Raw genomic sequence first — 55,214 nt, 5'->3', positions numbered from 1 at the left:
GGCGGTGGCCCAGGCCCGAACGCGGCAGGATCACCGCACACAGATGCGGGTCGGCGATATGGATGGCCAGCCCGCTGGGGACCAGTGCGGTATCGCCCGGCTGCAGGGTGAGCGCGGTTTCCAGCGCCGCGCGCAGATCCATGCCGGCGCTGGCTTCGGTGGCGTAGGCCGGCAGCGGCCAGCTGTCACCGAAGCGCGGGTCGAGCAGCTTGACCTGCAACGGTTGTGGGGTGAATACGTGGGTGTTGCTTGCCTGGGTCATGCCTGAAGCCTCCGCGCGATCAGCGCCAGCAGTTGTTCGGCCAGCTCACGCTTGGAAGTAGCCGGGAATACCTGTTCGCCATCCTGCCAGAAGGCCGTGGCGGCATTGTTGTCGCTTTCGAAACCGCCGCCGCTGATGCCCACCTGGTTGGCGATCACCAGGTCCAGACGCTTGTCGACCAGCTTGCCGCGCGCATATTTCTCCACGTCGTGGGTCTCGGCGGCGAAGCCGACCACCAGCTTCAACGACTGCGTCTGCGCGGCAACCTCGGCAAGGATGTCGGGGGTGCGCACCAGCTCGATCACCAGCGACTGGCTGTCGGCGGTCTTCTTCAGCTTCTGCGCGGCCACCTGGCGCGGGGTGTAATCGGAAACGGCGGCAGCACCGATGTAGATGTCGGCCGGCAGCGCATTCAGTACCGCCTCGCGCATCTGCGCGGCAGAGCGCACATCGATGCGCTGCACGCCGGGCGGCGTCGGTAGCTGCACCGGCCCGCTGACGAGCACCACCTGGGCACCCAGCCCGGCAGCAGCGGCGGCCAGCGCGTAGCCCATCTTGCCGCTGCTGCGGTTGCCCACATAACGCACCGGATCGATGTCCTCATAGGTCGGGCCGGCGCTGATCAGCAGGCGCAGGCCCTGCAGCGCAAGCGTTTCCGGCGCCGCAGCGACGGCGGCGGCAGTGCCGTTGGCGACCAGGGCGGCGACGATGTCGCCCGGCTCGGCCAAACGGCCGGGGCCGGACTCGCCTTCGGCCAGCGGCCCATCGACCGGACCGATCACCTGCGCGCCACGCTGGCGCAGCAGGGCGATATTGGCCTGGGTAGCCGGATGCAGCCACATGCGATGGTTCATCGCCGGGCACACGGTCAGCGGCGCGGTGCTGGCCAGGCAGAGGGTGCTGACCAGGTCGTCGGCGTGGCCTTGGGCCAGGCGTGCCAGCAGGTCGGCGGTGCCCGGCGCGATCACGATGCGATCGGCCCAGCGTGCCAGTTCGATGTGGCCCATGGCCTGTTCGGCGGCGCTGTCCCACAGCGTGGTGCGGGTCGGCTGGCCGGAAAGGGCCTGGAAGCTGAGCGGCGTGACGAACTGCTGGGCGCCGGCCGTCATCGCCACCTGCACCAGCGCACCGGCATCACGCAGGCGTCGAACCAGTTCCAGGGCCTTGTAGGCCGCGATTCCGCCGCCGACACACAAGAGCAGTTTCTGGCCTTCCAGCGCGCGGATCCGCGTCGGGGAAGCGTTGGGAGAATCAGCCACCTGGAATTCCTGTGCAAACGAGGGCGTTAGCTTACCCGAAGGCCAGCAACCTCCCGGTGCACGCGGCACATAGCGGGCGGCTATCAGCACATGGACAGCCCCCAGGGAGTTTTCCGGGTTTGCTGCATGCCGATTCGGAACTTTCCTATACCTCTTCGCGTCCCCGCTTTGCAGAATCATCGCTGGCCACCCAGGTGTGCCGTTCGATTTCCCAGGAGTTCCCCGTGCAACCGCGCATCATCATTGCCGACGACCATCCGGTCGTCCTGCACGGCATCCGAATCGTGCTCGAGCGTCACCAGATGGACGTGGCCGGTGCCGCTGCCGACGGTGCTGGGCTGCTGCAGCTGCTGGTGCAGCAGCCATGCCATGCCGTACTCACCGACCTGTCCATGCCCGGCCCGGGCCCGGATGGTCCCGAACTACTGGCCGTGCTGCGCCAACGCCATCCCGACCTTCCCGTGGTGGTGCTGACCGGGGCCAGGCACCCGGGGTTGCTCGATGGCCTGCTACGCGATGGCGTACACGGTCTGGTCGACAAGAGCGCCGACTTCGCCGAACTGCCGCAGGCCCTGCATGCCGCCATGGCAGGGCAGATATTCGTTTCCGATCAGCTGCGGCGCCACCTGCAGGCCCGCGATCTGCTGTTCCCGCATCCACCGGCTGCGTTGTCGACACGCGAACTGGAAGTGCTGCAACTGCTGACCGATGGCCTGAACATCAATGCCATCGCCGACCGCAGCGGACGCAGCCCGAAGACGATCAGCCGGCAGAAAGCCGAAGCCATGCGCAAGCTGGGCCTTCAGAACAACCAGGAGCTGTACGACTACCTGCGGACCCGGCGCGACTGAGGACTTGGCCGACCCACGGGTACGGCAAGCGCTTATGGGAGCGGTCGGCGATGATCGCCATGATGGGCACCATGCCCATCCATGAATGGCCCGAAGAAGAGCGCCCCCGCGAGAAGCTGCTGGCCCGGGGTCCCACGTCACTGTCCGACGCCGAACTGCTGGCCCTGTTCCTGGGTTCCGGCATTGGCGGCCGGGACGCCGTACAGACGGCGCGTGACCTGTTGCTCGCCCACGGTCCATTGCGGGTGCTGCTGGACCGCCCCGCCCGCGAGCTGTCGAAACTCCCTGGGTTGGGGCCGGCTCGCAGCTGCACGCTGGCCGCCGGGCTGGAGCTGGCCCATCGCTACCTGGCTGCTGAACTGCAGCAGGGCGAATCGGTCGGCAACAACCCTGCCGCCGTCGGCCGTTACCTGCAGCACCGCCTGCGCGGGCAGGCCCGCGAGCTGTTCATGGTGTTGTTCCTGGACAACCGCCATCGCCTGATCGCCTGCGAGGAACTGTTCGCCGGCACCATCAACGCAGCCCCGGTCTACCCCCGCGAAGTGGTGCGCAGAGCCCTGCTGCACAACGCCGCCGCGGTCATCCTCAGCCATAACCACCCCTCCGGCGACCCGGAGCCCTCAGCCGCCGACGCGCAGATCACCGAGGAACTGCAGCGGGCCCTCGTCCTGGTCGACATCCGCCTGTTGGACCACTTCGTGGTGGGTGAAGGGCGTCCCGTTTCGTTTGCTGAACGGGGTCTTCTACCGCCGCTGCAGGCCCGTCTGGTCGGATGAGCCGCGCAGCAACAGGCGGCCACGCGTGCCCTGGCAGGCAGGCCTCGGTCAGCGTTGGGGCCGGCATCTGCGCTAAAATGGGCGATTCCGCCGCTCATTCTCACAGCAGGCCTCGTGAAAAATCTCCTCCGCGCCCTGATCAGCCAAGGCATCGAAGCCTTGCGCGCCAATGGCACCCTGCCCGTCGACTCCCTGCCGCCGGACTTCGTGGTCGAGCGCCCGAAGACCCGCGACCATGGCGACTTCGCCACCAATGCCGCGATGCTGCTGGCCAAAGCCGCGCGCAGCAATCCGCGCGCACTGGCACAGGCGCTGGTCGAGGCGCTGCCGCGCAGCGAAGACGTCAGCAAGGTCGAGATCGCCGGTCCGGGCTTCATCAATTTCCACCTGGCACCGGCCGCGTACCAGCGTGAAGCCGTCACCGTGATCAAGGAAGGCGCCGATTACGGCCGCAACCTGTCCGGCGATGGCCGCACGGTGGGCGTGGAGTATGTGTCGGCCAACCCGACCGGTCCGCTGCATGTCGGCCACGGCCGCGCTGCGGCCATCGGCGACTGCGTGGCACGCGTGCTCGATGCCAACGGCTGGAACGCCAAGCGCGAGTTCTACTACAACGATGCCGGCGTGCAGATCGAGAACCTGGCGCTGTCGACCCAGGCACGGGTGAAGGGCATCGCTCCGGACCAGGAAGGCTGGCCGGAAGGCGGCTATCGCGGCGACTACATCGCCGATGTGGCGCGCGCCTACATGTCCGGCGCCAGCGTCGACCTGGAAGGCACCCTGGTGATCGGCGCCAAGGACCCGGACGACATGCAGGCGATCCGTCGCTTCGCCGTGGCCTACCTGCGCAACGAGCAGAACCTGGACCTGGCCGCGTTCGGCGTGGATTTCGACATCTACTTCCTGGAAAGCTCGCTGTACGCCGATGGCAAGGTTGCCGAGGCAGTGGCCAAGCTGCAGGCGTCGGGCCATACCTATGAAGAAGGCGGTGCGCTGTGGCTGCGCAGCACCGACTTCGGTGACGACAAGGACCGCGTTATGCGCAAGTCCGACGGCACCTTCACCTACTTCGTGCCGGACGTGGCCTACCACCTGTCGAAGTGGCAGCGCGGCTACGAGCGCGCGATCACCGAACTGGGCGCGGACCACCACGGTTCGCTGGCGCGCGTGCGTGCCGGCCTGCAGGCGATGGAAGTTGGCATCCCGCAGGGCTGGCCGGAATACGTGCTGCACCAGATGGTGACCGTCATGCGCGGCGGCGAGGAAGTGAAGCTGTCCAAGCGTGCCGGCAGCTACTTCACCCTGCGCGACCTGATCGAAGAAGCCGGGCGCGATGCGACCCGCTGGTTCCTGATCGCGCGCAAGCCCGATTCGCAGCTGACCTTCGACATCGACCTGGCCCGCCAGCAGAGCAACGACAACCCAGTGTTCTACGTGCAGTACGCGCATGCCCGCGTCTGCAGCCTGCTGCGCCAAGCGCAGGAGAAGGGCCTGGTCTACGAACAGGGCACCGGCCTGTCCAACCTGGGCCGTCTGGCCGATGACGCATCGCTGGCCCTGATGAACGAGATCTCACGTTATCCGGAAGTGGTGGAAGCGGCCGGCGTGTCGCTGGAGCCGCACCTGGTCGCGCAGTACCTGCGCGAATTGGCACACGCGTTCCACACGTGGTATCACGGGACGCCGGTGCTGGTGGACGACGCGACCGATCGCAATGCCAAGTTGACCCTGGCCTGCGCGGCGCGCCAGGTACTGGCCAACGGCCTCGACCTCCTGGGCGTTTCCGCCCCGGAAAAAATGTAAGTCTCAGGAGACGCAGTAGACATGGCAGCACGACGCGGCAAGACACAGGCTCGGCGCAACAGCAGCCAAGGCACGCCCGGATGGGTGTGGCTGGTTGCCGGCGTGGCGATCGCCGCCGTGGTGTTCCTGGCGGCGCCGAACCTGTTCAAGGGCGAGGGCGATGGCTTCCTGCGCGCCGGTCCGCAGCCGAACCCGAACGCGCAGCCGGCACCGGTGGCCGATGGCGAAAGCGATGTCGGCACCCAGCCGGCCGCACAGCCAGCCACGCCGAAGCCGGCTGAACCGGAAAAGCCGGCGGCTACCCAGTACGACTTCTACACCCTGCTGCCTGGCAAGGAAGTGGAGATGTCCGACGCCGAACTGGCCGCCAGCGCGCGCGCCGAGGAACAGCGCCGGAGCAAGGCCGAAGCGCAGCGCGCGCAGGCCGCACTGGAAGGCAAGCCGGTGCCGGCGGTTGCGGCCGCCGCACCTGCGGCGACGGCGAGCGTTGCCAGCACCGCGCCGGTGACCGCCACCAGCCGTCCGCTGCCGACCCCGGTGAGTGAACGCCCTGCGGCAGCGACGCGAGCGACCGGTACCACCGCGCCGGCCAGCGCCGGCTCCGTTGCCGCCGCGCCCGCGGCACGCAGTGAAGCCGCGCCGGCCGCCGCCAGCGCTGTGGCAGCCCCGGCACCGGCCGACAACGCCCGCTACATCCTGCAGGCAGGTGCGTTCGGCGCTTCCGGTGATGCTGAAGCGACCAAGGCCAAGCTGGCGATGATGGGCCTGGCCGCACGCGTGGAGTCGGCGCAGATCAACGGCAAGACCGTGTACCGCGTACGCATGGGGCCCTATGGCAGCGCCGGTGAGCTTTCCGAAGCCAAGCAGAAGCTGGATGGCACCGGCCTGCAGGCGATGGCGATCAAGGCGCAGTAAGTCTGCGGGCATGAATGAAAAAGCCGGGCGTTGCCCGGCTTTTTTTTGCCTGTAGAGCCGAGCATCGGCTCGGCTCTACAGAACGCATCCAGGGCGCGGATCAGCCCTCGCGGGCAACCTGGAAGCCGGCGAACGACTGGCTGACCGGCATCAGTTCCAGGCGATTGATGTTCAGGTGCGGCGGCAGGCTCGCTACCCAGAAGATCTGCTCGGCGATGTCCTCGGCGGTCATCGGATTGGCGCCGGTGTACAGCTTGTCCGAGGCGACCTGGTCGCCATGGGTGCGGACCACGGTGAACTCGGTTTCGGCCATGCCCGGCTCGATGGTGGTCACCCTTACGCCGGTACCGTGCAGGTCCGAACGCAGGCCCAGCGAGAACTGGCTGACGAAGGCCTTGGTGCCGCCATAGGCGTTGCCGCCCGGATACGGATAGACACCGGCCACCGACGAAATGTTGATGATGGCGCCCTTGCGCTCCACCAGCTGCGGCAACAGGCGATGGGTCAGGGTGACCAGCGCGGTGATGTTGGTGTCGATCATCGTCGTCCAGTCCTTCAGGCTGGCACTCTGCGCCGGCGCGGTGCCCTGGGCCAGACCGGCATTGTTGACCAGCAGGTCGATGTCGCCGAAGGCCGGCGGCAGGGCCAGCAGCGCCGCTTCCATTGCGACCGGATCACGCACGTCGAACACGGCCGCGTGCACCACCTCCTTCCCGTAGCGCTCGACCAGCGGCTGCAGGCGTTCGCTGCGACGGCCGGTGGCGATCACTTTCCAGCCCGCCTGGGCGAAGCGGTGGACGGCAGCGGCGCCGAAGCCGGACGTGGCGCCGGTAATCAGGACGGTTCGGGTCATCAGACAACTCCGTGGGAAACCAGACCGCCATTCTGGCACCGTCGGTCCACGGCTGCGTTGCCTGATCGGCCTGCTGCGGTGCGCGCGGTCAGCGCAGGCGGAACACGCGAGCCTTCGGCAGATCTTCGTCGACCTGCAGGAACCAGCGCCCGGCGATACCCGGAATCACCTCGATCTGCGGCGCCTGCAGGGTCTTGCGCAGCTTCATCTGGCCCTTCATCACCTGCCATTGCTGGCCGTTGTCGAGGGTGAACACGGTGCCCGGCTCCCAGCCCGCAACGTCGCCGACCACGCGGGCGCTGACCGGACCCTCTTCCAGGCCCAGGTGCATCGCCGCCGGGGCGGGAACGTTGGCCGGCAACGGTGCGCCGGTGCTGGCGGCAACCGGTGCGCGCGTGGGGACAGGCGCAGATGCCTCGGCCTCACGCAGCACGCGGTTCAGGGTCTGCAGCTGCGTCGCGTCCAGGCCGACTTCGGCCAACTGGGCCGCGCTCAGGCGCTGCTCCACGGGTACGTAGCGGTCCTGGGCGGTGGCGGCGAAGCTGCTGGCGACCAGCAGGGCGGAAAGGAGGTACCGGCGCATCGAAGGGAATCCCTGCAGAACAGCGCTCACGATGCTGCAATCCGGTGACAGTCCGGTTACAGCCGCCGGGCCGCTACAATGGGCCATGATCAATAATGATGTGCTACGCAGCGTGCGCTACTCCCTGGACCTCGGCGACCACCACGTGGTGACTCTGTGCCAGATGGCCGATCCGGCGTTCGACGTGGATGTCGAGCAGGCCAAGGCTTGGCTGCTGCGTGAAGACGAGCCGGGTTTCCAGCCGATGAGCGACAGTGCGCTGGCGCACTTCCTCGATGGCCTGATCCTGCACCTGCGCGGTCAGGATGAGGGCCAGGCGCCGCGCCCGGTGGAAACCCGCATCGACAACAATCTCGTGCTGAAGAAGCTGCGCGTGGCCTTCCAGCTGCGCGACGTCGACATGATGGAGATCTTCACCAGCATCGGCTTCAATGTCTCCAAATCCGAACTCGGCGCGCTGTTCCGCCAGCCCGGCCACAAGAACTATCGGCGCTGTCTGGACCAGATGCTGCGCAACTTCCTCAAGGGCTTGAGCCTGCGCCTGCGCGGCTGAGCACGGCATCGACGAAGGCGCGTGCGGCTGGCGTCGGCAGGCGCTGCCAGACCAGATGCACGCGCCGGGTCGGGGTCGGTTGCAGAGGCACCTGCACCACCCCTTTGAAACCGTCGGCGATCAGCACCGGCACGATGCCCACCGCCAGGCCGTGGCGGACGAAGCGCTCGACCAGCTCCATCAGGTTGACCTCGAAACGCACCTGATGCGGCAGGCCCGCTGCGGCGAACGCATCATCGGTCTGCCGGCGCGCGCCGGTACCCCGCGGGAAATCGACCAGGGCCTCATCCTGCAACGCCGCCAACGGCAACCGGCGGCGCGTGGCCAGCCGATGCTGCGGTGACAGCACGGCCACCAGATCCTCCTCCTGCAGCATCTGGTGGCAGACGCCTTCAAGATCGGCCGACGGTGCCAGCCCCACCAGTGCCACATCCAGTGCACGCGACTGCACCTGCTCCAGCAGGGTCTCGCTCTTGTCCACCCGCAACTGGAACTCGACCTGCGGATGCTGCTGCTGGAAGGCCGCCAGCATGGCGACCACGTCGATGCCGGTCAGCGACGATATCTGCCCGATGGCCAGCAGCCCGCGCACCTCACCATTGACGGCGGCGACGTCGGCACGCAGGTGGCGCAGGCTGGCCAGTACCTGCCGCGCGTGCACCAGCAACGCATCGCCCGCGGCCGTAGCACGCACCTGGCGCGGCAGCCGCTCGAACAACACCGTGCCCAGTTCCTGCTCCAGATGGGCGATCTGATGGCTCAGGGCAGACTGCACCACGTGGCAGCGCGCGGCCGCACGGGTGAAGTTGCCCTCTTCCGCCAGGGCAACGGCGAACTCGAGCTGCTTGAGGTTCACGCCGGTATCTCAATTCCAGATGACAGGGATGATGATGATTCATTTCCATCATGCACACAGCAGGCAGACACTGTGCTGCCCTGTTTCACGGAACATCGCGTGTCCCCTTCCCTTCCTCCCCTGCAGCGCTGGCAGATCCTGCTGATGGCGGTCGCCACCGGCGTCGCGGTAGCCAGCAACTACTACGCGCAGCCGTTGCTGCATACCATCGCCGATGCCTTCGGCGTGCCTTTCGGCCAGGTGGGCATGGTGGTGACCGCTGCGCAGTTGAGCTACGCCGCCGGGCTGATCCTGCTGGTGCCGTTGGGTGATCTGTTCGAGCGCCGCCGGCTGATCGTGGTGATGACGTTGTTGTCGGCCAGCGGACTGGTGATCAGCGCGTGCGCGCCGTCGTTGCCATGGCTGCTGGCCGGAACCGCGATCACCGGGCTGTTCTCGGTGGTGGCGCAGGTACTGGTGCCGTTCGCCGCTACCCTGGCCGCGCCGGAGCATCGCGGCCGCGTGGTCGGCACCCTGATGAGCGGACTGCTGCTGGGCATCCTGCTGGCACGCACCGTGGCCGGGCTGCTGTCGAGCCTGGGCGACTGGCGCCTGGTCTATGCGATCGCCGCAGGTACGCTGGTGCTGACCGCACTGGCCCTGCAGCGCGGCCTGCCGCGTTTCCACCACAGCGCCGGGCTGGGCTATTTCGCGTTGCTGCGCTCGATCGGCACGCTGTTCCTGCAGGAACCGGTGCTGCGCCAGCGCACGCTGCTCGGCGCATGCAGCTTTGCGATGTTCGCGATCTTCTGGACGCCGTTGGCCTTCCTGCTGGCACAGCCGCCGTATGCCTACAGCGACGCCACCATCGGCCTGTTCGGCCTGGTCGGTGCCGCCGGTACGCTGGCTGCCGGTCTGGCCGGGCGCATGTCCGACCGTGGCCAGAGCGGCCGTGCCACGGCCATTGCACTGGCGCTGTTGCTGCTGTCCTGGCTGCCGCTGGGGCTGTCGGCGCACTCGCTGATGGCGCTGCTGGTCGGCGTGGTGGTGCTGGACCTGGCCGCGCAGCTGCTGCATGTCAGCAACCAGAACCTGATCTACGCGCTGCAGCCGGAGGCCCGCAACCGCCTCAATGCCGGTTACATGACCGGCTACTTCATCGGCGGCTCGCTGGGTTCGCTGCTGTCGGCGCAGGTCTACCAGCGCTTCGGCTGGACCGGTGTGTGCGTGGCCGGTACCGCGGTGGCGGTACTGGCCCTGCTGGTGTGGCTGCCCTCTGCCTGGCGCACCCGCCAGGCAGCATCGGCCGACTAGAAGCTGCCCTGCAGCGCCAGCTCCCAGCGTCCACCGGCATTGCCCGGGAACAGCCGCTTGGCGGCGCTGTCGGCGTCATGCACGGTGGCGCGCAGCTCCCAGGCCGGCGTCAACGTGGCGATGGCACTGAGCTGGCCATGCAGGTAGTCCGGCCCCTGCGCGGTGGCCAGCCAGTACTGCCCCACCGCTGCTTCCAGGCGCAGGCGCTCGTTCAACGGCAACCGCACGCCAAGCTGCGCGTAGGTGCCGCGACCGCCGCCGGCCAGGGCATCGTTGGAGTGCGCGACCTGCAGCCAGGCGCGTTGCTTCCAGGTGGTGGTGACATTGAGTTCGGTCCAGTCCAGTGCGCGGCCGGTGCCCGGATAGGCATACCGGGTGAGGTTCGCATCCAGGCTCCAGTCCGGCGACAGTGCGCCCGACCAGCCGGCGACCAGATCGAACTCGCTGCGTGCACCATTGTCCGGCGTGAACGAGACATTCGAGCCCCACGCGCTGGCATACCAGCCCGAACCCACCGTCACCTTTGCCCCCACCTGCGCGGCCGGATCGCCGTCGCTCTGCGAGCTGCCGCGCCAGACATAGTCGCTGGTCAATGCCGCCGTGCCACTCACCTGCACCTGCGCCTGCACGCTGCCGGCGCACAGCAGCCCCGCCAGTGCGGCCGCGCTGGCCACGATCATCCCCTTGCTCTTCACTGCACTCACTTCCTCGTCGAAGGCGGTCTGTCCGCCCGGGACGGCAGTGTCGATGGCAGGGCCGTAACGGTTCGATGGCGATGCCGCCGCGCCAGCGCAAATTCAGCGTAAATCCGCGCCGCAGCGAGCGCGGTATCATGCAGGCCTATTTCCAGGAACCAACCACGTGGACGCCATCCTGACCCCGGTATCGATCGGCGAGCTGATCGACAAGATCACCATTCTCGAGATCAAGGCCGAGCGCATCGACGATGCGACCAAGCTGGCCAACGTGCGCACCGAACTTGACGGCCTGCTGCCGCTGCTGCAGCAGCAGCTTGACGCGCAGCCGGCACTGGCCGCGCTGAAGACGCAGCTGAAGGCCATCAACGAGCGCATGTGGGAGATCCAGGACCAGCTGCGCGACAAAGAAGCGGCGCAGGTGTTCGACGAGGCGTTCATCCAGCTGGCGCGCGGCGTGTACGGCACCAACGGCGAACGCGTGCAGGTGAAGAACGAGATCAACCGTGTCGCCGGTTCGGCGCTGGTCGAGGAAAAGCAGTACCAGGGCGAGTAAGCGCGCCCGTCAGCCACACTCCAGCAGGTGGCGGATGCGGAACAGTTCGACATCGCTGCGGATGCCAAGCTTCTGGTAGGCCGCTTTCTTCTGCGTGCTGATGGTGCTGGCCGAGCGCTGGAAGCGCCGGGCCACTTCGCCGGTGCTGCACCCCTGCAGGAGCAGCCGCAGCACTTCACGCTCACGCCGGCTCAAGGGCTCCAGGGTGGGCGCCGACATGCGCCGCGAGCGTGATCGATTCAGCTGCGTGCGCAGATCCGGGGGCACGAAACGCCCACCGCGGGCAACCACGTCCACCGCGCGCAACAGCATTTCCGGCGTAGTCGCCTTGGACAGGAAGCCGCGTGCACCGGCCTGCATCGTCGTAGCCACGGTGCTGGCATTGCAGTGCGCGGACAGCACCAGTATCGGCACGCTGGGCCAGCGCCGGGACAACCCGCGCAGCAACTGCAGGCCATCGCCAAGATCGCCCAGCGGCAGCGCATCGATCACCAGCAGGTCAACGCAACCCGGTTCGCTTTCCAGCAGTTGCAACAGATCACGTTCGTTGGCGTAGCTGCCGTGCACGTGCACACCGCTCTGCTGGCGCAGCAACACTTCCACCCCCAGCCGCAGCACCGGATGCGGATCCAGCAGTGCCAGACGGCGCGGCCGATCGGGGAGCAGCGGTGGGAGTACGGGCGGCATCGCGGTGTATCCGGCAGCACGGGATATCCACCGTAGGCCGCCACCGGCGGTGGCGGAATCCAATTCATTGCAATGCAACATGACGCCCGCATCGCAGTCAGACTCTGTTCTGATTCCCCACAACGCAACAGGCCCGGCAATGCCGGGCCTGTTGCAGCACGAACAGCGCGCGGGCGCGCCGTAGATGCAATTACCAGCTGAAGCGCGGGCCGACGGTGTATTCCTTGTCGCCGTGGCGGTTCATCTTCAACTCGCCGTTCAGGCCCCAGTTCTGGTTCAGCTTGACCTGGCCACCCAGACGGCCATACCACTGGCTGTCGATGTCGACGCCGTGCTTCTTCGAATAATCTTCGTAACCGACCAGGCCGTAGACCTCAGCGTGGGCGCCGAACGCGGTACGGATACCGGCTTCAGCGCTGTAGCCGTTGAAATCCAGGCCGTGCTTGCGGTCGAACTTCTGGTAGGCGACGCGGGCAACGAAGTCGGTCGACGGAGCGATTTCAACGTTGTAGCCGGCACCGACCTTCCACTGGTCAACCTTGATGTTGGTGTGGTCGACTTCCTGACGGCTGTATTCGCCGAAAGCGTGGAAGTTCGGCAGGAAGCCGTAGGAACCCTTCACGCCCCAGCCATCAGCCTTGATGCCGTCAACGTCAGTCTTGGCGTAATCAGCCTCGGCGTAGTTGTAGGACAGGTTCTCGGCGGCCGAAGCGGTGAACGGCAGGGCAGCGGCCAGAGCCAGAGCAATCAGCGAATTCTTCATGGGGGTACACCTTTACTTTCTTATGGTGTGCAGCAGCGCCAGGGCGCCATCGCATCGGGAATGTAAATTCTCCGTTATTCGCCACAACGCTCCCTGAAAACAGCGGTCTTTGCATTGCTGAATTTTTTGCATTGATTCAGCAAGGCTCAGGCATACGCGCGCGGTACGCGCACGCGCTTCGATTCAACGGTGCGTCAACGGTGCGGCAATCGATGTCGATTTCCCGCGCCCTGAAGCGTCGACTCAATGAAGGCCGTGCACCTGGCATGGTCCATTCCGGAGGCAAGCGATGAGCTACATCGATGGTTTCGTACTGGCGGTGCCGACCGCCAACAAGGAGAAATTCCTCGCCCACGCCCGCAGCGCCGATGTGGTGTTCCTGGAATACGGAGCGCTGCGGGTAGTCGAAGGCTGGGGCGATGACGTGCCACATGGCAAGACCACCGACTTCTTTGGCGCGGTGAAAGCCACGACGGAGGAAACGGTGGTGTTTTCCTGGATCGAGTGGCCGGACAAGGCCACCCGCGATGCAGGCATGCAGAAAATGATGGAGGACCCGCGGTTGGACCCGACGAAGAATCCCATGCCGTTCGACGGTGCGCGGATGATCTACGGCGGATTCGAGCCGATCTTCGAACTCAAGCGCTGACCCCGGCGGGCGTCCTCAGCGGGCGCCCGCTTCTTCCTCACCGGCCGCATGGCTGGCCCCCAGCGCAGCACCCGCGCCAACACCAAGCCCGCCCATTCCGGCGCCCATGCCACCGCCACCGCCACCGGTGCGACCGCCCTTGGCTTCGCCCTCGTTGCGGCCCTTGCCACTTCCGCCACCGCTGCCTGCAGGGCGGGTAGGCCCTTGGCGCGGGATCTCCAGGTCGGCCGGCACCGGCGCAAGGTCCAGCGCCTCGCGAACGAAGTCGCGCAGCGAGATCACAAGTTCGTGTGTGTGCACCGGGCGCCCCTGCGCCAGTTCACTGGCAGCGCGGGCAGCCAGTCGTACCTGCTCGTCGGTGCCCAGCAGCAGGATGTCCGACAACGCCGCTTCGACCGCATCGCGGATGCGCCTGGTCCGATCCGAGCCCGGCTCGGCGATGCCTTCTTCGTGGGCGCGCTGGCGCAGATCGCGCAGATGGGCCGGGTCGACTCCCAGCTCACCGGTGAAGGAACCACCCAGCGTCTTGTAGGCCGCCATCAGAGTACGCAGCCGCTCGTTGATCTGGCGGTTCTCGCGTTCGCGGCGCTGCTGCAGGGTCTGCATCACCAGCAGGCGGATACCCACGCCGAGCAGGGTGATCAGGACCAACCCGGCCAGGGTGGACAGCACGCCCTGCCAGGAACTGAAATCGATACCGCCCATGGCCAGGACTCCTGCGGAAGACCTTCATCTTGCCCCAGCCTGCTGCCGCAGATCCACGTCAGGCGCGGATGAGCGCCCCCGAAAACACAGAAGGCCCTCCCGCCCGGGGAGCGGAAGGGCCTTCGAACCACGCGCGATTACTTGCGCTTGGCAGCCTTGCGCACGGCCTTCTTGGCCGGAGCCTTCTTGGCGACGGCCTTCTTCAGCGGTGCAGCCTTCTTGGCGACGGTCTTGCGGGTAGCGGCGACTTTCCTGCCGACAACCTTCTTGGCGACGGCGGTCTTCTTGCCGACAACCTTCTTGGCAGCGGCGGTCTTCTTGCCGACAACCTTCTTGGCAGCGACGGTCTTCTTGCCGACGACCTTCTTGGCAGCAGCGGTCTTCTTGCCGACGACCTTCTTGGCGGCTACGGTCTTCTTGCCGGCGACCTTCTTGGCAGCGACAGTCTTCTTGGCTACAGCCTTCTTGGCGGTCGCGACCTTCTTGCCGACAACCTTCTTGGCGGCTACGGTCTTCTTGGCTACAGCCTTCTTGGCGGTCGCGACCTTCTTGCCGACAACCTTCTTGGCAGCAGCGGTCTTCTTGGCAACAGCCTTCTTGGCGGTCGCGACCTTCTTGGTGGCGGCCTTCTTCACGGTGGCGACCTTCTTGCCTGCAGCCTTGGTGGTCTTCTTGGCAGCAGCAGCCTTCTTGGTCACGGTCTTGCCGGCAGCCGCCTTCTTCTTGGCCACTTCCTTCTTCAGGGCAGCCGCTTCGGCCTTGGCGTTCTTCTTGGCCGCTTCCAGCTTCTTCTTGGCGTTGGCAACGGTCTTGCCGACCGACTTGGCGGCCTTCTCGGCCTTCTTGGCAACGGTCTTCTCGACCTTGGCCACGACCTTCTTGGCCTTGGCGACGCGGGTGGTGGCAGCCTTGCGGGCGCGCTTGACGGTCTTCTTGACCGACTTCACTGCGTCTTCGGCGGCGTGGGCGATGGTCTCGCCGACGTTGGTGGCGGTTTCTTTCACGTTCTCGACGGCGTCGGTCACGACCGACACACCATTACCGTTGCTCATGTTGCCCTCCTAGGGGCCTGGATTGTCAAAACGGGGCGATGCTATACCGACAATGGCTATCGTGGAACGGGCACGGCCGGTCAATCGCATCCGGTGCGACGCAACTGATGTAAGCGATAGCGGCGGCTGACGCGCCGCGCAGTCAGGAAATCCCTTTTTTTAAGCAGTGTGCTGCGCGCCTGCCTGTTGCCGGCACGCCGATGCAGGCACTGGCAGCGGCAACACGTCCGCGCAGCAATGAGCGTCATTGCAAGGTCAGGATGCGCGGAACTGCGCAAGTGTCGCGGTGTGTCACGGCGCTGTCGGCCTGCCTTGCGGCGCTCGCGCGCGGCTGTCGCGAACAGCGATACGGCGCGCCCGGAACCTCTCCGGCACCCTCGGCACGAGGTCGGATTTTCATGGGGCATTTATCCAGATCGCGACACACTCATTCAGCTTGTTCTACCGTATGCGTCAACGGCCCCCATCCCAGCCTGCGAACCGACTCCCATGCGACCGCTTCCCACCCTGCTTACGCTCGCAATCGCCGCTGCCTTCGGCGGCTTCGTTGCCACTGGCCTCAACGCGCACCTGGACAACCGAGCCGACGCCGCCCCGCTGCCGGCGGTACTGCCCACCACCGCAGCGCTGCCGGCATCGGTCGCCGGGCAGGCGGTGCCATCGCTTGCACCGATGCTGGAGAAAGCCATGCCGGCGGTGGTCAGCGTCAATACCAAGCAGGTGGTGCGGGTACGCAACCCGTTCTTCAACGACCCGTTCTTCCGCCGCCTGTTCCCGGACATTCCACAGGAGCGGATCAACGAGTCACTCGGTTCGGGCGTCATCATCGATGCGACCGAAGGCCTGGTGCTGACCAACCACCACGTCATCGACAATGCCGATGACGTGCAGGTGACACTGGCCGATGGGCGCACGGTCAAGGCCGAGTTCCTCGGCTCGGACCGCGACACCGACATCGCGCTGATCCGCATTCCGGCGCAGAACCTGACCGACATCAAGCTGGGCAACAGCGACCAGCTGCGGGTCGGCGACTTCGTGGTCGCCATCGGCAATCCGTTCGGTTTCAGCCAGACGGTCACCTCGGGCATCGTCTCGGCGGTAGGCCGCAGCGGCATCCGCGGGCTGGGCTACCAGAACTTCATCCAGACCGATGCGTCGATCAACCCGGGCAATTCCGGTGGCGCACTGGTCAACCTGCAGGGCCAGCTGGTGGGCATCAACACCGCCAGCTTCAACCCGCAGGGCAGCATGGCCGGCAACATCGGCCTGGGCCTGGCGATTCCATCGAACCTGGCCCGCAGCGTGGTCGACCAGCTGGTCAAGCATGGCGTGGTGGTGCGCGGCACGCTGGGCATCGAAAGCCAGAACCTGAGCGCGCAGATCGCACAGGGCCTGGGCCTGGGCGAAACCCGTGGCGCACTGGTGACCCGCGTGCTGGCCGGTTCGGCCGGTGCCGCCGCAGGGCTGAAGCCGGGCGACGTGGTGGTCTCAGCCAACGGCCAGCGTGTGGACAGTGCCGAAGCACTGCACAACGTGGAAGGCCTGGCGGCGGTGGGCAGCGTGCTGACCCTGGACGTCCGCCGCGAAGGCAAGCCGCTGCAGATCAAGGCCACGCTGAAGGAGCAGGCGCGCGTCGTCAGCGGTGAGAGCCTGGACCCGCGCCTGACCGGTGCCAGCTTCGTCGACCTGCCCGAATCGCTGCGCCAGTCCGGCGTGGGCGGCGTGCTGGTCAGCGAGGTCAAGCGCGGCAGCCGCGCGGCGACCAATGGCCTGCAGCAGGGCGACATCATCACCGATGCCACGGTTGGCGAATTCGCCGACCTGGCCAGCTGGCGCGCCAATTTCCAGCAGCGCCCGCCGACCCTGGTGCTGCGCGTCCTGCGCAACAACGGCCAGCAGCAGGGCCAGTTGGTGATGCGGTGATCGCCTGGCCGTAACGCCCCCTATACCCCCGTGATGCTATTGCTGTATGTCCAGGTCGGCTGAGCCGATCGCCCGTTCCCCCATCGCAACAGGAGTGATTCGATGAGCCCCACCAATACCGAGAACCTGAAGGACCACCTGGGTGAAGCCGGTTCCCACCTGAAGCAGGCCGCCAGCGCTGCCGGCGGTGCGATCAAGGGCGCTACCGGCGCCGCGACCGACGAACTGCGCATCGGCAAGGCCAACGTCAAGGCTGAACTGTCCGACAGCGCGCTGTCGGGCCTGGCTGCCGCCGAGTTCGGTGGTGCCGCCGCCAAGGAACAGGTCGACGCCCTGATGGACAAGGGCAAGGACCTGATCGACAGCGCCGCTGAACTGATCCGCGAACGTCCGCTGGCCTCGTTCGGCGTGGCCTTTGCTACCGGCTGGATCATCGCCAAGCTGGCCCGCGGCAGCGACAAGTAAGCTGCGGCGTGAGCGAAGACACCACGCAACGTCCCGATCCGGCGGCCACGCCGCCGTTGGACGAGAGCATCCGCCAGGTCGGCGCTGCCGGCCGGGCGACCGTCGATTCGGCCAAGCACTCGCTGCGTTCGCTGCGCCGGTTGGCGTCGGCGGACTTCGCGCTTGCACGCAGCGCGTTCGGGCGTGCGTTGGCCTGGGCCGGCGTCGCCATCGTGTTCGGCGCCTCGGCGTGGCTGCTGATGGCTGCCACCCTCATCGCCCTGCTGCAGAGCTTCGGCCTGAGCTGGCTGCAGGCGCTGCTGATTACTTCATTGCTGAGCCTGGCCGTCACCGGCTATGCGATCTGGCGGGTTTCGTACTTCTTCCACCACACCGGCATGCACGCCACCCGGCGCCAGTTGTCCCGGTTGGGCCTGTTCGATGAGCCCACCGATGATGATCCCGATGCCGGCGTGCAGATTCCGGAGGGCAAGCCATGAAGTTCGGTGCACTGCAGCGGCGGGTGAAGCGCTGCGAACAGGTGATGGCCGTGCGCATCGGCGAAACCCAGGGCAACTGGGGCGTGCTCAGCCAGGTCTGGCGACAGGGCTGGTCGCCACTGCGCATCGTGGTGGTCGGTCTGGCCGGCGGTTTCATCGCCGGCAAGCTGGAGGTTCCGGGCAAGGTCAACGGTGCGCGTTGGCTGCAGATGGTGGGTTCGGTGTCCAGCCTGTTCGCCAGCGCGCAGGCCGCGTTTGCCACCGTGGTGGCGGCGCAGGCAGCGGAAACCGCAGACGATGCCGCCGACCAGGCAGATGATGCCGCCCAGCAGCAGCCGCCCGCAGCCGCCGCTGCACGACCGGCAGCACAGGCCGCGGCCGATACCGACACCGAGCTGCGTGGGCCGCGGCCGGCCGAAGCGGCCACCGAGATGTCCGAACGTTGATGATCCTTACCCGCCGCGTTGATCGCGGCGGGCCGATAATGGGCTTCTTTTCCCGGTCGGTGCGTCGATGAGCGAGTCCCTGTTGTCCCCGTCGTCGCCTGCGCCGGACGCCCCCGCGCCGCTGCCTCCCGCCTCCCGCCCACGTGGCCCCATGTCGCTGGTGATACTGGCGACCCTGGCCGTGGCGTTCACCCTGTGGGCGGCGCAGGACATCATCCTGCCGGTACTGCTGGCGATGTTCTTCGCCCTGGTCGGCAACCCGATCCTGCGGCTGCTGCAGAAGCTGTGGATTCCGCGCGCGCTCGGCGCCCTTCTGGTGCTGGGCGCCGGCCTTGGCGTGACCGGCGCCTTGGCGGTGCAGCTGATCGGCCCGGCGATGGACTGGGCACAGGAAGCACCGCAGCAGCTGCGCAAGGTCGCTCGCCAGGTGCAGGACCTGACCAAGCCGGTACAGCAGGCGAACCAGGCGGCGGAGAATTTCGCGCGCGTGGCCGGTGGCGACGGCAACCGCAAGGTGCAGGTGATCCGCACCCAGCTGGACGATCCGTACCGCATGCTCACGCGCGCGCCGCGACTGGCCGCCTCGGTGCTGGCCGTGGTGTTGCTGACATTGTTCTTCATGATCTACGGCCAGAGCCTGCAGCGCGCGGCGATCGCCCTGTTCCCGAACCGGCAGCAGCAGCGATTCACCAGCGACATCCTGCGCTCGATCGAGCATGAGGTATCGCGCTACGTATTGACCATCAGCGTGATCAACACCGTGGTCGGTCTGCTGTTGGCCGGCGTACTGATGCTGCTCGGCATCGGCCTGCAGGAAGCCCTGCTGTGGGGCACCGTGGCGGCGCTGCTGAATTTCGCGCCCTATGTCGGCCCGCTGCTCGGCGTGGCATTGATGCTGCTGATGGGCTTCGTCGAGTTCCGCGACCCGCTGCAGGCGCTGCTGCCTGCGGCCGCCTACCTGACCCTGCATACCCTGGAAGGGCAGCTGGTGACGCCGATCGTGCTTGGCCGGCAGATGAAACTGTCGCCGCTGGTGCTGATCCTGGCGTTGATGGTGTTCGGCTGGGCCTGGGGCATGATCGGCCTGCTGCTGGCGGTGCCGCTGCTGGTCTGCATCAAGCTGGTGCTGGCGCGGCTGGAGGGCATGCAGGGCTGGGCGCGCTTGCTGGAGTGAGCCGGCCACGGCGATGATCGCGCCGATGGCAGGGCTGGAAACAAGGGCAGAACTGGCAGAATACCCGCCCTTTTTTCGGGTGGAACCGTTCGGATGACCTCGTTCGCCACACGCTGCCTCGCCCTGGCCTGCCTTGCCAACCCAGCTTTCGCCGCGACGCCGCCGGCAGTCGAGCAGGCGCGTGCCCAGCTGGTCGAAGCGGTCACCTGCCAGCGCCACCTCACCCCCAAGCAGTTCGAAACGATCGCCCAGTTGCTGGCGCCGCCGCTGCGGCGGAAAACGGGGAGTCCAGCGGTGAGTTCCTGTTGACCACGCCGCTGATGGTGCTGGACCAGCCAGTGAACCGCCTGCAGGCATACGACGGCGACAGCGGCGAGGATGGCGTCGACAATTTCACCGCGTACGTCAGCACCGCCAGCGTCGAACAGATCGCGGCACTGGCGAAACTGTCCGACCCGGTGGCAGGCGGCTACACGCGGGAAGTGGGCCGGCACAACCTGTATGTGCAGCGGTTCGACGGCCAGACCACCATCGGCTGCTCCTACGACCTGCGCTGACGCACCCTGCAGCGCCCCTGCCCGTCGCGCGCATGAAAGCGCGCGCGGGCAGGCGTAGAATGGCGGGGTGAAATTCCCTGTCCTTGCCATCACCCTCGACCTCGACGATACGCTGTGGCCGTTCGCTCCGATCGGCGCCCGCATCGACCAGGTCCTGTTCGATTGGATGCGTGCACACAGTCCCGCCACCGCCGCGATGTATCCGGTGGCAGCCATGCGCGAACTGCGCGAGCGCTCGTTCCGCGACAACCCCCACCTGCATTTCGACCTGAGCGCGCTGCGCCGGCTGACGATCCAGGAGGCGCTGGAAAACAGTGGCGCCAGCCTGGAGCTTCTGGAACCGGCATACGAAGTGTTCTATGCCGCGCGCAACCAGGTGGAGTGCTACCCGGATGCACTCGACGCTCTGGCGCGGATCGCCGCGCGGGTGCCGGTGGCCGCGTTGAGCAACGGCAACGCCGACCTGGAACGGATCGGCCTGGCCCATCACTTCAGCTTCCAGCTGGGCGCGCGCGAGCATGGCGCGGCCAAGCCCGAAGCAAGCATTTTCCACGCTGCCTGCGACCGCTTGGGCATCGCCCCGGCGCAGGTGCTGCACGTGGGCGACCACGTCGAGATGGACGTGGCCGGCGCGATGGCTGCCGGCCTGCGCGGCTGCTGGATCAACCGCGAAGCGGCCACCTGGAACCATCCGCAGCTGCAGCCTGACCTGCAGTTCGACACCCTCACCGGCCTGGCCGATTGGCTCGATGCCAACCTCGACGCCGCCGACGCTGACGAATCCCGGAGTACCTGACGCATGAGCGAGATCACTGGTTTCACCGCCGACACCACCACCGCGCTGCCGTTGCACGTGCTGGACCGCAGCCAGTTCGAGGCGTGGAAAAACAGCCAGTCCGCTGCGACCCAGGCGTGGTTGAAGTCGCAGGGCTTCACTGCCGGCGCGCATTCGGTTGCGCTGCTGCCCGGCGCCGATGGCCTGGCGGGCGCGGTGATCGGTGTCGGCGATCGCGGCGATGCCTACAGCTACGCCCATGCACCGCATGCCCTGCCGGAAGGCAGCGTGTGGCAGCTGGCCAGCGAACTGCCGGCCGCCGAACAGGCGCTGCTGCAGCTGGGCTGGGGCTTGGGCAGCTACCGCTTCGACCGCTACCGCAAGCGCAACCGCACGCCGGCCCAGCTGGTTGCCGCACCGACCGGCGAGGTGGCCGACCTGATCGCCGCCAGCCTGCGCGTGCGTGACTGGGTCAATACGCCGACCGAAGACATGGGCCCGCAGCAGCTGGAAGACGCCGCACGTGCCCTGGCTGAAGCGCATGGCGCGCAGGTTGAAACCATCGCCGGCGACGAACTGCTGGCGCAGAACTTCCCGGCCATCCATGCGGTGGGCCGTGCCTCGCACCGCGCGCCGCGCCTGATCGTGCTGCGCTGGGGCAAGGCGTCCGACCCGGCGCTGGCGCTGGTCGGCAAGGGCGTGTGCTTCGATACCGGCGGCCTGGACATCAAGCCGGCCGATGGCATGCGCAACATGAAGAAGGACATGGGCGGCGCCGCACACGCGCTGGCACTGGCCGGGCTGGTGATGGCCCAGCAGTTGCCGGTGCGCCTGACCCTGCTGGTTCCGGCGGTGGAAAATGCGATCGGTCCGGATGCCTTCCGTCCGGGCGAAGTGATCGCCACCCGCAAGGGCCTGAGCGTGGAGATCGACAACACCGACGCCGAAGGCCGGGTGATCCTGTGCGATGCGCTGACCTTCGCCGGTGAGCAGAAGCCGGACCTGGTGCTGGATTTCGCCACCCTGACCGGCGCCGCACGCATCGCGCTGGGCCCGGATCTGCCGGCGCTGTTCAGCAACGATGACACGGTTGCCCAGCAGTGGCTGCAGGCTGGCGACGCCACCCGCGACCCGGTGTGGCGCATGCCGCTGTGGCGCCCGTACCTGCGTTACCTGAGCAGCGGCATCGCCGACCTGGCCAACGCCGGTTCGCGCATGGCCGGCTCGGTGACCGCCGCGCTGTACCTGGAACGCTTCCTGGAAGATGGCCAGCGCTGGGCACATCTGGACGTGTATGCCTGGAACGATGGCGAGCGCCCGGGCCGCCCGGCCGGTGGCGAAGCCCTGGCCCTGCGTTCGGCCTGGGCGATGCTGAAAGCGCGTTACGCCTGATGCAGCCGCCGGGCATGGCCCGGCGCTATCGATGCCGGTGCGGGTGCTGATCCGCAATGCCGGTGGGTGCCGACCTTGGTCGGCACCGCATCACCCGGCAAATCTGACGAAAAATTGAATTTCGGCCTCGGCCGGGTTCTGCGAGGATGTGGTGGTCGCCCACCCACACGTCCGTGAAGGCAGGACTCCGACCATGTCGCTCTTCCGCTACACCCGCGCCGGCCAAGGGCCGCAGTCACCGCGCAAGCATTCGCCGCTGCCCTGGATCGCCCTGATCGCGCTGATCCTGGGCATCGTCGCCCTCGCTTTTGCCTGGTTGGCCGGTTGGATCGGCCGCGACCGACTGACCGCTCAGCGCTTCACCGATACCATCGAGGCCACCGGCCCCGCGCATCCCGGCTTCCGCCGCGCGCACAGCAAAGGTGTGTGCGTGAGCGGCTGGTTCGAACCCAGCGCGCAGGCGCCAACACTGTCCAGTGCGCGGGTGTTCTCGCAGGCGCGCGTGCCGGTGATGGGCCGCCTGTCGATCGGCGGCGGTGACCCCTACGGCGCCGACAACACCGCACGCGTGCGCAGCATCGCCGTGCAGCTGGTCGGCGATGACGGCCAGGAATGGCGGATGGCGATGAACAGCTTCCCGTTCTTCGCCGTGCCCACTTCCGAAGCCTTCTACGAGCAGACCCGCGCGCAGATTCCGGACCCGGCCACCGGCAAGCCCGACCCGCAGAAGATGGCCGCCGTGCTGGCGAAGTATCCCAGCGCGCAGGCCTTCCAGCAGTGGGCCAAGAGCGCACCGTGGACCAGCAGCTGGGCCAACACCACCTTCAACAGCGTCAACAGCTTCTGGTTCACCAATGCGCAGGGGCAGAAGCGCGCGGTGCGCTGGCGCTGGCAGCCGCAGGCGCCGCTGGTGGAGATGGATGCGGACGCACGCAAGCAGGCCAACGTCGATTTCCTCAGCCAGGAACTGCAGCAGCGCCTGGCCACCGGGCCGGTGCGCTGGAACCTGGTGGTCAGCCTGGCTGCGCCCGGCGATGCCATCGATGACCCCTCGGTGCCGTGGCCGGAATCGCGCGATCAGGTGGTGGCCGGTGTGCTCAGCCTCGACCGCATGCAGTCGCAGGAAGAAGGTGCCTGCGGCCAGCTCAACTTCGATCCGCTGATCGTGCCCAGCGGCGTGCGCGGCAGTGATGACCCGATCCTGGCGGCACGCTCTGCGGTGTACTCGCAGTCGTTCAACCGCCGCGAACGCGAGCGCGCCAGCGGCAACGTCGAGCAACCGAAGGAGGCTGCGCAATGAACACCGGCAACGGCCACTTCAACCTGCTCGCCCGGGTGCTGCACTGGTCCATGGCGCTGATGATCATCGCCATGCTGTTCATCGGCGTGACCATGGTCGCCTCGCTGCACCTGCGGCCGATGCTGATCGACCTGCACCGGCCCCTGGGCATCGCCATCCTGTTGCTGGTGGTGCTGCGCCTGTACAACCGCCTGCGGCACCGTCCACCACCGCTGCCAGCGGATCTTCCCGCGTGGCAGGTGCTGGCGGCGAAGGCTTCGCACTGGATGCTGTACGCGTTGATGCTGGCGATGCCGCTGATCGGCTGGGCGATGCTGTCGGCCGGCGGCTACCCGATCGTGCTGGGCGGCGGCCTGCACCTGCCACCGATCGTGCCGCACACTCCAGCGCTGTACGCCGCGCTGCGCAATGCGCATAGTTTGCTGGCCTATGTGCTGTTCGCCACGGTACTGATGCACGTGGGTGCGGCGCTGTTCCATCTATGGGTGCGGCGTGATGGCGTGTTCCAGGCGATGGCACGCGGGAAGGATTGACTGGGTTGGCCGGGGGGTCCCGGTTGCCCTTTCCCGCGACTGCGGGGGGGTGTCACTTTCTTTGCTCGTACACCGCGCTGCAGGAGCAGCGCGGAACGGCGTAGCCGGCCCGTAGGGTGGCGCCCATGGATGTGCGCCATCAAGAAAGTAACCAAAGAAACACGCCGCCAGGTCGCGAGCCGGCGCTACGCACTGGTGCCCTGCGCTTCTCGGCTCGCTGAAAGGCGGGCTGGAAGGTCAAGATCAAAGGCAAAAGCATCCACGCATGGCGTGGATCTACTGGGTGCAGCTGTTGCTCTTGAAGTTGGGTCCGCCTTGAACGAGCCGAGCACCGCAGGTCCGGCGAGGGCGAAGAGGCGCGGGTGTCTGAGCGCAGCGAGTTCCCGCGCCGTCCCTCGACGGACCGAGGAGCACAGGGCACCGGTGCGCGGCACCGGCTCGTGTTCGGCGGCGTGTTTCTTTGGTTACTTTCTTTGCACGAGCAAAGAAAGTGACACCTCCCCGCGGTCGCGGAAATGATCCCCTACAACCACCCCTTCTGCCGCGCCAGCCGATACGCCTCGATCCTGTTGGCCACACCCAGCTTGCCGATGCATTCGGACAGGTAATTGCGCACTGTGCCGTGCGACAGCCCCAGCTGCTCGGCGATCTCGCTGGCGGTGCGACCCTCGCCCGCCAGGCGCAGCACGCGGCGCTCGCGGTCGGTCAGCGGATCGGCCTGCGACCACGCATCCAGCGCCAACTGCGGGTCGATCGCGCGGATGCCCTGCTTCACCTTGCGCAGTGCCTCGGCCAGGTTCTCGGCCGGTGCATCCTTCAACAGATAGCCCAGCACGCCCGCTTCCAATGCGCGGCGCAGGAAACCGGCGCGGGCGAAGGTGGTCACGATCACCACCTTGATCGGCAGTTCATGGCGGGCGATGCGCTGGGCCAGCTCCAGCCCGCTCAGCCCGGGCATTTCAATGTCGGTGACCAGGATGTCCGGCTGCAGCTGCTGCAGCATGCGCCAGGCGGCCTCGCCGTCGGCGGCACTGCCAAGTACCTCGATATCCGCCTCCAGGCCCAGCAACGCCGACAGCGCACCACGCACCATCGCCTGGTCTTCGGCCAATACGATGCGGATCATGCGACACCGCCCTGTACCCGTGGTACGGCCGATGACAGCGGTGATGTCGCTGCCGCCAGGGGCACGCGCACGGTCAGCACCGTGCCTTCGCCACGCGCCGACTGCACCGCCAATTGGCCACCGAGTGCCACCACGCGCTCGCGCATGCCACACAGCCCATTGCCTTCGGCCTGCACGCCGCCCCGGCCGTCATCGCGGATCTGCATCGCCAACTGTCGTCCTTCCATCATGAAGTCCACCCATGCCTGCGTGGCCTGTGCGTGCCGCGCGATGTTGGTGGCCGCCTCGCGCAGCACCAAAGCCAATCCACGTTCCACATCCACCGGCATCGGCGGCGGTACGACGTACTGCAGATGCACCTGCTGGCATTCCAGCAGCAGCCGTGCCGAGGCCAGTTCACCCGCCAGGTCACTGGCACGGATGCCGGTGACCGCACTGCGCACCTGTGCCAGCGCCTCGCGCGCGATGTCTTCGGCTTCGCCGATTTCCTGCCGTGCACGCGCATCGCCACGATCATGCAGCTTGCGCGCCAGTTCCAGTTTCAGCGTGATCAGCGACAGGGTGTGGCCCAGCAGGTCGTGCAGGTCGCGGCCGATACGCTCACGCTCGGCGGTGGCGGCCAGGCGCCGCACTTCCTCCTGCGACAACTGCAGGGCCGCGTCCTTGTCCTTGTTAACTGCTTCCACGTTCACCACCATGCCGATGATGAAGGACACAGCCGGTATCCAGACCAGGCTCTGCCACGGATAGTGCGACAGCATGGCCACCGTGCAGAACACCGCGTTCAGGGCTGCCAGCTGCAGCAGGTACAGCCACCAGCTGCCACGCCCGCAGACGCGCAGCATCACGCAGCCGAAGATGAAATAACTGATGCCGGAGGGGTACCAGGGCACCAGCAGCGTGGCCAAGGCGACCATCGCCAGCGCATAGCGTGGCGCGTGGTGGCGCGGCGACAACAACAGGCGCACATACAGCAGCAGGAACAGCGGATAGCTGCCCAGCGTAAGCAGTACCCAACGCAGGGTGTAGCCGCCACTGAACACCGGGGTCATGAACACCCATACCGTCCACAGCAGGTGGATCGCATCGGCCCACACCGGCTTGCCACGGCGCAGGTTGTCGGCCACCGCCGAATCCGGTGCGGGGCGCAGCAGGGACGCAAGCCAGCTCGGTGGCACGGAAGATTCCAGGCGGGGACGATCGCTGCCGATCATGCCAGTTCAGCCGACCCGGCGCAGGCGGCGACGCGCCAGCAGCAGTGCAACTGCACTCACACCCAGCAACACCAGCAGATGGCCAACGGCACCGCCACGTGCCGGCTGGCCAAGAATGGGCAGGGCCAGCTGCGCCAGGTGCCAGGTCGGCCACAGCGGCGCCATCGTCGAGAACACCGTCGGCAACGCCGACAACGGCAGCCACAGCCCCGACAACAGGGCCAGCGGCAGGTAGACCAGGTTGACGATGGCCGGTGCCGCGCTGGCGCCGACATGGCTGCCGATCAGCAGGCCGATCGACCCCAGCGGCAATGCCGCAAACGCGGCCACGGCCAGCAGCTGCAGCACCTGCACCGCCTGCAGCTGCACGCCACCGAAGAGGCACGCCACCGCCATCAGCATCGCGGCGATCAGCACCGCGAACAGCATGGCCATTGCCAACCGCGCCAACAGCGGCGCCGCTGCAGGCAGCGGCAGGGCGCGCTTGAGGGTCAGCAGGCCGCCTTCGCGGTCCAGTGCCAACTGCACGCCAAAGCCAAACAGCGAGGGCGCCATCGCGCCGAACACACAATAAGTGGCCAGTAGATAGACCGGCGCGTGGCCACGGCCCAGCAGTACGCCGAACAACAGGTAGAACAGCACCGGGAACAACAGCGAGGGCAGCACGAACGACGGCGAGCGCCAGGCGCGACGCAGCTCGGCCAGCAGTTCTGCGCGATAGGGACACAGCGCACGCCACCAGGCGGAAGGCGCTGCACCGGCGCCGGTGATACGGGTCAACGTGTTCATGCTGCCTCCCGGGTCAGGTCGAGGAAGGCGTCGGCCAGTGCCGCGCCCTGTACTTCCAGTTCACGCAGCTGCGCATCGGCGGCGAGCAGGCGGGCCACCACCGGCTCGGCCGGGCTGGCCAGCACCTGCAGATGTTCACCATCGCGCTGTACCTGCTGTACGCCGGGCCAATGCTGCACCTCATCGGCGGCCAGCGTGCTGCGGCAGCGGATGCGTCGCGGCCGGTCGGCCAGGCGCAGTTCGGACAGCGGCGCATCGGCCACTACCCTGCCCTGCTCCAGCACCACCACCCGTTGCGCCAACGCCTCGGCTTCTTCCAGGTAGTGGGTGGTCAGCAGCACACCGCAGCCTTCGGCCACCAGCTGCCGGATCGCCTGCCACATCGCCTGCCGCGCCTGGATGTCCAGGCCGGTGGTGGGTTCATCGAGGAACAGCACGCGCGGGCGGCCGCAGATGGCAATGGCGAACTGCACGCAGCGCTGCTGCCCGCCGGACAGCTGGCCATAGCGACGCCGGGCCAGGTCCTGCAGGCCCACACGCTGCAGTACGTCGCCCAGCGGCAATGGATCCGGATAGCAGGCGCTGGCCTGCGCCACCAGTTCATTCACCTGCAGCATCGGCGGCAGGCTGGTGCTCTGCAGCATCACGCCGAGGCCGAGCCGATGATCGCGTTGCTGCGGATCGCCGCCCAGCAGCTCGACCTGGCCGCCGTCGGCGCGACGCAGGCCCAACAGCACGCTGATCGCGGTACTCTTGCCGGCACCGTTGCGGCCCAGCAAGGCCAGTACCTGGCCAGCGCGGACCCGCAGGTCGATGCCGTGCAGGGCGGTATGGTCGCGGTAACGCACCTGCACCTGCTGCAGGCGGGCCAGCGACGGAGCGATCGGATCCATGGGCGGTATCGGTAGCGGGGACGTTGCCATCCTGTGCCGCCGTGGTCACATTTCGCAGTTGCCGCCGTCAATGACATCGGATGACAGCTGTCACTGCCATCGCCGATGCACCTGCCTTCATGCTGTGCCGCACGCTCCACCGCCGGAACCGCCGCTGCTGCCCTTCCGGTCACACCCGCCCGAACGCCTGTGATGGAACGAATGAACGCTTCTGCCGAGCTGTTGAAGGAACTCCGTATAGACCGCAAGTCACCGCCGCCCGCCTCCAGTGGCGGCAGTGGTGGCCGCCGCTGGCTGTGGATCGCCGTGGCCGTGATCATCGTGCTGCTGGCCGGCGGTGCGTTCGCACTGTTCGGCCGCGCGCCCACCGTGGAAGTGGACACCGCGCCGGCGGTGGCCATCCAGCAGGGCAGCGCCAGCAGCTCGGTGCTCGATGCCAGCGGCTACGTGGTCGCCCGGCGCATGGCCACGGTGTCGGCCAAGATCACCGGCAAGGTGCGCGAGGTGATGATCGAGGAAGGCATGCGGGTGGAACAGGGGCAGGTCATGGCCACCCTGGACCCGATCGACGCCGACGCGCAGCGCAGCCTGTATGCCTCGCAGCTGCAGGCCGCACGCAGCCAGGTGGTCGGCCTGGAAGCCCAGCAGAAGCAGGCCGCCGCCGAGGCCAGCCGCCTGCAGGCGCTGGTCGGCCAGCAGCTGGTCTCGCGTTCGCAGTACGACCAGGCCGTGGCCCAGCGTGACAGCCTGCGTGCGCAGCTGGAAACCGCACGGCGCAACGTCAAGGTGGCCAACGACCAGCTGTCCATCGCCGACCTCGGCGTAGACAACAACATCGTGCGCGCGCCGTTCTCCGGCGTGGTCACCGCCAAGGCAGCACAGCCCGGTGAAATCGTCTCGCCGCTGTCGGCCGGCGGTGGCTTCACCCGTACCGGCATCGGCACCATCGTCGACATGGAATCGCTGGAGATCGAAGTCGAGGTCGGCGAAGCCTTCATCGGCCGCGTGCAGCCGAAGATGCCGGTGGAAGCCACGCTCAACGCCTACCCGGACTGGAAGATCCCGGCCGAGGTGATTGCCATCATTCCCACCGCTGATCGCGGCAAGGCCACGGTAAAGGTGCGGGTGGCACTGAAGGTGAAAGACCCGCGCATCGTGCCGGAGATGGGCGTGCGGGTCAGCTTCCTGGAACAGGCGCAGCCGCAGGCGGCCAGCAAACCGCAGGGCGTTCGCGTGCCAGGCGGTGCAGTGGTCCAGCGCGAGGGCGCCTCCGTGGCTTTCGTGCTGGGCGACGAGAACCGCGTGCAGCAGCGCGCCGTCGAGGCCGGTCAGGCGATGGGCAAGGACCGCCAGATCCTCAAGGGCGTGAGCGCGGGGGAGTCGGTGGTGGTCAATCCGCCGGACACCCTGCGCGATGGCACCAAGGTCAAGCAGAAGCAAGCGCAGTAACGGTCTGGCGCCCACGGGCGCCGCCGGCAGTACCGCTCGATGCACGCCCGCGGCCTCCGCCGGTGCGCTTCCCCGTTTCCCGCCTTTCGTGGAGAACCACCCATGTCGACCCTGGTTTCACTGCGCAACATCACCAAGACCTACCAGCGTGGCCCCGAGAAAGTGCAGGTGCTGCACGGCATCGACCTGGATATCGCCAGCGGCGATTTCGTCGCGCTGATGGGCCCGTCCGGTTCCGGCAAGACCACCCTGCTCAACCTGATCGGCGGCCTGGACAACCCCACCGGCGGCGAGATCAGCATCGAAGGCGAGCGCATCGACCAGATGAGCGGCGGCCAGCTGTCGACGTGGCGCAGCCATCATGTCGGCTTCGTGTTCCAGTTCTACAACCTGATGCCGATGCTGACCGCGCAGAAGAACGTGGAACTGCCGCTGCTGCTGACCCACCTCAGCGCGGCGCAGCGCAAGCGCAACGCGGAGATCGCGCTGACCCTGGTCGGCCTGGCCGACCGCCGCAGCCATCGCCCCAACGAACTGTCCGGCGGCCAGCAGCAGCGCGTGGCAATTGCCCGCGCGATCGTCTCCGACCCGACGTTCCTGATCTGCGACGAACCGACCGGCGATCTCGACCGCCAGTCCGCCGAAGAAATCCTGGGCCTGCTGCAGCAGCTCAACCGCGAACATGGCAAGACCATCATCATGGTCACCCATGATCCGAAGGCCGCCGAGTACGCCACCCATACGGTGCACCTGGACAAGGGCGAGCTGGCCGACGCCCCGCTGGCCCACTGACGGAGGCCACAGCGATGAAATACTTCTCGTTGGTGTGGGCGCAGCTGTTCCGCAGCCGCACCCGCACCCTGTTGACCCTGCTGTCGGTGGTGGCCGCGTTCCTGCTGTTCGGCATGCTCGACTCGGTACGCGTGGCGTTCTCGTCCGGCGGCAGTGTGGAAGGTGCCAACCGGTTGGTGGTGGCCTCGCGCCTGTCGATCACCCAGTCGCTGCCGATCCGCCTGGAAACGCAGATCCGCCAGGTCAGCGGCGTGCGCGATGTCACCTACGGCATGTGGTTCGGCGGCATTTACCAGGACCCGAAGAACTTCTTCCCCAACTTCTCGGTGGCGCCGAACTACTTCGATGTCTACCGCGAGCTGCAGATCGACCCGGCGCAGCTGCAGGACTGGCAGCAGACCCGTACCGGCGCGATCGTCGGCGAGACGCTGGCCAAGCAGTTCGGCTGGAAGGTCGGCGACACCATCCCGCTGCAGGCCACCATCTTCCCGCGTGGCGGCAGCAACGACTGGCCGCTGGAACTGAAGGGTATCTACCGCTCGAAGGATCGTGCATTGGCGGCCAACGAAGAACGCCAGTTGATGATGAACTGGAAGTACTTCGATGAATCCAACGACTACATCAAGAACCAGGTGAGCTGGTACACGGTGACGCTGGACAACCCGGAGCAGTCGTCGCGGGTGGCGCAGGCCATCGATGCGATCTCGGCCAACTCCGACCACGAAACCAAGACCCAGACCGAGTCCGCGTTCCAGCAGGCCTTCGTCAAGCAGTTCGCCGACATCGGCATGATCGTCACCTCGATCATGGGCGCGGTGTTCTTCACCCTGCTGCTGTTGACCGGCAACACCATGGCCCAGGCGGTGCGCGAGCGCGTTCCGGAACTGGCGACGCTGAAGACGCTGGGCTTCAAGGACAGCACGGTGCTGACCCTGGTGATGGTCGAATCGGTACTGCTGATCGGCCTCGGCGGACTGATCGGCATGGGCCTGGCGGCACTGATCCTGCCGGCCATCAGCCCCAAGAGCATGGGCATGCTGCCGCCGCACGTACCGACGCCGACCTGGCTGGTGGGCATCGTCCTGATCGTGGTGATCGGCATCGTGGTCGGGCTGCTGCCCGCACTGCGCGCCAAGCGCCTGAAGATCGTCGACGCGCTCGCCGGCCGCTGAAGAGGACACCGACATGAACAAGCTCAAGAAGTGGCTGGGAAACGCGGTGACCGTGCTGTTGCTGGCCGTCGGCCTGGCGGTGTGGATCGGCCTGCCTTGGATCGGCGTGCTGGCCATCGCGGTGCTGGTGGGGCTGTGGCTGGCGCTCACCCGCAGTGGCAGGCTGGCGCTGGCCGCCACCCGCATCGGCATTGCCAGCCTGCCGCAGCGCTGGGGTGCCTCCTCGGTGATCGTGGTCGGCATCGCCGGCGTGGTCGGCGTGCTGGTGGCGATGCTGGCGATGGGCGAAGGCTTCCAGGCCACGCTCAACAACACCGGCGATGACACCACCGCGATCGTGCTGCGCGGCGGCTCGCAAGCCGAGACCAACTCGGTCATCACCCGCGAACAGGTGCCCACGCTGTCCACCCTGCCCGGCATCAGCCGCGATGCACAGGGGCGGCCGCTGCTGTCGCCGGAGCTCTCGCAGGTGGTCAACCTGGTGTCCAAGGCCGATGGCACCGACGTCAACGCACAGTTCCGCGGTGTCGGCCCGCAGGCGTGGGCCGTGCATGACAAGGTCAAGATCGTCGAGGGCCGCCGGTTCGCCGCCGGCCTGCGCGAGATCGTGGTCGGCCAGGGTGCCAAGAGCCAGTTCCGCGACATGGACGTTGGCAAAACACTCACCCTGGGCAACCAGACCTGGACGGTCGTAGGTGTGTTCGCCACCGGCGATGCGCATGATTCGGAACTGTGGACCGACGCCGATACGCTGGCCACCACCTATCAGCGCAGTGCCTGGCAGTCGATCAGCGTGCGCACCGATGGCAAGGCCGGCTTCGAGCAGTTCAAGGCCGCCGTCGCCGCCGATCCGCGCCTGAAGCTGGACGTGGAAACCACCCGCGTCTACTACAGCAAGCAGGGTGGCGGCTTGACCAAGCTGATCGACATCCTCGGCAAGGTGATCGGCACCATCATGGCAGTGGGCGCCGTGTTCGGCGCGCTCAACACCATGTATGCCGCCGTGGCCACGCGCGCGCGCGAGATCGCCACGATGCGTGCGATCGGTTTCCGTGGCCTGCCGGTGGTGACTGCGGTGATGCTGGAAACCATGCTGCTGGCGCTGCTCGGCGGATTGCTTGGCTGTGCAGTGGCATGGCTGCTGTTCAACGGTTACAGCGTGTCCACCATCGGCAGCAATTTCAGCGCGGTGGTGTTCAAGTTCCATGTATCGCCGGAACTGCTGTGGAGTGGACTGAAGTGGGCGCTGGGTATCGGCCTGGTCGGTGGATTGTTCCCGGCACTGCGCGCCGCGCGGCTGCCGATCACCACGGCGCTGCGCGAGACCTGAGCACCAGGCATTGATTGAATGAGCATTGCGCAGGGACGGAGCGAAGGCTCCGTCCCTTTTTCGTTCTGCGCGCCATCCCACGCGTGGCGTGGATCTACTGCGCGGCTATCCACGCATGGCGTGGATCTACTAATGCCTATCCACGCATGGCGTGGATCTACCGATGTGGCGCGTGCGGGATCCAGTAGATCCACGCCATGCGTGGATGAAGGCATGCGCACCCGCATCGCTACAGATTGCGCAATCACCGCCGCTATCGATGCCTCTGCCCATCGCAGACACAACGCGCGTGACGTTGCGCACAGTGCACCTGTGGATTGTTGGTTGCGATTCATTTTCGCGGCGTTACAGCGCGCGCGGACAAACAGTTTCCGATGAAAACACTCTAGAATCCGGCCCCCACGTTGGTTTGCAGCACCCCACGCGTCCATAGAACGGACGCATGTTTTTTCTGAAACACGAGATTTCACGGATGTCCCTGAAGACCACCCCGCTGCGCAACGCGATCGTCATCGCGCTGGCCGCCAGTAGCACCACGCCCGCTTTCGCACAGGAAGCCGGTGATACCCCCACCAACCTCGACCGCATCGAGATCACAGGCTCGCGCATCCGCCAGGCCAGTGTCGAGACCGCGCAGCCGGTGGTGGCACTCAACCGCGCCGACATCGAGAAGAAGGGCTACGTCAACGTTGCCGACATCCTGCAGGACGTCACTGCAGCCGGCGCTCCGAGCCTGAGCCGTTCGTCCTCGCTGAGCTCTTCGCGCGATTTCGGCGGTATGTATGTCAGCCTGCGCAACCTCGGCCCGGAACGCAGCCTGGTGCTGATCGACGGCCGCCGCATGGGCGTCAGCGCCGGCGGTTACTCCGACCTGGCCTCGATTCCGTCCGCCATCGTCGAGCGCGTGGAAGTGCTGACCGACGGCGCTTCGGCGCTGTACGGCTCGGACGCCATCGCCGGCGTGGTCAACATCATCACCCGCAAGAACTTCGACGGTGGCGAAGCCAGCGTCTATGTCGGCCAGTACGGTGAAGGCGACGGCCAGAAGCGCTCCTACAGCGCCACCTTCGGCAAGACCTTCGACCGCGGCTGGTTCAGCGTCGGCGCCGAGCGCACCAAGGAAGACGAAATCCTCGGCGAGGCACGCGAGTTCAGCCGTTACCCGGGTGGCCCGCGCCACGCCGACGACGTCGACGCGCTGAGCCCGACCACCCAGTGGGGCACCGTCACCGTCGGTGGCAAGCCGCTGACCGTTGGCCCGGGCGGCGACCCGAGCAGCGCTGGCAACTTCCACACGCCCAACCCGGCCGACGGCGCCAACGCCAAGACCAACATGAGCCTGCTGAGCGGCCTGGAGCGCACCTCGGTGTTCGCCAACGGCGGCTTCTCGATCACCGACAACCTGCGCATCGTCGCCGACGCGCTGTACAGCAAGCGCGAGTCGACCAAGCACCTGGCCGGCTACCCGTACTCGGTCTCGGCTGCGCAGTCGCGCAACGGCACCCGCGCTGCGCTGTCCAAGGACAGCACCTTCAACAAGTGGGGCCAGGACGTGCTGTTCTCGCACCGCACCGAAGAGCTGCCGCGCGGTACCGAGAACACGCTGGAAACCAAGCGTGCCAGCCTCGGCCTGGAAGGCAGCTTCGAAACCGGTTCGCGTTACTGGGACTGGAACGTCAGCTACATGTACAACCGTAATGAAGGCGAGCGCGTCGGCACCGGCAGCATGTACCAGCCGCACGTCAACCTGGCCGTCGGCCCGTCCTTCATGGACGGCGACGTTGCCCGCTGCGGTACGCCGGGTGCGGTGATCGCTGGCTGCGTGCCGTGGAATCCGGCTGCGCCGATGGGCTACACCGGCCCGGGCTCGCTGGGCAACCAGGATGTGCAGGACTACCTGTTCACCCGCTTCGTCGACAAGATGCGCAGCACCACCAAGGTCGCCAGCGCCAACATCTCCGGCTCGCTGTTCACCCTGCCGGCCGGCGACATCATGGGCGCGATGGGCTTCGAGCACCGCAGCGAAGAAGCCAGCTACACCCCGGACCTGATGGTGCAGAAGGGCCAGATCGCCGGTACCACCGGCCAGCCGACCCGTGGCGATTACTCGCTCAACGAGGTCTACCTGGAAATGCAGGTACCGCTGTTGGCTGACATGGCCTTCGCCCGTGAGCTGTCGCTGGACCTGGCCGGTCGCTACACCGACTACAACACCTTCGGTTCGACCACCAACAGCAAGTTCGGCCTGAAGTGGAAGCCGATCGACAGCCTGCTGGTGCGCGCCACCTACGGCACCGGCTTCCGTGCACCCACCGTGGACGATCTCTACGGTGGCGCGGTGTCCAGCCGCGATTCGTTCACCGATCCATGCGATACGAAGTTCGGCATCGCCGCCAGCAGCCCGACCGTGGCAGCACGCTGCCAGGCGCTGAACGTACCGGCCAACTTCCGTCAACAGACCGGTTCGGACGGCAACCTTGCCAACCGCCCGGGCCAGCAGGCCACCTCCGATTTCAACTCCGGTTCCAACCCGGAACTGAAGCCGGAAACCGCCAAGACCTGGACCGTCGGACTGGTCTACAGCCCGGAATTCGTGCAGGGTCTGGATGTCAGCCTGGACTGGTGGAAGATCCGCATCGACAACGCCATCGTCGGCGAGTCGGCCACCGACATCCTCAACCAGTGCTACGTGCAGGGTGTGGATTCGGCGTGCGGCCGCTTCACCCGTTCCACCACTGCGACCACCCGTGGCCAGGTCTCGGCGCTGGATCGCTCGCTGGTGAACGCCGGCTACCGCGAAACCGCCGGCTATGACATCGGTGTGCGTTACCGCCTGCCGGAAACCGCATACGGCAAGTTCGCCATCAACTGGAACACCACCTACACCGACTACCTGGAGCAGCGCAACGACAGCGCCGCCACCACGCCGGTGGAGCAGCGCGTGGGCTGGGCCGGCGACTTCCGCGTGCGTTCGACCGTCAACCTGGATTGGCAGTACGGCAACCTGGGCATCGGCTGGACCGCCCGTTACTACTCTGGCATGAAGGAAGCCTGCTCGTACGATCTGGGCGGTGGCCCGGACTGCAACATGGCCGACTTCGTCTCGCCGTATACCGATGCACAGCCGAGCCGCAAGGTGGGTTCCAACACCTTCCACGACCTGCAGGTGCGTTACAGCCTGCCGTGGGATGGCACCGTGTCGCTGGGCCTGAACAACGTGTTCGACCACCAGGGTCCGATCATGTACAGCCAGCCGAACAGCAGCTTCACCTACTACGGTGGCTTCGATATCGGTCGTTTCATGTACATGAAGTACCAGCAGCGCTTCTAAGCCTGCAACCGCGTTCCCGCCCCGGCCAACTCTCTCCTGGCCGTGGATGGAAGCAGAACGGCGCCCCTCGGGGCGCCGTTCTTTTTTGCAGGGTCGGATCCCTGCGCAACGCGAAGGGCTCTGACCCCGCAGTGCTACCGCTTGGCAGCGCGCATCGCACGCACGTTGTCGGTGATGAACAGGATCAACCCGGCCCAGATCGCGGCAAAGCCGATTGCCTTGCCGGTATCGAAGGCCTCGTGGAAGAAGAAAACGCCCAGCAGCAGCTGCAGGCTAGGTGCGATGTACTGCAGGATGCCGACCAGCGACAGCGGAATGCGCTTCACCCCGTAGGCGAAACCGATCAGCGGCACCGCCGTGACCACGCCACCGAAGATCAACAGCAGATCGTTGCCCCAGCCCCAGCCACCGAAGAAGCCGCCGCCATGGCCGTTCTCGGCCCACAGCGCAAAGCCCAGCGCCGGCAGGAACAGATACAGGCTTTCCACCCCCAGCCCCGCCACCGGGTCGACCGACACCAGCTTGCGCAGCAGGCCGTACAGACCGAACGAGCAGGCCAGGCCCAGCGCGATCCACGGCGGCGTACCCGCATCGATGGTCAACCAGGCCACGCCCACCGCAGCGATGGCCACGGCCACCCATTGCACGCGGCGCAGGCGCTCTTTCAGCACCAGCACGCCCAGCAGCACGTTCACCAGCGGGTTGATGAAGTAGCCCAGGCTGGTCTCGATCACGTGACCGGCATTGACCGCCCAGATGTACAGGCCCCAGTTGAAGGCGATGGTCAGGCTCGATACCGCCAGGATCGGCAGCGCGCGCGGTTGTGCGGCGATCTTCTTCCACCAGCCCAGCCGCGATGCGATCAGCAGCCAGGCCACAACCAGCACCGTGCTCCAGATGATGCGGTGGGCGATGATCTGGAACGACGGCACCTCGTTCAGCAGGTGCCAGTAGACCGGCACCAGCCCCCACAGCACGAAGGTGGACGCGGTGACCAGCAGGCCCCGGCGTTGTTCTTTCTCGTCCATGCTCATCGCTTGCGTGTCCTTGCCATCGTCAGTACCACCACACCCAGAAGTATCACTGCCATGGCAAGGAAGTCGCGCCAGCCGAAACGTTCGCCGTTCAATGCCGCACCCAGCAGCACCGCGATCACCGGATTGACGTAGGCATAGCTGCCGGCCAGCGCCGGGCGCACGTTCTGCAGCAGCCAGACGTAGGCGGTGAACGCCACGATCGAACCGAACACGCACAGGTAGGCCATCGCCAACAGGCCACCGGTATCGGGCAGCGTGGTTGGGCGCTCGCCGACGACCAGGCCGATCAGCACCAGCAGCACACCACCGCAGATCATCTGCCCGGCGGCCGTCATGAACGGACCCGGCAGGTCCTGCCCGCGTGCCCACACCGAGCCGAACGCCCAGCCGACCGGTGCGATCAGCAGCAGCACCAGCCCGGTGGGCGATGCGGTCAGGCTGCTGCCCGCGTTGAGCCAGACCACGCCGACGAAGCCAACGGCAATGCCCAGCCATTCGCCCCTGCTGGCGCGCTGGCCGCGCAGGGCCGAGAACAACGCCATCCACAGCGGCACCGAGGCCACCGCCGTGGCGGCCAGGCCGGATGACACCTCGCGCTCGGCCAGCACCACCATGCCGTTGCCCAGTACCAGCATGGTCACGCCCATGATGGCCAGGTTGCGCCACTGCCGCAGGCTCGGCCGCGGCATCTTCCAGAACAGGCGCAGTGCCAGGTACATCACGCCGCCGGCAATGATGAACCGGCTGCCGGAGACCATCGTCAGCGGCAGCGCGCCGCCATGCAGGGCCTTGGCGATACCCAGGTAGGTCGAGCCCCAGACCACGTAGACCAGCAGCAGCGCCAACGCGACAAGGCCACCCCGGGGGGCAGCCGCAGACGGAACGGGGGGAGCCGACATGACACACCAGAGAGCCGGGGGAAGACGGATTTTAGGACGTTTTGGTTATGGTCCGGCAGCCCATGTGGTGGCACGCTGTCATCCATCCATGTCCCGCCCGCCTTTCCGGCCCCCGGCGTTGACGTGGGATGCAGTACTCAGGAGGCTGGCCGGCAGCGCACTGCGCGCCCCTGGCACCGATCTTTCCCGCATGGACGCACCGCATCGAGGATTTCCACCCAGATGAGCACCACGTCCCAACCCGCCGTACCCGCCAGCGATGGCGCCGCCCTGCGGCGTTCCATCTCCAACACCCTCAAAGGCTCCGCCGGCAACCTGGTGGAGTGGTACGACGTCTACGTGTACTCGGTGTTCGCCGTGTACTTCGAATCGCAGTTCTTCTCGCCCGAAGACAAGAACTCCACCATGTACGTGTGGGCGATCTTCGCCGCGACCTTCCTGATGCGCCCGATCGGTGCATGGTTCTTCGGCCGCTTCGCCGACCGTCATGGCCGTCGCCTGGCGTTGACCGTGTCGGTCACGCTGATGGCCTTCTGCTCGTTCATCATCGCCATCACCCCCACTGCTGCCAGCATCGGCATCTGGGCGGCGATCATCCTGCTGTTCGCGCGCCTGCTGCAGGGCTTCGCCACCGGTGGCGAGTACGGTGCCAGCGCCACATACATGTCCGAGGCCGCCATTCCCGGCCGACGCGGCTTCCTGTCCTCGTTCCACTACGTCACCCTGGTGGGCGGCCATGTGCTGGCCCAGCTGACCCTGTTCGTGATGCTGACGTTCTGGGCCAAGCCGGAAATCTCCGAGTGGGGCTGGCGCATTGCCTTCGGCATCGGTGGCATCGCCGCCGTGGTCGTGTTCTGGCTGCGCCGTGGCATGGACGAGTCGCTGTCGGAATCCTCCATCGAAGCTGCGCGCGAGGGCAAGGACAAGAAGTCCGGCTCGATGTACGAACTGTTCGTGCACCAGTGGCGTCCGCTGCTGCTGTGCTTCCTGATCACCTCCGGTGGCACCATCGCCTTCTACACCTATTCGGTGAACGGCCCGAAGATGATCCAGAGCGCCTTCGCCGGCAACGACCCGATGACCGGCACGCTGATCAACCTGGGGGTGCTGGCCTTCCTGATGGTGCTGCAGCCGGTGGGCGGCTGGCTGTCGGACATCATCGGCCGCAAGAGCCTGCTGGTGTTCTTCGGCGTGGGCGGCGTGCTGTACAGCTGGTACCTGATCACCCAGCTGCCTCACCAGCACGATGCCACCCTCGCCTTCCTCACCCTGGCACTGGGATTTGTCATCCTCACCGGCTACACCTCCATCAATGCCGTGGTGAAGGCAGAGCTGTTCCCCACCCACATCCGTGCGCTGGGCGTGGGCTTCGGCTATGCGTTGGCCAACTCGCTGTTCGGCGGCACCGCGCCGCTGTTGTACCAGGGCGCATTGAAGACCGGCCACGTGGACTGGTTCGCCATCTACGTCACCGCGACGATCGCGGTATCGTTGGTGGTCTATGTGTTCTTCCTCACCAACAAGGGCCCCAACTGGCTCGACGGCACCCGCAAGTAAGCGCGCCGTAGTGATCGCGGCCACCGGTGCAATGCCGGTGGTCGTTTTGTTTTCCGCGTGGACACTGCTGCGGCAGCGCGGCTGAAGACGTGGTAGTGCCGGCCAGCAGAGGCCGCCGTTGCCGTGCGCTTACCGGCGGGCGGCTTCGCTCTTCTCGCGGGCGCCGTGGAATTCCGATTCCTTTTCCCACTGTGGCCAGCGACGGCTGTTGGCCAGCTCGGCCCCCAGGTCGTAGACCAGCAGGGTATCGGCTGCGTGACCTGCCGGATCCCAGCTCGGCGTCCATGCATCGCAGGCCTGGTGGTAGCAGTCGGCGAAGTACTTTTCGCGCAGCGCGCGGCCAGCGTCGACACCGCCGTCCAGTTTGTCCAGGCCCGGGCCGATGGTGATCGCCGGCACGCCCAGGCGGGCGAAGGCGAAGTGGTCGGCACGGTAGAAGAAGCCGGCTTCCAGGTTCGGATCCGGGCTGTAGCTGCGGCCACGGGCCTTGGCCACGCGTTCCAGGTCGCCCTCCAGCGACACCCGGCCCTTGCCCCACGACGCGATGTCACGGGTGGCACCATCCGGGCTGAACATCTCGATGTTCAGTACCGCAGCGGTCTTGTCCAGCGGCGCCAGCGGGTGCGCGGCGTAGTAGCTGGCGCCCAGCAGGCCCTTCTCTTCGGCGGTCAGCGCGACAAAGTACAGGGTGCGCTGCGGCTGCGGCCCGGCGGCAAACACCCGGCCCAGTTCCAGCACGGTGGCCACACCGGTGGCGTTGTCGATCGCACCGCGGCGGATGCGGTCGCCCTTGGCGTCGGCCTGGCCGATCCCGAAGGCATCCCAGTGCGCGGAGAAGATCACCGCCTCATCGGCGTGCTCGCCGCCGGGCAGCTTGGCCACCACGTTGCGGGTCACCACCTGCTCGCGCTTGAGCGTGAAATCGACGCTCAGCTTGGCGTTGTCCAGCGCGACCGGACGGAAGTCCGCGTTCATCGCCTTGCGCTTCTCGGCATCGAAATCCAGGCCGGCGTCGGCGAAAATCTGTTCGGCCAGCTCACGTTGCATCCAACCACGCAGCGGCGTGTGCTGGGCCATCGCTTCGGCCTGGCCGCGCTCGATATCGAACAGCGGCGAGGTGCCCGAACTCTTCACCGTGGCCCAGCCGTAGGCGGCCGGTGCGGTCTCATGCACGATCAACACGCCTTCGGCACCACGGCGTGCGGCTTCTTCGAACTTGTAAGTCCAGCGGCCGTAGTAGGTCACCGCCTTGCCATCGAACGCACCCGGCGCATCGGCTTCAAAATCGGCGTCGTTGATCAACATCACGGCGATTTTCCCGTGCAGATCCACGTCCTTGTAGTCGTTCCAGTGGCGCTCGGGCGCGTCGATGCCGTAGCCGACGAACACCAGCGGCGCATCCTTGATCTGCACACGCTTGCGTGGCTGCAGGCTCTGCAGGGTCACGTCCGCGCCATTGACCAGCGCCCGCTTGCCGCCCTTCAGGGCAAGACTGGCCTTGGCCGGGCCATCCAGCTGCGCGCGCACCAGCGGCACCGGCTGCACCCAGCTGCCGTCCACACCGCCCGGCTGCAGGCCGTAGCTGCGGAACTGCTCGATCAGGTACTGCACGGTGCGTTCTTCGCCTTCAGTGGCAGGTGCACGGCCCTCGAATTCGTCCGATGCCAGCACGCGCACATGACGCGACAGCGCCTGCGGATCGATGCCGCCGCCGGGCAGGTCATTGGCCGCATGGGCCAGACCACCGACGAACAGGCAGGACGACAGCAGCAACACGCGCATCGGGTTCACGGCAGTACCACGGCTAACTTGGAAGTCACCAGAGTGTAACGTGGTCGTGACATCGCGGCGCAGCCTGGGCGCGCGTCATCCACGCATGGCGTGGATCTACCGACGGATGCGGTCCAGCCAGCAGGCCAGGCCCTGTGCGTTGAGTTCGATATCCATCGCCAGCACGTCGGTCACTGCGGCCAGGTCCAGTGCGCAGCCATGCTGCTGTGCACGCTCCAGGTACAGCGCCTGCAGCGCGGCCAGCAGGCAGCGATGACGATCGGGGCGACCGTCGCACTGGCGGCCGATTGCCGCCATCGCATCGATCTGTTCGAACAGATCCCCGGCCAGCTTTTCAACCTGTTCGACACGACCGTAATGGGTCAGGTACATCGCCTGCGGTGCGTAACCGAGCATGCGCTGGATCGACGCCTTCATCGCTTCCGGGTCGAACTGCACCGGCGATGAGGTAGGGAAGATGAAAGCGCCCTGCGCGCTGTCCAGTTCGCGGTAGGAGATACCGAAGGTATCGCCGGTGAACCAGCTGCGGCTGCGCGCATCCCACACGCAGTAGTGGTGCAGCGCGTGGCCCGGGGTATGCAGCAGCACCAGCTCGCGGCCGGCCAGGTCGATGCGCTGGCCGTCGTCAGCCACCACCACGCGCTGCTCGGGAATCGCTTCGATGCGGCCATAGCTGCGCGCGATTTCCTCGGCGCCATAGACGGCGGTGGCGCCGGCGATCAGCCGGGTCGGATCGATCATGTGTGGCGCGCCACGCGGATGCAGCACCGCACGCGCGTTCGGCAACTGCTGCATCAGCAGGCCAGCGCCGCCGGCATGATCCAGGTGCACGTGGGTCAGCAGCAGCCAGTCCACCGCCTCCACGCCCAGCCCGTTGTCGGCCAGGGCCTGCAGCATCGCCGGCACCGACAGGCCGGTACCGCAGTCGACGAACGCGGCACGACCGTTTTCGATGATCAGGTAGGCGGCATCGAAGTCAGGCCGTTGGAAACCGGTATCGATGGTGTGGATGCTGGGATCGGCGGTCATCGACGCGCACCTGGCAGGATCGGGAACAGAGGCCCATGGTAGGCGCGCCGGCATGGCGTGATCGATGCGGCTTTGGTCGGAGGGGGCAGTTCTGTAGAGCCGAGCCCATGCTCGGCTGCCTTTCTGCCAGACATCAGCCGAGCATGGGCTCGGCTCTACAGAGGGCACACGCGGGGCGCTACATCAGAGGCGCAACCAGCGCGGCCGCAGCAACAAGGCCATCACCAGCACCGCCAGGAACGCGCCATAGGCATACAGCACCGCCAGCACCTGCGGCCAGATCGGCCCGGCGCCCGGCTGTACCAGACCGATGTGGTGGCCCCACAGCATCGCCACGACGCTCAGGGCGAGCGCCAGTGCCAGCGTAGCGCCATCGAACAGGCGTCGCCGCGCGGTACGCGGCTGGCGCGGAAACAGCCAGTACAGGCTGCCCAGCAGAATGAACCAGGGCAGGAACAGCAGCAGCGACAACCAGGCCATTGCAGACTCCATGTCATCGCGCCTGAGGCGCGCGGACATCATGCCATGGCCGCAATACCCTGTAGAGCCGAGCCGATGCTCGGCTGCCTTTCCGCCAAGCCGAGCGTGGGCTCGGCTCTACATATGCAAAGCAAAGCCGAGCGTGGGCTCGGCTCTACAAAGGTGGTGCAGGTCAGGCCGCTTCGCGCAGCACAGCCAGCGCCGCCAGCACCGCATCGACTTCGGCTTCCAGCTTGAACAGATCGCTCTGCAGCTGGTCGCCCTGCTCGGCCTGCTTCAGCACGGCGATCAGCTGGCCGGCATCGCGCGGCGAGTCGAAGCCTTCGCTCTGGATCAGCAGCGTGCCGTCACCTGCGGTCAGTTTGAAGTAGAAGCGGCCATCCTTCTCGCGGTACTGCTTGAACAGCGGCGGCGCGGCGCGGGCTTCACCGGCATCTTCGCTGGCGATGTCGCCGGCATCGGACAGATCACGCAGGCCCACCGCATGGCGCAGCGCTTCCAGCAGCGGTGCCGCCAGCTGCTCACGCAGCTGCTGGCCACGGCGCTTGAGCAGTGCCTCGATCTTCTCCGGCTCGGCCATCAGCGCGTTGTAGCGCTCGCGCAGCGGCGACAGTTCGCCGTCGATGCGCTCGAACAGCTGCTGCTTGGCATCGCCCCAGCTGATGCCGTCGGCGAAGGCCTTGGCGAATGCGGCGGTCTGCTCCGGGGTGGCGAACGCCTGGTACATCTGGAACAGCGCCGAACCTTCGGTGTCCTTCGGCTCGCCCGGTGCACGCGAGTCGGTCAGGATCGAGAACACCAGTTTCTTCAGCTCTTCGCGCGGCACGAACAGCGGAATGGTGTTGTGGTAACTCTTGCTCATCTTGCGGCCATCCAGGCCCGCCAGGGTTGCCACCTGCTCGTCGATCACCACGTCCGGCAGCGGGAAATACTCCTTGCCGTACACGTGGTTGAAGCGCTGGGCGAAGTCGCGCGCCATCTCGATGTGCTGGATCTGGTCACGGCCCACCGGTACCTGGTTGGCCTTGAAGATCAGGATGTCGGCCGCCATCAGCACCGGGTACATGAACAGGCCGGCGCTGACACCTGCGTCCTCGTCCTGGCCTTCCTCACGGTTCTTGTCCACCGCCGCCTTGTAGGCATGGGCACGGTTGAGGATGCCCTTGCTGGCGATGGCGGTCAGGAACCACATCAGCTCGGTGGTCTCGCGGATGTCGCTCTGGCGGTAGAACCACACGTGTTCCGGGTCCAGGCCACAGGCCAGCCAGCTGGCGGCGATCTCCAGGGTCGCGCGCTGGGTGCGCTGCGGGTCCTGTGACTTGATCAGGCTGTGCAGATCGGCCAGGAAGAAGAAGCTCTCGATGTCCGGCGCGCGGCTGGCCGCGATGGCCGGACGGATGGCGCCAACGTAGTTGCCCAGGTGGGGCGTGCCGGAGGGGGTGATGCCGGTAAGGACTCGGGTCGTCATGACTGCGTACGGAAACCTTCTATGAACGGAGCCAGTTTACCGTGCACACGGTCAACCCCGTCAGGGCCCCCGGCACGTTCATTCACCCAACCCCGCTGGAGACGCCCGATGAAACGCCTGCTGCCCCTGCTGCTGATCCTGCCCCTGGCCGGCTTCCGCCCGGCCCCGCTGCCCCCGCCGATGCCGCAGGACGGCCCGGTGCGCGTGGCCCTGGTCGACCGCGACCGCGGCACAGAGCTGCGCAGCTACCCGGCCGACGGCCAGCGCTGGGTGGCCGGCGAGCGCGGCCACCGCTATGCGGTGCGCCTGTACAACGACAGCCCACGGAGGGTGCTGGTGGTGCTGTCGGTGGACGGCGTCAACGCCATCTCCGGCGAAGACGCCGATCCGTCGCAGACCGGTTACGTGCTCAATCCCGGCCAGCGCGCCGACATCACCGGCTGGCGCAAGACCCAGGACGAAGTGGCCCAGTTCGTCTTCAGCAGCCCCAGCGGCAGCTACGCCAGCCGCACCGGCCGCCCCGACAACGTCGGCGTGGTCGGCGTGGCGGTGTTCGAAGAGGCGCGCCGCTGGTACCCGCGTCCGCAGCCGATCCTGCGCGATCGCGCCGGGCCGGCACCGGCGGCAGCCGAAGCCTCGGCGGCGGCCGACGCCAGCGCCAGCCGCATCGAAGGTTACTCAGCCAAGTCGCAAGCACCTGCGTTGGGCACTGGCCATGGTGCACGTGAGAGTTCCTCGGTGCGCGATACCGATTTCGAACGCGCCACCCGCAGCCCGGCGCAGGTGCTGCAGCTGCGCTACGACAGCGCCCGCAACCTGCGCGCGCGCGGCATCCTGCTGGATTCGCCCTCGCGCCTGGACCGCCAGCCGCAGGCGTTCCCCAACCGCTACGTGCCCGACCCGCCGGCACGTTGATCGCCACACAGCGCAACGCCCACACCTTCCGGCGCGGGCGTTGTCTGTGGGGGCAGAACGTGGGCGTGCGTGGCCCGGTTACTTGTAGTCCGGATAGTCCTTGCTCACGCTGTCCTGGAAGTCGCGGACTTCTTTCTCAGCGCGGTCCTTGGCCCAGCCATAGCGCTCCTGCAGGCGGCCAGCCAGATACTCGGCATTGCCCTCGGCCACATCGAAATCGTCATTGGTCAGATCGCCCCACTTCGCCTGGGCCTTGCCCTTGAGCTGGGACCACTTGCCGGAAATGATGTCTTTGTTCATTGCTGAGGCTTCCTTGGAATGCAACGGCGTTGTTACCGTGCACGCAGCTTCCCGCAACGGCTGTTGAAGCACGGTCAACCGACCATGAAAACGCTGCTCACCTGCTTGAATGGTTCACTACGCATCGACACGCGGCGTCCACACCCGGCAATCGCGCATGAAAAAAGGCCGGGAAGATCCCGGCCTTTTCCGTTGTGCGCACCACCTCAGGCTCAGTTGCCCTTGGCAGCATCCTCAACCTTCTCACCAGCCTTCTGCACGTCCTTGCCGGCACCGGCAACGGTGTTGCAACCGGCCAGCAGGGCCACCGAGAACATCGACAACAGCATCAGGGCAACTACGCGCTTCATGGGCTTCTCCTTGGGTTTGCCGCTACACCGCTCAATCACGGGGTTCGGTTGTATTGATCGGGGCGGCAGGCTGGATTTAAGCCAACACTGCCGCGTGAGGTGCAATCTGGCGGCAGGGGCGTGGAGCGCGTGTGAACGGTTCGTCCCGCCGTTCAGGCTGGACCCTCTCAATCGCGCATCAGGGTCGACTTTCCGAACAGGCTTTCCACCAGATCCACGGCCAGTTCGGCGGTGCTGTTGTGGTTGTCCAGCAGCGGATTGAGTTCGACGATATCCAGCGAGCCCATGCGCCCGCTGTCGGCGATCATCTCCATCACCAGCTGCGCTTCGCGGTAGTTCACCCCGCCCGGCACGGTGGTGCCCACGCCCGGGGCGATGCTCGGGTCAAGGAAATCGACATCGAAGCTGACGTGCAGGTGGGTGTTCTCGTCGATGCCGGCCAGCGCCGCTTCCACGGTGCGCTTCATGCCGTTCTCGTCGATGTAGCGCATGTCGTAGACATCGACCTTGTGGGTCTTGATCAGGCGCTTCTCTTCCGGATCCACCGAACGGATGCCGATCTGGTGCATCTGCGAAGGCTTGATGGCCGGCGAGGTGCCGCCCAGCTTGGTCAGCGCATCCGGGCCGAGGCCGCACAGGCAGGCCACCGGCATGCCGTGGATGTTGCCCGACGGGGTCACCTCGCTGGTGTTGAAATCCGAGTGCGCATCCAGCCACAGCACGCGCAGGTCCTTGCCCTGCTCGCGGCACCAGCGCGCGACGGCGGTGATCGAACCGATGCCAAGGCAGTGGTCGCCACCGAGCATGATCGGCATGCGCCCGGCCTGCAGCTCGGCATAGCTGGCTTCCATCAACGCGTGGTTCCATGCCACCACCTCATCCAGGTGGCGGTAGCCCTGCACCGGCGCGGTCCACGGGTTGCGCGGGCCGTCCAGGTTGCCGAGGTCGCGCACGTCCACGCCTCGCGCTTCCAGTGCTTCAGGCAGGCCAGCCACGCGCAGGGCTTCCGGCCCCAGCCGGGCGCCGCGATGGCCCGCACCGATGTCGGTGGGGACGCCGATCAGGGTAACGGCGGGATGATGGGCCATGGTGCCTCCTGCGAACGAAAAAGAAGCACAGTCTAGCCAGACGCATGTGACACCACTCGCGGCGGTGCAGCAGGACCACCCACGGGTAGTGCCGGCCACTGGCCGGTAACCATTCTGTCCTCAGGGTTCGCGGAGTTTGCCGGCCAGCGGCCGGCACTACCCCATCGTGATCAACGATGACGTATCGGCGTCACGCTCTGCACCCGGCCGTTGTTGCGCATCATGCACAGGAAACGGCCATCGGGATAATCGATGATCAGTTCCTGGTAATCGGTGCCGACCGGCACCTGGGTCACCAGCGTGCCCTGTGCACCTTTGCTTGCGTTGCACGAACCGAGCGCGGTATCGCCCGCTGGCGCGTTGGCTGCAGCCTTGGACATGTTGCGGAACGTCGCGCGGCAGCCGCCGTGGACCCAGACCGAATGCCGCGACAGGCCCCAGTTGCTGCCCTGCTCGCAACGGGTACGGCTGAGCTGGCGCACGATCTCCACGTTGCCACGCGTGTCCATGTCACAGGACACCTGGCGCTGGTCGGTGGATTCGCAGGTCACCTCGCGTGGCAGTGCTGCATCGTCATCGCGATCCTGCTCACGGTGGTGCCTGCCGCCTTCCACGGCAGCCGCCGGCGTGCCGTTGTTGCCGACCTGGCAGATGCCGTTGGCACCGCCGCGTCCGGTGTAGCTGACCTGCGGCGTACCGTCGTCACCGGTGCTGATTGAAAGCGTGGTGCCGCTGTTGGCATCGCGCGCTTCGAAATAGCGATCGTTGAAGCGCTTGAGCGTGGTCTCGCGGCCCTGCACGTAGACCGGCCCGCCCTCGTCTGCATGGACATCCAGCCCACCGGGGCAGCTGGCATTGAAGAACGGCACGGCGGCCATCGCCGGTGCTGTGAAGACGCTGGCGAGCAGCGCGACGGTCAACGGCAAGCGGTGGCGGCGCATGGTCGGCTTCCTGGCAAGAGATGTGCGGAGGGCACCAGTATGGGGGCTGCTGGAGTCGCTCTGTCGTGAGGAACATCAAGCCACCGATCACCGGCCGCAGACCACCGCAAGCGGGCCAGCGCTATCATCGGGGTATCACACGGACGTCCGGTACACACACATGACCGCCCTGCCCTTCGACCACGCGCAGCAGCAACTGCTGGCGCTGCAGCAACGCATCCATGCGTTCAATCTGGACTGCACGGCCGAGCATGAACTGGACATCCAGGACCCGGCCGGCCCGCTGTGGGCGGCGCTGCAGGAACGGGTGACCGTGGCGCCGTTGTACGGCGGCCTGCACGTGGAGTTCTTCGGCAACCCATGGGAAGAGCCATTCGCGTGGACGCTGGCCTGCCTGTCCGATCAGCGCGTGGCCGATGCGATCATGTCGCTGTCGTTCACCGGCCCGGACGAGGGGGCCAATGGCACGCGCGAGTGGGAGTTCACCGCGCTACTGGACAGCGATGTGCGTTTCCCGCGCCTGCGCTCTTTGTCGATCAGCCCTACCGAACCTGCCGACCACAACATGTCTCTGGTGCAGCGCGCGGGCAGCCTCATGGAAGAAGCTGGCGAGATCGCCCGCTTCGTTTCCAGGGCGCCGTACCTCAGCGAACTGGTGGTGCCGAATGCACCGGATGCCGCGTTCTTCGAGGTGCCGCTGCCGCACCTGCACAGCCTGCGCATCGGTGGTGGCTCGGACACGCAGCGCTTCATCGACAACCTTGCCGGATCACGCAACCTGCCTGCCCTGGGCCTGCTGGATTTTTGCGAATCGACGGAGCTGCAATTCGTCTGGGCTGATGCCCGTGAGACCGATGCGGTCACGCCTTTCGCGGCCTATGAGCGCTTGTTCGCCAGCCAAGCCTTCGATGCGCTGCACACCTTCCGGTTGCGAAACAGCGCGTTGGATGTGGCGCAGCTGCAGACGCTGCAGGCCATGCGTCCGCGGTTGTCGTTCGTGGTCATCCAGGCAGCAACGGGCGGCTATGTCAGCCATTTCGCCAAGGATGTGTTTCCGTGGCGCCACCTGGTGCCGGGTGATCCGGGGACGCGTTGATCGCCGCGCGGGTGCGTATGATGGTTGAGTGGGCCGCTTGGGGACGCGGTTAAGTTGGCTTGACACGCCACGGCGGCGTTACGCCGCACGATCGCGGCGCTACGGCCTGTTTCAGGCTCCAATAGTACGCCGCGCAGAATGTCGTTTGTGCCTCGGGATTGGCCGCGACAAGCCAATTGCGATAATTCATTTTTCCTTTTAAACAGCGCGATGCCATCGGAACAATCGACTGGCAGCCCGTGATTCTGCGTGCGCATGATGAATTGCCATCGACAACGGATGGCCGGGGCTTCCAACCCTGAGTGCTTGATGTATTTACGCTTGCCAGCCGGCGTCGCTGCTTATTGAACGGCGCCGGCTGGCAATCCGTCTGCTGCCTTATGGCGGGCGGTGCGTGGGGGCCTTGTGCCCGCCGGTTTCATCAAGCGCCGGATTGGAAACCACGCATCGTCCGCCACCCTCTGCCGGTGGCGCCTCCGCTGCACCCGAGGATGCCCACATGTCCGCTCCTGACTATCCCTACCTGACCGCCACGCTGGGCGATGCCGCCGAACGCCTGCCCCCCGAGCTTGCGCAGCCGTTGGAAGCCGCGTTCGCCGCCGCCGTCGATGTGCCGGACCCGATCACGTTGCAAGGCTGCCTGCAGCGCATCCGCAACGGCGATGGTGCCGACGGTCAGCCGTGGCGCGGGCCAACGCTGACACCCGGCCAGGGCATGGCCATGGCACGCGCAGACCGCGCCGCTGCCGGACTGACCACCTTGCTGGAAATATTCCACGCCGCCGAGCGCGTGCGGGTCGATGGAGGCGACGAGCAGCAGATCGGCGACGGAACGCGCGAAGGGCTGCTGCTGGCGTGCCGGGGATTGGCGGAGTATGTGGAGCTGCAGCTGCATGCGGCGTAGGCACACAGACACTAGCCGACCCCATGCAACAAAGGGGCAATGGAGATTGTCGGGAGATGGTGCCGCTTATCCGAATCGAACGGATGACCTACTGTTTACAAGACAGTTGCTCTACCAACTGAGCTAAAGCGGCACGGGGTGAAACGCCTACGGCAGCGCCGTGGTTTGGGAATTCTAGCGCAGTCGCGTGCATTCCAGCGACCGTTGCTGCGCGGCGCCGCTGCGCTGCTGCGCCTGGGCCGGTTCGCTGCCCGCCGCCAGCTGCCCTTCCAGCCACCATTGGCCGGCATCGCCACTGGCGACCAGACGCGGCTGGAAGCCGGCGGCCTGCACTGCGGCCATGCGCCGTTCGGCGCCTTCGCGGTTGCGGTACTGGCCCAGCGCAATGGCGTTGGTCTCTTCGCCCTGGCTGATGATGTAGTAGTCGTTGAGGCCGGCGGCGACGATGCGCTTGACCGTGGCCTGCGCGTCATCGCGGCTGGCGGCGGCGGGCAGCAGCACGCGGTAACGGGCGCTGCCGCTGGCGGCGGGCTGCTCGCGCAGGCGTGCCTGGCTCAGCAGATTGCCCGCCCGGCCCTGCGCGGCGGTGGCGGCGGCGCGGTCGGCGAACGGTCCCAGCGCCAGGCAGCGCGGCGGTGCGGCCGGGGAGGCGGGCTTGTCGGCCACCGGTTCCGGCGCTGGCTTGGCGACGGCGGCGACCGGCTCAGGCGCCTTCACCGGTTCGGCTGGCTTGCTGGATGCTGTCGGCGTCGCCGCTGCCGGTGCTGGCGCAGCGGCCACTGCAGTAGCCGGCGCAGCCTCACGCTCCACCAGTGCTTCCGTAGGTGCCGCTGCCGAGGCCTGCGCGGCCACGGCCGCATCGGTCCCGCCGGGCAGCCAGCGCAGTTCGGCCACGCCGGTCGGGTGCGGCGGCAACGGCGCACGCGCCGGCTCATCGCGCAGCAGCCACCAGGTGGCGACACCAAGATTGAGGATCGCCAGCACGACGATCAGGGCACGGGTCAGCATGCGCCGATACTAGCCTGCGGGCTGGTGCACCGCCCAGCGGGCGAGGCCATCCAGCACCAGCGACGGGTGGTAGTCGGCGCCGCCCAGCAGCGGCATCAGCGCGGGCGCGCCACCGCCATGCACCAGCAGCGACGGCATCACGCCCAGCAGCGCCTGCGCCTGGCGGGCACTGCGTTCGACCAATGCAACGGCAGCACCATCGCAGCCCGACGCCAACGCATCGGCAGTGTCGTTGGCGAATTCGCTGTAGTCACCACCACTGGCCGGCAGCTGCACCGCGCGCGCGTGCAATGCCTCGCGCATGGTGGTCGGCGAGGCGGAAATACGTCCACCGTGATGCTGGCCATCGGAATCCAGCAGGTCGATGGTCAGGGCGGTGCCGACACCGACCACCAGCACCGGCCGTTGCGCCTTGGCGGCGGCAAGCAGGGCCAGGAAACGGTCGACACCGAATTTTTCCGGCTTGGCGTAGGCAATGCGTACGCCTGCACACTGGGCGCTGGTGCGCACCACATGCACGTGCTCGAAGCGGCGCTGCAGCTGATCCAGCATGGCGCTGGTCAGCGACGGCGCGGCGACGCTGGCGACAAACGCGGTTTCACCACTGGGCAGGCTGTGCGGCGGTTGCCCGGCCATGCCTTCGGCGCCATGCGCCCAGGCCTGCACATCACCGGCACGGTCACCCTGCAACGGCGCGAACTTGAAGCGCGAATTGCCGAGGTCGAACAACCAGTCGCTCATGCTTTTCTCACACTGACTTCGCCGGCATGCAGCAGGCGCTCGCGGCCATCGATGTCCACGCGCAGCGCGCCATCGTCGGCCAGGCCGAGCGCGGTACCGTGCTGCCACTGTCCATCCAGCTGCACGCGCACTTCGCGCCCGGCCAGCATGTCGAACGCTGCGTAGCGTGGCAGGAACGGCGCCAGCCCTTCGCGATCGAATGCTTCCAGCGCCGGCAGCAGGCGTGCCAGCACCGCGGCCACCACTGTATTCCGATCCACCGATGCGCCGGCCAGCGTGTCCAGGTCCACCCAGGGCTGGTTGATCTGTTCGGCGAAGGCCGGCGGCATGTGCACGTTGATGCCGATACCGATCACTGCGCGCGCCGGGCCGGCGTACTCGCCACCGCCCTCGGCCAGCAGGCCGACCAGCTTGCGGCCATCCACCAGCACGTCGTTCGGCCATTTCAGCTGTGCCTGCGCATAGCCCAGGTCGTGCAGCGCTTCGGCCACGGCGACGCCAGCGACCAGACTCAGGCCGGCCAAGCGGCCCAAGCCACCCTCGAACAAACGCAGCACCGACAGATACACATGCGCGGCCAACGGCGAGGCCCAGGTGCGGCCACGACGGCCACGGCCACCGGTCTGGCGCTCGGCCAGCAGGACGCTGACACCGCGCTGAGGTGCGCTGCACCGCAACAATTCGGCGTTGGTGGAGTCCACCGTCCAGGCCACCTGCAGGTCGTGCAGCAGCGCGGCGGCGTCCTTGGGCAGGCCGGCGCGGATGGTCTTGGCCTCCAGCAGGTCCACCGGCCGGGTCAGCCCGTAGCCCTCGCCTGCGCGTCCTTCCACCTCGACACCGGCGGCTCTAAGCCCTTGAATACGCTTCCAAATGGCGGCCCGGGTCTGGCCCAGCTCACGGGCCAGGGCGTCGCCGGACAGGCGACCGGCAGCGAGTTTGGCCAGCAGTTGGCGATCGTCCACGGCAGCTTCCACAAGGTCAGAACGGAATTATGCGGGAAAGCCGCCAGCGACGCCCGCCAGGCCCGGTTCCGGCGGGCTTCCAATCTGGCGCCGGGTTCGGGCTAGAATCGAGAGCTCACCCTCCCTTAACGTGGATGTCGTCAATGCGCCGTTATGCCCATTGCCTGATCCTGCTGACGATGCCCTTCGCGGCGTCTGCCACAGCAGCGCTTGATGACAGCCGTGGCGCCTGCGTCTACTCGGCAAGCGATGCGGCCTCGCAGCGCACACCGACCACTGCGCCTGCCGCAGCTGCCGCCAAGCCGGCACCGGTACGCCCTGCAGCTACCACCAGCAGCGGCGGTGGCGGTGACGACGATGTACTGCAGCGCATCCGCGCGCCCAAGTGGCACAGCTACCTGCCGGGTATGTTCCGCTGATCAAGTCGTTGCTGCAGTGGCTGCGGCCCGCGCCGCGGCCGATCGAAGACGCACACTGGAACGATGCCTGCCACCGCGCAGCGTGGTTGCGCGGCCTGGACGACGAACGGCGTACACGCCTGCGCGCATTGACCACGCGCTTCCTGCATGAGAAGACCATCTCCCCGATTGGCGAACTGCAGCTGCAGCCGGCAGACAGCGTGCTGCTGGCCGCACTGTGTTGCCTGCCGCTGCTGCAATTCGGCGAGGTCGGGCTGGAGGGCTGGTCGCAGCTGATCGTCTACCCCGATGCGTTCCGCGTGCATCGCAGCCACATGGATGCCGCCGGCGTACTGCACGAGTGGGATGACGAGCTGATCGGCGAGTCGTGGGACAGCGGTCCGTTGATTCTTTCGTGGGCCGATGTGCAGGCCGACCTGGCGGCACCGCATGAGGGTTACTGCGTGGCCGTGCATGAGATGGTGCACAAGCTGGATGGGCTGGACGGGGCGATGGACGGCACGCCGCCGTTGCCGCGTGCGTGGCAACGCGAGTGGGCTGCGGACTTCCAGAAATCGTACGACGCGTTCTGTGCGCAGGTGGATGCCGGCGTGGGAACACTGATCGATCCGTACGCGGCGGAAGCACCGGAAGAGTTCTTCGCGGTGGCCAGCGAGTACCACTTCTCTGCGCCGGATCTGCTGGCGGAAGCGTTGCCGGAGGTGGCCGCGCATCTCAGGCGGTTCTACGGCGAGCCGCCGGTGATCGACATACGGTAGTGCCGGCCAACGGCGGGCCCATGCGTCGAGACCTTACGGTCCCGGCGGCAGCTGCACTTCGAAACGGGCGCCACCCAGTTCATTGGAACGGGACACCTGCAGCTCGCCGCGGTAATCCTTGATCAGGTCCTGCACGATCGACAGACCGATGCCGTGGCCCTGCACGCGCTCGTCGCCGCGCACGCCACGCTGCAGCACCTTGCCGATGTCTTCCGGGGCGATGCCCGGGCCATCGTCATCCACCGCCAGCAGCAGACCGGCGCGACGCGCGTTCGACGCTGGCAGCGGCTGCGCGGTCAGCAACACGCGGCGCTTGGCCCACTTGAAGGCATTCTCCAGCAGGTTGCCCAGCAGTTCCTGCAGATCTCCCGGTTCACCGTGGAAGCGCGCTGCCGGGTCGATGTCGAATTCGCACAGCACGCCCTTCGACGCATAGACCTTCTCCAAGCCGCGCACGATTTCCTCGGCGTTGGATTCGATCGGCAGCGGTGCCGAGAACAGCTTGTGTCCCGACGAGGCCGCGCGTGCCAGCTGGTAGGACACCAGGTTGTTCATGCGCTGCAGCTGCACGTCCAGTTCTTCGCGCAGCGCTTCATCTCCGGCACCGCTGTCCATCTGCGTGCGCAGCACCGCGATCGGCGTCTTCAGGCTGTGCGCCAGGTCGGCCAGGGTATTGCGCTGGCGCTCGAGGTTCTCACGCTCACCCTCGATGAAGGCATTGATGCTGTCGGTCAACGGCTCCAGCTCGCGCGGGTGGCGCTCGCTCATGCGCTCGGTCTCGCCGCGCTGGACCTTGGTCAGCTCGGTGATCACCCGCCGCAACGGACGCAGGCTCCACTGCAGGATGACCGTCTGCAGCAGCAGCAGGATCAGGCCGATGCCACCCAGGTAGAACCAGACCCGGCTGCGGAACACGCGCAGCTGCGCACCCAGCGCGCGCGAGTCTTCCATCACGTAGATGGTGTACGGGAATTCGGTGGCCGGGTCGGCGTCGGCATCCCATACCAGGCCCAGGCCATAGCGGTACACCGAGCCCTGGCTGCCGTCGATCTGGATCATCGGCAGCGGGCCTTCGAACACTTCCTGGCGCGGCGCCAGCAGGCCGCCGCCGACGGTGGGCAGCATCGGGCCTTCGGCGGACATTGAATTGCCCTTGCCGTCGGGCATCACCACCTGCAGGTACAGGCCACTGCCGGGCACGTCGAAACGCGGATCCGGCG

General features: G+C 66.8%; 58 protein-coding genes and 1 tRNA gene (2 of these 59 cut by a window edge). 30 read left to right on the top strand and 29 right to left on the bottom strand.

Annotated elements, in window-relative coordinates:
* Positions 1 to 262 carry the 5' portion of a dUTP diphosphatase gene (gene dut / locus WKB25_RS12525; RefSeq protein WP_340571031.1) on the bottom strand. 227 nt of this gene lie to the left of the window's left edge, so the window shows 262 of its 489 coding nt (coding positions 1-262); its start codon is at positions 260 to 262; its stop codon lies beyond the left edge, outside the window.
* Positions 259 to 1,521, bottom strand: coding sequence for a bifunctional phosphopantothenoylcysteine decarboxylase/phosphopantothenate--cysteine ligase CoaBC (gene coaBC / locus WKB25_RS12520; RefSeq protein WP_340571030.1), 1,263 nt, complete (start codon positions 1,519 to 1,521; stop codon positions 259 to 261). The genes dut and coaBC overlap by 4 nt, the downstream gene beginning before the upstream one ends.
* Positions 1,522 to 1,745: 224 nt before the next feature.
* On the opposite strand from coaBC, the gene WKB25_RS12515 reads away from it, so the two are divergent.
* From WKB25_RS12515 to WKB25_RS12500, 4 genes are all read left to right on the top strand, one after another.
* A complete protein-coding gene (locus tag WKB25_RS12515; RefSeq protein ID WP_340571029.1) occupies positions 1,746 to 2,372 on the top strand; it encodes a response regulator transcription factor in 627 nt (208 codons plus the stop codon).
* Positions 2,373 to 2,443: 71 nt separating this feature from the next.
* Positions 2,444 to 3,148 (top strand): DNA repair protein RadC, encoded by a 705-nt coding sequence (gene radC, locus WKB25_RS12510; protein WP_340571028.1) that lies wholly within the window; start codon positions 2,444 to 2,446, stop codon positions 3,146 to 3,148.
* A gap of 114 nt (positions 3,149 to 3,262) precedes the next feature.
* Positions 3,263 to 4,951 (top strand): arginine--tRNA ligase, encoded by a 1,689-nt coding sequence (argS, locus tag WKB25_RS12505; RefSeq protein WP_340571027.1) that lies wholly within the window; start codon positions 3,263 to 3,265, stop codon positions 4,949 to 4,951.
* Between the two features lie 21 nt (positions 4,952 to 4,972).
* A complete protein-coding gene (locus WKB25_RS12500; protein WP_340571026.1) occupies positions 4,973 to 5,866 on the top strand; it encodes an SPOR domain-containing protein in 894 nt (297 codons plus the stop codon).
* A 100-nt stretch (positions 5,867 to 5,966) separates the two neighbouring features.
* On the opposite strand, the gene WKB25_RS12495 is transcribed toward WKB25_RS12500, so the two are convergent.
* Both WKB25_RS12495 and WKB25_RS12490 read right to left on the bottom strand, forming a co-directional pair.
* On the bottom strand, positions 5,967 to 6,719 hold the full coding sequence (locus WKB25_RS12495) for an SDR family NAD(P)-dependent oxidoreductase (RefSeq protein WP_100554492.1): 753 nt from the start codon (positions 6,717 to 6,719) through the stop codon (positions 5,967 to 5,969).
* A gap of 88 nt (positions 6,720 to 6,807) precedes the next feature.
* Entirely contained in the window at positions 6,808 to 7,302 is a 495-nt protein-coding gene (locus tag WKB25_RS12490; RefSeq protein ID WP_340571025.1) for a hypothetical protein, read from the bottom strand.
* Positions 7,303 to 7,387: 85 nt separating this feature from the next.
* Here WKB25_RS12490 and WKB25_RS12485 point away from each other — a divergent pair, with 85 nt between their 5' ends.
* Positions 7,388 to 7,855 carry a DUF1456 family protein gene (locus WKB25_RS12485; protein ID WP_340571024.1) on the top strand — a complete coding sequence of 156 codons (468 nt, stop codon included), beginning with the start codon at positions 7,388 to 7,390 and terminating at the stop codon, positions 7,853 to 7,855.
* Here the strand turns inward: WKB25_RS12485 and WKB25_RS12480 are convergent.
* Entirely contained in the window at positions 7,824 to 8,711 is an 888-nt protein-coding gene (locus tag WKB25_RS12480; protein WP_340571023.1) for a LysR family transcriptional regulator, read from the bottom strand. The two genes, WKB25_RS12485 and WKB25_RS12480, sit on opposite strands and share 32 nt — an antisense overlap.
* 99 nt (positions 8,712 to 8,810) lie before the next feature.
* Here WKB25_RS12480 and WKB25_RS12475 point away from each other — a divergent pair, with 99 nt between their 5' ends.
* Complete coding sequence (locus tag WKB25_RS12475; protein ID WP_340571022.1) at positions 8,811 to 10,004, top strand: MFS transporter; 1,194 nt, start codon at positions 8,811 to 8,813, stop codon at positions 10,002 to 10,004.
* Here WKB25_RS12475 and WKB25_RS12470 read toward each other — a convergent pair.
* Positions 10,001 to 10,699, bottom strand: coding sequence for a TorF family putative porin (locus WKB25_RS12470; protein WP_340571021.1), 699 nt, complete (start codon positions 10,697 to 10,699; stop codon positions 10,001 to 10,003). The genes WKB25_RS12475 and WKB25_RS12470 overlap by 4 nt on opposite strands.
* A gap of 166 nt (positions 10,700 to 10,865) precedes the next feature.
* Between WKB25_RS12470 and WKB25_RS12465 the strand changes: the two genes are divergently transcribed.
* A complete protein-coding gene (locus tag WKB25_RS12465; RefSeq protein ID WP_025878366.1) occupies positions 10,866 to 11,255 on the top strand; it encodes a DUF6165 family protein in 390 nt (129 codons plus the stop codon).
* A 9-nt stretch (positions 11,256 to 11,264) separates the two neighbouring features.
* On the opposite strand, the gene WKB25_RS12460 is transcribed toward WKB25_RS12465, so the two are convergent.
* Together WKB25_RS12460 and WKB25_RS12455 are read right to left on the bottom strand one after the other, a co-directional pair.
* Positions 11,265 to 11,942: a response regulator transcription factor gene (locus WKB25_RS12460; RefSeq protein WP_340571020.1), complete on the bottom strand. Its 678-nt coding sequence runs from the start codon at positions 11,940 to 11,942 to the stop codon at positions 11,265 to 11,267.
* A gap of 190 nt (positions 11,943 to 12,132) precedes the next feature.
* The gene (locus WKB25_RS12455; RefSeq protein WP_089241369.1) at positions 12,133 to 12,705 is read right to left on the bottom strand and encodes an Ax21 family protein; all 573 of its coding nucleotides are present in this window, start codon (positions 12,703 to 12,705) and stop codon (positions 12,133 to 12,135) included.
* Between the two features lie 289 nt (positions 12,706 to 12,994).
* Here WKB25_RS12455 and WKB25_RS12450 point away from each other — a divergent pair, with 289 nt between their 5' ends.
* A complete protein-coding gene (locus tag WKB25_RS12450; protein WP_089241371.1) occupies positions 12,995 to 13,354 on the top strand; it encodes a DUF1428 domain-containing protein in 360 nt (119 codons plus the stop codon).
* A 15-nt stretch (positions 13,355 to 13,369) separates the two neighbouring features.
* Here WKB25_RS12450 and WKB25_RS12445 read toward each other — a convergent pair whose 3' ends face one another.
* Together WKB25_RS12445 and WKB25_RS12440 are read right to left on the bottom strand one after the other, a co-directional pair.
* A complete protein-coding gene (locus WKB25_RS12445; RefSeq protein ID WP_340571019.1) occupies positions 13,370 to 14,059 on the bottom strand; it encodes a hypothetical protein in 690 nt (229 codons plus the stop codon).
* A 137-nt stretch (positions 14,060 to 14,196) separates the two neighbouring features.
* The gene (locus WKB25_RS12440) at positions 14,197 to 15,111 is read right to left on the bottom strand and encodes a histone (RefSeq protein ID WP_340571018.1); all 915 of its coding nucleotides are present in this window, start codon (positions 15,109 to 15,111) and stop codon (positions 14,197 to 14,199) included.
* Between the two features lie 489 nt (positions 15,112 to 15,600).
* On the opposite strand from WKB25_RS12440, the gene WKB25_RS12435 reads away from it, so the two are divergent.
* The 11 genes from WKB25_RS12435 to WKB25_RS12385 all read left to right on the top strand — a co-directional run bounded on the left by WKB25_RS12435 (position 15,601) and on the right by WKB25_RS12385 (position 24,155).
* Positions 15,601 to 17,034: a Do family serine endopeptidase gene (locus WKB25_RS12435; RefSeq protein ID WP_099819644.1), complete on the top strand. Its 1,434-nt coding sequence runs from the start codon at positions 15,601 to 15,603 to the stop codon at positions 17,032 to 17,034.
* 102 nt (positions 17,035 to 17,136) lie between these two features.
* Positions 17,137 to 17,499: a hypothetical protein gene (locus tag WKB25_RS12430; RefSeq protein ID WP_025878359.1), complete on the top strand. Its 363-nt coding sequence runs from the start codon at positions 17,137 to 17,139 to the stop codon at positions 17,497 to 17,499.
* Between the two features lie 8 nt (positions 17,500 to 17,507).
* Complete coding sequence (locus WKB25_RS12425; protein WP_089241379.1) at positions 17,508 to 17,978, top strand: phage holin family protein; 471 nt, start codon at positions 17,508 to 17,510, stop codon at positions 17,976 to 17,978.
* A complete protein-coding gene (locus WKB25_RS12420; RefSeq protein ID WP_340571015.1) occupies positions 17,975 to 18,424 on the top strand; it encodes a protein sip-5 in 450 nt (149 codons plus the stop codon). The genes WKB25_RS12425 and WKB25_RS12420 overlap by 4 nt, the downstream gene beginning before the upstream one ends.
* A 67-nt stretch (positions 18,425 to 18,491) precedes the next feature.
* A complete protein-coding gene (locus tag WKB25_RS12415) occupies positions 18,492 to 19,598 on the top strand; it encodes an AI-2E family transporter (RefSeq protein ID WP_100461931.1) in 1,107 nt (368 codons plus the stop codon).
* A gap of 93 nt (positions 19,599 to 19,691) precedes the next feature.
* Positions 19,692 to 19,907 (top strand): hypothetical protein, encoded by a 216-nt coding sequence (locus tag WKB25_RS12410; RefSeq protein WP_340571012.1) that lies wholly within the window; start codon positions 19,692 to 19,694, stop codon positions 19,905 to 19,907.
* Positions 19,904 to 20,155, top strand: coding sequence for a hypothetical protein (locus tag WKB25_RS12405; RefSeq protein ID WP_340571010.1), 252 nt, complete (start codon positions 19,904 to 19,906; stop codon positions 20,153 to 20,155). Before WKB25_RS12410 ends, WKB25_RS12405 begins: the two co-directional genes overlap by 4 nt.
* Before the next feature lie 67 nt (positions 20,156 to 20,222).
* Positions 20,223 to 20,951 (top strand): HAD-IA family hydrolase, encoded by a 729-nt coding sequence (locus WKB25_RS12400; protein ID WP_340571008.1) that lies wholly within the window; start codon positions 20,223 to 20,225, stop codon positions 20,949 to 20,951.
* A 3-nt stretch (positions 20,952 to 20,954) separates the two neighbouring features.
* On the top strand, positions 20,955 to 22,322 hold the full coding sequence (locus WKB25_RS12395) for a M17 family metallopeptidase (protein WP_340571006.1): 1,368 nt from the start codon (positions 20,955 to 20,957) through the stop codon (positions 22,320 to 22,322).
* A 193-nt stretch (positions 22,323 to 22,515) separates the two neighbouring features.
* Positions 22,516 to 23,622 (top strand): catalase family peroxidase, encoded by a 1,107-nt coding sequence (locus WKB25_RS12390; RefSeq protein WP_340571004.1) that lies wholly within the window; start codon positions 22,516 to 22,518, stop codon positions 23,620 to 23,622.
* On the top strand, positions 23,619 to 24,155 hold the full coding sequence (locus WKB25_RS12385) for a cytochrome b (protein WP_340571003.1): 537 nt from the start codon (positions 23,619 to 23,621) through the stop codon (positions 24,153 to 24,155). The genes WKB25_RS12390 and WKB25_RS12385 overlap by 4 nt, the downstream gene beginning before the upstream one ends.
* Positions 24,156 to 24,678: 523 nt before the next feature.
* Here WKB25_RS12385 and WKB25_RS12380 read toward each other — a convergent pair.
* Genes WKB25_RS12380 through WKB25_RS12365 form a run of 4 tightly spaced genes read right to left on the bottom strand, consistent with a single transcriptional unit; the run spans position 24,679 to position 28,177 of the window.
* Positions 24,679 to 25,281, bottom strand: a complete 603-nt coding sequence (locus WKB25_RS12380; protein WP_340571002.1) for a response regulator transcription factor — start codon at positions 25,279 to 25,281, stop codon at positions 24,679 to 24,681.
* Positions 25,278 to 26,495 carry a sensor histidine kinase gene (locus tag WKB25_RS12375; protein WP_340571000.1) on the bottom strand — a complete coding sequence of 406 codons (1,218 nt, stop codon included), beginning with the start codon at positions 26,493 to 26,495 and terminating at the stop codon, positions 25,278 to 25,280. The genes WKB25_RS12380 and WKB25_RS12375 overlap by 4 nt, the downstream gene beginning before the upstream one ends.
* A gap of 6 nt (positions 26,496 to 26,501) precedes the next feature.
* Positions 26,502 to 27,284, bottom strand: a complete 783-nt coding sequence (locus WKB25_RS12370) for an ABC transporter permease (RefSeq protein WP_340570998.1) — start codon at positions 27,282 to 27,284, stop codon at positions 26,502 to 26,504.
* On the bottom strand, positions 27,281 to 28,177 hold the full coding sequence (locus tag WKB25_RS12365) for an ABC transporter ATP-binding protein (RefSeq protein WP_340570997.1): 897 nt from the start codon (positions 28,175 to 28,177) through the stop codon (positions 27,281 to 27,283). Before WKB25_RS12365 ends, WKB25_RS12370 begins: the two co-directional genes overlap by 4 nt.
* A 201-nt stretch (positions 28,178 to 28,378) precedes the next feature.
* Here WKB25_RS12365 and WKB25_RS12360 point away from each other — a divergent pair, with 201 nt between their 5' ends.
* From WKB25_RS12360 to WKB25_RS12340, 5 genes are all read left to right on the top strand, one after another.
* Complete coding sequence (locus WKB25_RS12360) at positions 28,379 to 29,626, top strand: efflux RND transporter periplasmic adaptor subunit (protein WP_340570995.1); 1,248 nt, start codon at positions 28,379 to 28,381, stop codon at positions 29,624 to 29,626.
* Positions 29,627 to 29,728: 102 nt separating this feature from the next.
* Positions 29,729 to 30,418, top strand: coding sequence for an ABC transporter ATP-binding protein (locus WKB25_RS12355; RefSeq protein WP_025878346.1), 690 nt, complete (start codon positions 29,729 to 29,731; stop codon positions 30,416 to 30,418).
* 14 nt (positions 30,419 to 30,432) lie between these two features.
* Entirely contained in the window at positions 30,433 to 31,590 is a 1,158-nt protein-coding gene (locus WKB25_RS12350; protein ID WP_340570991.1) for an FtsX-like permease family protein, read from the top strand.
* Positions 31,591 to 31,603: 13 nt separating this feature from the next.
* The gene (locus WKB25_RS12345) at positions 31,604 to 32,920 is read left to right on the top strand and encodes an ABC transporter permease (RefSeq protein WP_340570989.1); all 1,317 of its coding nucleotides are present in this window, start codon (positions 31,604 to 31,606) and stop codon (positions 32,918 to 32,920) included.
* Positions 32,921 to 33,392: 472 nt separating this feature from the next.
* A complete protein-coding gene (locus tag WKB25_RS12340; RefSeq protein ID WP_340570987.1) occupies positions 33,393 to 36,251 on the top strand; it encodes a TonB-dependent receptor in 2,859 nt (952 codons plus the stop codon).
* A gap of 134 nt (positions 36,252 to 36,385) precedes the next feature.
* Here the strand turns inward: WKB25_RS12340 and rarD are convergent, their stop codons facing one another.
* Together rarD and yedA are read right to left on the bottom strand one after the other, a co-directional pair.
* Positions 36,386 to 37,285, bottom strand: a complete 900-nt coding sequence (gene rarD / locus WKB25_RS12335; RefSeq protein WP_340570986.1) for an EamA family transporter RarD — start codon at positions 37,283 to 37,285, stop codon at positions 36,386 to 36,388.
* The gene (gene yedA, locus WKB25_RS12330) at positions 37,282 to 38,187 is read right to left on the bottom strand and encodes a drug/metabolite exporter YedA (protein ID WP_340570984.1); all 906 of its coding nucleotides are present in this window, start codon (positions 38,185 to 38,187) and stop codon (positions 37,282 to 37,284) included. Before yedA ends, rarD begins: the two co-directional genes overlap by 4 nt.
* Before the next feature lie 222 nt (positions 38,188 to 38,409).
* Between yedA and WKB25_RS12325 the strand changes: the two genes are divergently transcribed.
* Positions 38,410 to 39,744, top strand: coding sequence for an MFS transporter (locus WKB25_RS12325; RefSeq protein WP_340570982.1), 1,335 nt, complete (start codon positions 38,410 to 38,412; stop codon positions 39,742 to 39,744).
* Positions 39,745 to 39,873: 129 nt separating this feature from the next.
* Here WKB25_RS12325 and WKB25_RS12320 read toward each other — a convergent pair whose 3' ends face one another.
* The 4 genes from WKB25_RS12320 to WKB25_RS12305 form a co-directional block, all read right to left on the bottom strand.
* Positions 39,874 to 41,526: a M28 family metallopeptidase gene (locus WKB25_RS12320; protein ID WP_340571043.1), complete on the bottom strand. Its 1,653-nt coding sequence runs from the start codon at positions 41,524 to 41,526 to the stop codon at positions 39,874 to 39,876.
* 105 nt (positions 41,527 to 41,631) lie between these two features.
* A complete protein-coding gene (locus WKB25_RS12315; RefSeq protein WP_340570980.1) occupies positions 41,632 to 42,564 on the bottom strand; it encodes an MBL fold metallo-hydrolase in 933 nt (310 codons plus the stop codon).
* Positions 42,565 to 42,747: 183 nt separating this feature from the next.
* Complete coding sequence (locus WKB25_RS12310) at positions 42,748 to 43,044, bottom strand: hypothetical protein (RefSeq protein ID WP_340570978.1); 297 nt, start codon at positions 43,042 to 43,044, stop codon at positions 42,748 to 42,750.
* 172 nt (positions 43,045 to 43,216) lie between these two features.
* The gene (locus WKB25_RS12305) at positions 43,217 to 44,512 is read right to left on the bottom strand and encodes a tryptophan--tRNA ligase (RefSeq protein ID WP_340570976.1); all 1,296 of its coding nucleotides are present in this window, start codon (positions 44,510 to 44,512) and stop codon (positions 43,217 to 43,219) included.
* Between the two features lie 108 nt (positions 44,513 to 44,620).
* Between WKB25_RS12305 and WKB25_RS12300 the strand changes: the two genes are divergently transcribed.
* Complete coding sequence (locus tag WKB25_RS12300; protein ID WP_340570975.1) at positions 44,621 to 45,427, top strand: hypothetical protein; 807 nt, start codon at positions 44,621 to 44,623, stop codon at positions 45,425 to 45,427.
* 78 nt (positions 45,428 to 45,505) lie between these two features.
* Here WKB25_RS12300 and WKB25_RS12295 read toward each other — a convergent pair whose 3' ends face one another.
* The 4 genes from WKB25_RS12295 to WKB25_RS12280 all read right to left on the bottom strand — a co-directional run bounded on the left by WKB25_RS12295 (position 45,506) and on the right by WKB25_RS12280 (position 48,106).
* Positions 45,506 to 45,727 (bottom strand): CsbD family protein, encoded by a 222-nt coding sequence (locus WKB25_RS12295; protein WP_089241428.1) that lies wholly within the window; start codon positions 45,725 to 45,727, stop codon positions 45,506 to 45,508.
* Positions 45,728 to 45,939: 212 nt separating this feature from the next.
* A complete protein-coding gene (locus WKB25_RS12290; RefSeq protein WP_019661832.1) occupies positions 45,940 to 46,077 on the bottom strand; it encodes an entericidin A/B family lipoprotein in 138 nt (45 codons plus the stop codon).
* Between the two features lie 167 nt (positions 46,078 to 46,244).
* Positions 46,245 to 47,165 (bottom strand): arginase, encoded by a 921-nt coding sequence (gene rocF / locus WKB25_RS12285; RefSeq protein WP_049464163.1) that lies wholly within the window; start codon positions 47,163 to 47,165, stop codon positions 46,245 to 46,247.
* A 170-nt stretch (positions 47,166 to 47,335) separates the two neighbouring features.
* Positions 47,336 to 48,106 carry a DUF3011 domain-containing protein gene (locus WKB25_RS12280; protein WP_340570969.1) on the bottom strand — a complete coding sequence of 257 codons (771 nt, stop codon included), beginning with the start codon at positions 48,104 to 48,106 and terminating at the stop codon, positions 47,336 to 47,338.
* Positions 48,107 to 48,266: 160 nt separating this feature from the next.
* Here WKB25_RS12280 and WKB25_RS12275 point away from each other — a divergent pair, with 160 nt between their 5' ends.
* Positions 48,267 to 49,202, top strand: a complete 936-nt coding sequence (locus WKB25_RS12275; RefSeq protein ID WP_340570967.1) for a hypothetical protein — start codon at positions 48,267 to 48,269, stop codon at positions 49,200 to 49,202.
* A 499-nt stretch (positions 49,203 to 49,701) separates the two neighbouring features.
* Positions 49,702 to 50,106, top strand: a complete 405-nt coding sequence (locus tag WKB25_RS12270; protein ID WP_263929842.1) for a hypothetical protein — start codon at positions 49,702 to 49,704, stop codon at positions 50,104 to 50,106.
* A 57-nt stretch (positions 50,107 to 50,163) separates the two neighbouring features.
* Here WKB25_RS12270 and WKB25_RS12265 read toward each other — a convergent pair.
* The 4 genes from WKB25_RS12265 to birA form a co-directional block, all read right to left on the bottom strand.
* Positions 50,164 to 50,239 (bottom strand) — tRNA-Thr (locus WKB25_RS12265).
* Positions 50,240 to 50,280: 41 nt separating this feature from the next.
* Positions 50,281 to 51,114 carry an SPOR domain-containing protein gene (locus tag WKB25_RS12260; protein ID WP_340570965.1) on the bottom strand — a complete coding sequence of 278 codons (834 nt, stop codon included), beginning with the start codon at positions 51,112 to 51,114 and terminating at the stop codon, positions 50,281 to 50,283.
* Between the two features lie 9 nt (positions 51,115 to 51,123).
* Positions 51,124 to 51,855: a type III pantothenate kinase gene (locus tag WKB25_RS12255; protein WP_340570963.1), complete on the bottom strand. Its 732-nt coding sequence runs from the start codon at positions 51,853 to 51,855 to the stop codon at positions 51,124 to 51,126.
* Positions 51,852 to 52,817, bottom strand: coding sequence for a bifunctional biotin--[acetyl-CoA-carboxylase] ligase/biotin operon repressor BirA (gene birA / locus WKB25_RS12250; protein WP_340570961.1), 966 nt, complete (start codon positions 52,815 to 52,817; stop codon positions 51,852 to 51,854). Before birA ends, WKB25_RS12255 begins: the two co-directional genes overlap by 4 nt.
* Positions 52,818 to 52,960: 143 nt before the next feature.
* Here birA and WKB25_RS12245 point away from each other — a divergent pair, with 143 nt between their 5' ends.
* Together WKB25_RS12245 and WKB25_RS12240 are read left to right on the top strand one after the other, a co-directional pair.
* Positions 52,961 to 53,236 carry a hypothetical protein gene (locus WKB25_RS12245; RefSeq protein WP_099819617.1) on the top strand — a complete coding sequence of 92 codons (276 nt, stop codon included), beginning with the start codon at positions 52,961 to 52,963 and terminating at the stop codon, positions 53,234 to 53,236.
* A complete protein-coding gene (locus WKB25_RS12240; protein ID WP_340570959.1) occupies positions 53,203 to 53,994 on the top strand; it encodes a M90 family metallopeptidase in 792 nt (263 codons plus the stop codon). Before WKB25_RS12245 ends, WKB25_RS12240 begins: the two co-directional genes overlap by 34 nt.
* A gap of 33 nt (positions 53,995 to 54,027) precedes the next feature.
* Here the strand turns inward: WKB25_RS12240 and WKB25_RS12235 are convergent, their stop codons facing one another.
* Positions 54,028 to 55,214, bottom strand: partial view of a sensor histidine kinase gene (locus WKB25_RS12235; RefSeq protein WP_340570958.1) — the 3' portion only. It continues 238 nt past the right edge of the window; the window shows 1,187 of its 1,425 coding nt (coding positions 239-1,425); the start codon falls outside the window, past its right edge — the gene reads right to left on this strand; the stop codon is at positions 54,028 to 54,030.

The sequence above is a fragment of the Stenotrophomonas sp. G106K1 genome, assembly GCF_037969685.1.
In the GTDB taxonomy this organism is placed as follows: Bacteria; Pseudomonadota; Gammaproteobacteria; order Xanthomonadales; family Xanthomonadaceae; genus Stenotrophomonas; species Stenotrophomonas lactitubi.
The sequence above is the reverse complement of the archived record's forward strand: the minus strand, read 5'-3'. Positions and strand labels throughout refer to the sequence as shown.

Coding starts and splice junctions, on each gene's coding strand:
- WKB25_RS12365 (WP_340570997.1), bottom strand. CDS start 28,177: ATGGATCCGATCGCTCCGTCGCTGGCCCGCCTGCAGCAGGTGCAGGTG.
- WKB25_RS12315 (WP_340570980.1), bottom strand. CDS start 42,564: ATGACCGCCGATCCCAGCATCCACACCATCGATACCGGTTTCCAACGG.
- WKB25_RS12295 (WP_089241428.1), bottom strand. CDS start 45,727: ATGAACAAAGACATCATTTCCGGCAAGTGGTCCCAGCTCAAGGGCAAG.
- WKB25_RS12305 (WP_340570976.1), bottom strand. CDS start 44,512: ATGACGACCCGAGTCCTTACCGGCATCACCCCCTCCGGCACGCCCCAC.
- WKB25_RS12420 (WP_340571015.1), top strand. CDS start 17,975: ATGAAGTTCGGTGCACTGCAGCGGCGGGTGAAGCGCTGCGAACAGGTG.
- WKB25_RS12245 (WP_099819617.1), top strand. CDS start 52,961: ATGCGCCGTTATGCCCATTGCCTGATCCTGCTGACGATGCCCTTCGCG.
- WKB25_RS12325 (WP_340570982.1), top strand. CDS start 38,410: ATGAGCACCACGTCCCAACCCGCCGTACCCGCCAGCGATGGCGCCGCC.
- rocF (WP_049464163.1), bottom strand. CDS start 47,165: ATGGCCCATCATCCCGCCGTTACCCTGATCGGCGTCCCCACCGACATC.
- WKB25_RS12355 (WP_025878346.1), top strand. CDS start 29,729: ATGTCGACCCTGGTTTCACTGCGCAACATCACCAAGACCTACCAGCGT.
- WKB25_RS12320 (WP_340571043.1), bottom strand. CDS start 41,526: ATGCGCGTGTTGCTGCTGTCGTCCTGCCTGTTCGTCGGTGGTCTGGCC.
- WKB25_RS12490 (WP_340571025.1), bottom strand. CDS start 7,302: ATGCGCCGGTACCTCCTTTCCGCCCTGCTGGTCGCCAGCAGCTTCGCC.
- WKB25_RS12385 (WP_340571003.1), top strand. CDS start 23,619: ATGAACACCGGCAACGGCCACTTCAACCTGCTCGCCCGGGTGCTGCAC.
- WKB25_RS12255 (WP_340570963.1), bottom strand. CDS start 51,855: ATGAGCGACTGGTTGTTCGACCTCGGCAATTCGCGCTTCAAGTTCGCG.
- WKB25_RS12280 (WP_340570969.1), bottom strand. CDS start 48,106: ATGCGCCGCCACCGCTTGCCGTTGACCGTCGCGCTGCTCGCCAGCGTC.
- WKB25_RS12415 (WP_100461931.1), top strand. CDS start 18,492: ATGAGCGAGTCCCTGTTGTCCCCGTCGTCGCCTGCGCCGGACGCCCCC.
- WKB25_RS12310 (WP_340570978.1), bottom strand. CDS start 43,044: ATGGCCTGGTTGTCGCTGCTGCTGTTCCTGCCCTGGTTCATTCTGCTG.
- WKB25_RS12395 (WP_340571006.1), top strand. CDS start 20,955: ATGAGCGAGATCACTGGTTTCACCGCCGACACCACCACCGCGCTGCCG.
- WKB25_RS12300 (WP_340570975.1), top strand. CDS start 44,621: ATGAAACGCCTGCTGCCCCTGCTGCTGATCCTGCCCCTGGCCGGCTTC.
- yedA (WP_340570984.1), bottom strand. CDS start 38,187: ATGTCGGCTCCCCCCGTTCCGTCTGCGGCTGCCCCCCGGGGTGGCCTT.
- WKB25_RS12500 (WP_340571026.1), top strand. CDS start 4,973: ATGGCAGCACGACGCGGCAAGACACAGGCTCGGCGCAACAGCAGCCAA.
- WKB25_RS12410 (WP_340571012.1), top strand. CDS start 19,692: ATGACCTCGTTCGCCACACGCTGCCTCGCCCTGGCCTGCCTTGCCAAC.
- WKB25_RS12495 (WP_100554492.1), bottom strand. CDS start 6,719: ATGACCCGAACCGTCCTGATTACCGGCGCCACGTCCGGCTTCGGCGCC.
- WKB25_RS12270 (WP_263929842.1), top strand. CDS start 49,702: ATGTCCGCTCCTGACTATCCCTACCTGACCGCCACGCTGGGCGATGCC.
- WKB25_RS12290 (WP_019661832.1), bottom strand. CDS start 46,077: ATGAAGCGCGTAGTTGCCCTGATGCTGTTGTCGATGTTCTCGGTGGCC.
- WKB25_RS12440 (WP_340571018.1), bottom strand. CDS start 15,111: ATGAGCAACGGTAATGGTGTGTCGGTCGTGACCGACGCCGTCGAGAAC.
- WKB25_RS12430 (WP_025878359.1), top strand. CDS start 17,137: ATGAGCCCCACCAATACCGAGAACCTGAAGGACCACCTGGGTGAAGCC.
- radC (WP_340571028.1), top strand. CDS start 2,444: ATGCCCATCCATGAATGGCCCGAAGAAGAGCGCCCCCGCGAGAAGCTG.
- WKB25_RS12275 (WP_340570967.1), top strand. CDS start 48,267: ATGACCGCCCTGCCCTTCGACCACGCGCAGCAGCAACTGCTGGCGCTG.
- WKB25_RS12435 (WP_099819644.1), top strand. CDS start 15,601: ATGCGACCGCTTCCCACCCTGCTTACGCTCGCAATCGCCGCTGCCTTC.
- WKB25_RS12485 (WP_340571024.1), top strand. CDS start 7,388: ATGATCAATAATGATGTGCTACGCAGCGTGCGCTACTCCCTGGACCTC.
- WKB25_RS12345 (WP_340570989.1), top strand. CDS start 31,604: ATGAACAAGCTCAAGAAGTGGCTGGGAAACGCGGTGACCGTGCTGTTG.
- WKB25_RS12375 (WP_340571000.1), bottom strand. CDS start 26,495: ATGATCGGCAGCGATCGTCCCCGCCTGGAATCTTCCGTGCCACCGAGC.
- WKB25_RS12370 (WP_340570998.1), bottom strand. CDS start 27,284: ATGAACACGTTGACCCGTATCACCGGCGCCGGTGCAGCGCCTTCCGCC.
- WKB25_RS12350 (WP_340570991.1), top strand. CDS start 30,433: ATGAAATACTTCTCGTTGGTGTGGGCGCAGCTGTTCCGCAGCCGCACC.
- WKB25_RS12360 (WP_340570995.1), top strand. CDS start 28,379: ATGAACGCTTCTGCCGAGCTGTTGAAGGAACTCCGTATAGACCGCAAG.
- WKB25_RS12445 (WP_340571019.1), bottom strand. CDS start 14,059: ATGGGCGGTATCGATTTCAGTTCCTGGCAGGGCGTGCTGTCCACCCTG.
- WKB25_RS12390 (WP_340571004.1), top strand. CDS start 22,516: ATGTCGCTCTTCCGCTACACCCGCGCCGGCCAAGGGCCGCAGTCACCG.
- WKB25_RS12450 (WP_089241371.1), top strand. CDS start 12,995: ATGAGCTACATCGATGGTTTCGTACTGGCGGTGCCGACCGCCAACAAG.
- WKB25_RS12460 (WP_340571020.1), bottom strand. CDS start 11,942: ATGCCGCCCGTACTCCCACCGCTGCTCCCCGATCGGCCGCGCCGTCTG.
- WKB25_RS12260 (WP_340570965.1), bottom strand. CDS start 51,114: ATGCTGACCCGTGCCCTGATCGTCGTGCTGGCGATCCTCAATCTTGGT.
- WKB25_RS12340 (WP_340570987.1), top strand. CDS start 33,393: ATGTCCCTGAAGACCACCCCGCTGCGCAACGCGATCGTCATCGCGCTG.
- WKB25_RS12455 (WP_089241369.1), bottom strand. CDS start 12,705: ATGAAGAATTCGCTGATTGCTCTGGCTCTGGCCGCTGCCCTGCCGTTC.
- rarD (WP_340570986.1), bottom strand. CDS start 37,285: ATGAGCATGGACGAGAAAGAACAACGCCGGGGCCTGCTGGTCACCGCG.
- WKB25_RS12380 (WP_340571002.1), bottom strand. CDS start 25,281: ATGATCCGCATCGTATTGGCCGAAGACCAGGCGATGGTGCGTGGTGCG.